We start from the raw sequence: 55,757 nt of genomic DNA on the forward strand, positions 1-55,757 counted from the left end.
GCAACGCCCAGCGCACGGCGGCAGCCCTCTCCATCCACCGCCAAACCCTCTACCACCGCCTACGCCGCATCACGGCCCTGACCGGCTACGACCTCGACACCGGCCCCGACCGCCTCACCCTCCACCTGGTCCTGAGCCTGTCCGACTTCCGCTGACCCAGCGTCACATGCCTGCGCGTCAGCCGCGATCCCTCAGGTTCTGACGGTCATCGTCATACCTGACCCGTTCAGCAGTTGTCGGAAGGCTGACCTGCGGGAAAGGCTCTGGCTTCCGGCCCTCGGGCGGTCGAGGATGACCGTATGGAGTTGACAGAAGGGGCAGCCCGGAGCGCGCGGGTGGCGGCGGTGTTCGATCGAGTCGCGGATGTTTATGACCGCGTGGGGATACCGTGGTTCACGCCCATCGCGCAGGAGCTGGTGCGCCTCGCGGTGCCCGGAAGGGGCGAGCGGGTCCTCGATGTCGGATGCGGACGGGGGGCCGCTACCGTCGCGCTGGCGGAGGCGGTCGGCGGCGACGGACACGTCACCGGGATCGACCTGTCGCCGAGAATGATCGAGGCGTGCCGAGCCGACATCGCCGGTCTCGGTCTGTCGAACGTCGAGGTTCGGGTCATGGATGCCTCGTCTCCATCGTTGCCGACGGCCGGGTACGACCTCGTGGTGTCGTCTTTGGTCGTGTTCTTTCTGCCGGATCCGCTGGCTGCCCTCACTGCATGGCGGCGCCTGCTCGTCGCGCCGGGCGGTCGGCTCGCGATTTCGACGTTCGCGGCTCGTGATTCGGTGTGGGATGCCGTCGACGCGACTTTCCAGCCGTATCTGCCCGCGGGAATGCTCGATGCCAGGACGACGGGTGCCGCTGGGCCGTTCAGCACCGACGCGGGTGTCGAAGAACTGGTCGGAGCGGCCGGATACACCGGCGTGCGGACGCACCTCCCCAGCATCGAGGTGACCTTCGCCGACGTCGACGACTGGTATGCCTTCAGCAGGTCACACGGCCAGCGAGCGATGTGGGACGCCATTCCGGCGGCTGACCACGAAGCTGTCAAAGCCCTCGCCGGGAAGCACCTCGACCAGGCCCGCGGAACCGATGGCCGGATACACCTGAGCCAGCAGGTGCGTTGCACCCTGGCCACGTCGGGGTGACCGTCGGGAGCGACGGCGAGCCGGTTGGGCCCCTGCCTCCTGAGGCCGGTCAGGCGCTGCCCGGAGTTTTGATCTCCGTGCCGGAACGGAACTCTTGGGGGCAAAGGGTCGCCCTCGGCAAGTACGGTTGTCCTGTTGGTGTCGATTCGCGTTCGGGGGTGCGCTCGTGTCGTCCGGTTCCGGCTCGGACCCGCACATGCTGGCGCTGCTCCGCGCCATGCGCCTGCGCCTGGCCGCCCCGGACGCCGCGGCAGCCGGAGCCGCCGACGTCGCAGCCGCCCTCGGCGGTGCCCTTCCGCAGACCCCCGAGCTCCCGGATTCTGCCCCCCATGAGGCGCTCCATCCCGAGCTGATGGTCCACCCGAGCTGGCCGGAACACCACGAGCTCCCCTCGGCCGAGCCACCAGCACTTCCGGCCGCCCACCCGTTCCGCGACTTCGCCCCACCGGCTGTCCCGCGCGAAGCCCACGAGTCCGCCAACGCCCCGGCGGCCCCGACCGCCCGCTTCGGCACGCTTCCAGGCGGCGGTCGTCCCTCTCAGCCTCCACCTTCCCAGCCCCCACCTGCCTCACCCGGTCCTTCTTCTTCGCCGGGTTCGTCGTCGACGGGCGCGGGGGGAGCGGTGCCGGGCGGCGGCGCGCCGATCGTGGACGGCCCGGCCGGCACCCGGGCCGCCACACCGAGCGCGGAGACGCCGGTGCTGCGGCCACAGCCGCCGGTGGCGGACTTCGACCCCGGACACCTGATGGACCTCCTGCCCGATGACTTCGGCGTCCCCGCCCGCTTCCAGCGCAGCGGCCCCGCCACCACGGACCCACCACCCCACCTGATCCCACCCGACACGAGAGCAACGCCCGGCGGCCCGGCATCGGGCACCGCAGGCGGCGGGGTTCCCGGTGGCGGAACATTCGGTGGTCGGACGGTGAGTGGCGGCAATGCCGGGGGCGCCGGCTTCCCGGGTGGCGCGCTCGGTGGAGGCGCACCGGGAGATGGCGCGAGCGGTGTAACGGGACGTGGCGGACCACCTGGCGGTGGGGCGCCCGGCACGCGGAGCCCGGGAGCGGGCATCCCCGGCATGGCAGTCCCCGGAACGATCCTTCCCGGCAGCGCCCCACCGGGCAGCGCGGGTAACGGCGTTCCCGGTTTCCATCCCGGCGGAAGCTCTCCCGGATCGCTCTACCCGGCTGCTCCCGGCTCCGGCGCCACCACCCCGCCCGGCTCGATGCCCACCCGGCCCGGCTCAACGCCCACCATGTCCGGCCCGATGCCTACCCTGCCCGGCTCATCGCCTGGCGCGTCTGGCTCAATGCCCGGCCTGCCCGGCTCGATGCCCAGTCCGACCGGGCCGGGTCTGCCCGGCACAAATCCTCCCGGGACCACCATGCCGGGGACCACCATGCCCGGGGCCACGCGGCCGGGTGCCAACCCACGTCCAGGTTCAGCCCTGGCAGGTACCCAGCCCGGCGCGGGCGTCCCAGGAGCTCAGCCAGGAACGGGCCTGACGGGGATCCAGCCCGGAGCAGGCATACCCGGAGCAGGCATACCCGGAGCGGGATTGCCCGGAGCGGGTCTGCCGGGTACCCCGCCAGGCTCAGGACCGGCAGGGACTCCGCCACGGACCGGCCTGCCGGGAATTCGGCCGGGCGCGGCGGCGGCGCTCCCAGGAGCTCAGCCAGGGACGGCACTGCCAGGGACAGCACTGCCAGGGACAGCACTGCCAGGTACAGCGCTGCCAGGGGCGCCGACGCCGGCAGGTTTGCCGGCGGGATCGCGGCCGGGGCTGCCTCCCTGGGCGGCGAACCTCCCCGCGGTGCCTGGGGGCGGGGGAGCGAGCGCTGGGCTCCCCGGCGTACCGATGAAAGGTTCGACCATTGCCTACCCGCCGGGAGCGGGACCCTGGCCCGGTGGACTGCAGCAGGGTGGCCTGCAGCAGGGTGGCCTGCAGCAGGGTGGCCTGCAGCCCACCGGACTGCCGCGGGCGTCGAGTCAGCCGATCGAGGGGATTCCGCCGATCGGTGGGCCGCGGCAGGTGGGGCAGCCGTGGATGGATGACGCGATCGCGGGGCTGCCGGACCTGAACGCGTTGTGGGGGATCAAGCCCCCGGCGCCGGGCCGCCCCGCGCTGCCCCCCGACGGCATGAACCCGGCCGACGACGCTGCACTCACCGAGATCCGACGGCTTCTCGGGAACAGTCTTTCGCTCGCCGGTGGGCCTGCCGAGGTCGCCGGGCGGTTACGGGCGGCGCTTGCGCAGGCTCAGCCGACGCTGTTTGCGACGTTGCCCGGTGGCCCGGCTGCCCAGGTGGAGCAACTGGCCGAGGGGCTTACCTGGCTGGTGCATCACGTGGATCAGCCGCCGTTGCTGGTTGCCGGGTTCGGGCGGCTGGGGATGGCGCTCGCGGAGAGCGGGGTGGTGCCGCAGCAGTTGCAGTTGGCGGGGGCTGCGCTGGCTGAGGCCATGCGGGCGGGGATGAGTGGGAGCGGGTTGCGGCAGGATTTTGATCAGGCTTGGCGGTCGACGTGGCAGCACGCGTACGAGTGGGTTGCTCATGGGATGTCGGCCTCACGGTATGAGCCGATGATCTGGACCGCTGTTGTCGTGTCGCATGAGTTGCGGCGCCATGACCTGGCGGTGATCCGGTTGCGTCCGTATCTGCCGATGCCTTACCGGGCCGGGCAGTACGCGCGGGTGGAGGTGCCGGAGGTTCCCGATGTCTGGCGGCCTTACTCATTGGCAGGGTCGCCGCGCCGGGACAACGTGGTGGAGCTGCACGTCCGCGCGAAGACGGTGGACGGGGTGAGTGGCAGCCTGGTCTACCGGACCCGCGTGGGGGACACCGTGCGGATCGCGCGCGCCGAAGGGTCGATGAGCGTGCCGCGGAACGGGCGGGATCTGCTGCTGATCGGCGGGGATACGGGGGTGGCGCCGTTGAAGGCGTTGCTGACCGAGCTGGCGGTGACCGGGGATCCGCGGTCGGCGGTGCTGTTCTGGGGTGTGCGGACGCTGGCGGAGCTGTACGACATCGAGGAGATCGCGGCGATCGCGGCGGCGGCGAAGCGGGCGACCGTCATCCCGGTGGTGGCCGAGGGCGAGGCCGGACCGTACGCGTCCGGGCTGGTCACCGATGCGATCGCCTACTACGGGGAGTGGTCGGGGCACGACGTGTACCTGGCCGGGCCGCCGCTGATGCTGACCACCACCAGCGCGGCGTTGCACCAGCTCGGCGTGGACCCGGCCCAGATCCACCACGACTCCCCGGAATAACAGCTACAGGACCAGGGACAGAGCCTTCGCGTACGCCGGGGGCACGAAATTCTCGCCACCGGGAGTGAGCACAGCGTCCCGTGACGCCGCGGCCCACCCGGCCACCGGCACCGCAGCGCGCAGCGCCGTCACCACGGGTGCGTCCGCCCACTGCGGGTCGTCGGCGAGCATGGTCAGCGCGACCAGGGACTCCTCGACCTCGCCGACGCACTCGAACGGCTTGTGGGCGTCGATGCCGAGCAGTTCCAGATAGCCCGGGACCTGCGCGGGATCGGCGAACAGGTCGGTTCCGAAGATCCGGGTGAGCCGTTCGCGGGGCATCGCCGGGGCCATGGCCAGCGCGACGAACCGGCACTTGGGGCAGTCGCCGCACCAGTGGGCGGTGGGGTCGTGCAGCTTGAACGCCTTGTTGCAGCTGGTGACCACGTCGTCGTACGCGTCGAAGCGGGCGAACAACTGCGCGATGTGCAGCTCGGACAGCGACCGCAGCAGCGAGAAGTACGGCTCGGTCAGCCCGACGTAGCTGATGACCGCGTCGCGCAGCAGCCCCTCGGCGGCGAGGCCCTTGGACCACTGGTGGTTGATCTCGTGACCGTTCCAGATCAGGTTCGGGTCGGAGGCGGAGCGCTCGTTGGACATCACGACCGGGCCGAGGCCGTGCAGGACGGCGGTGGCGATCGCGATCAGCGAGTTGATCGCGGTGACCGGGATGTGGCCGTTGCGGGCGCCGGCCTTGTTCAGCTCGAACAGGTGCGGGTCGAGTTTGCGCCGGGCGGCCAGCGCCGGGATGCCCGAGGCGGCGTTGACGTTGACGATGACCGGGTTGGGGTTCACCGAGAACGGCACCGGGTCGAGGCCGGCCGCGCGCAGGATCTCCAGCGTGACGATCGAGTCCTTGCCGCCGCCCACCGCCGACAGGGGACGCCCCTCGGAGTTGTCGATCGAGGCTGCCGGGTCGCTCAGGCCGGGGACGGTCACGGTCATGTCCAGCACGTACGGCAGCTGGTTCACGTACGCGTACTCTCCGAGCCCTTTGCTGTAGAGCGCGCTGAGAAGCGCCTGGGCCTCGGCAGTCACCGCCTTGGGCGCCTCGATGCGCGTGGGGGCGCCGACCTTGTAGTAGCTGACCCCGGCGACGACGTGCAGCAGGTCGAGCACCCGGTAGAAGGCGTCCGTGGGCTCAGGGCCGGCCGGGAACGTGATCGTCTCCGTGAAGGACTCCGGGGACTCGCCGTCGAGCAGGTAGTCGAACGTCGCAACCCCGGTAGCGGGGTCGTACGCGTACGAGGGAAAACGCATGACGTCGAACTGCACCCGAAGCTCCTGTCCTGTGACCGACGGGCAATACTAGGCCACGGCTGATGGACCATGACGGGCCTGCGACGGGCCCAGCTTCCGTCTCGCGGCGCGGACTGAACGTCCGGATACAACACCGGTATCCGAACGCCCATTCCGCTTGCGAGACGAAACCTGGACTCCGTCTCGGCTCCGTCCTGGCCCATCAGCCGTGGCCTGGAATCGACAAAGGGAGTATTCCTGTGCGCCTGGCAGACCTGCGCGGACGTTCCGTAGCCGTCTGGGGGACCGGCCGTGAGGGCCGTGCCGCCGTGACCGCGATTGCCGCGCACGGGCCGTCGCGCCTGCTCGCCGTCGATGACAGCGCCAATTTTCTCTCCGTCCCGTGGGAGGGGGAGCTGTCCGCCCTCGCCCCGCTCGCCGGGGGTGATCATGCGTTCCCCGCCCTGGTCGCCGCGGACGTCGTGGTGCGTTCGCCCGGGATCCCGCAGACCCACCCGTGGATGGCGGAGCTGCGCTCGCGCGGGGTCACGGTCACCGGCGGCAGCGCGCTGTGGATGGCCGATAATGCCCGTAAGACCATCGGCGTGACCGGCAGCAAGGGCAAGAGCACCACCGCCGCGCTGATCAGTCATCTGCTCGCGGCGGCGGGCCGGCCCAACATCTTCGGCGGCAACATCGGCGTGCCGTTGCTCGATCTCCCGACCGCTGATCAGTACGTCCTCGAGCTCTCCAGCTACCAGTGCAGCGACCTCACCGACTCGCCCCGGGTGGCCGTGGTGACGTCGCTGTTCCCGGAGCACCTCGACGCGCACGGCGGCGAGCGGGAGTACTACCGCGACAAGCTCAACCTGCTGGCCCACAGCCCGGAACTGATCATCGTGAACGGCGCCGACGAGCGGCTGGTGACCGAGACGCTGAACATGCGCGACGTGAACAACTGGCCCGCGATCCCGGCCGGTTCGGGGGATTCGCGGTTCCGGGTCGAGGACGACGGTCTCGTGTACTGCAGCGACGACGCGCTCTTCCCGCGGGACACGCTGGCGCTGCGGGGCAGGCACAACGGGCGCAATCTCTGTGTCGCGCTCGCCGTGCTCGACGGTATGGGCATCGACGTAATCGCGCTCAAGGAAGAGCTGCGCGCCGCGGTGGCGTCGTTCCAGGGGCTGCCGCATCGGCTCGCGGAGATCGAGGACCCGTCCGGGATCACGTTCGTCGACGACACGCTGTCCACGAGCCCGTATTCCGCGATGCATGCGATCGACGCGTACGAGGGGAGGGCCTTGACCGTGCTCGTCGGCGGGACCGACCGCGGCCTGGACTACTCCCCGCTGCGGCACCACCTCCAGGGCCGGGAGATCACCGTGATCGGCCTTCCGGACAGCGGCCCGCGCATTCTCGAAGAGCTTTCAGGCCTTCCAGGGGTACGCACGGAGCCCGCCGAGGACCTGCCGTCCGCCGTGGCCCTGGCGCGCAAGCTGACCCCTCGTGGCGGCGTGGTCCTGTTGTCGCCGGCGGCCCCGAGCTACGGGCGTTTCCGCAACTTCGAACACCGCTCCGAGGTGTTCGCGCAAGCCATCCGGGAGACCGCTTAACCGGTTCTGGGCGAAATTATTGCCGGACCGTGATCTTGTTTCGACTCCGCGTCTTCTGTTGACGGCAGGTTTCCTCCCGGGCGCGTAAACGCCTTTTCGGAGCCGCTGCGTAGGCTCAATGACCCCTTTTGCGTGGATATATCCAGTCAAATGCGCTGCTCTGGACGTACCCCGCTGATGGGTGTAAAACCGTCCTCGGGGCCCACGCTTTCACCGTCATGAATCCGGTAACGGTTTGAAAACTTCACCCACAGTCTTGACAGAAAGGGGGTCCAGGTAAGAACTTTTACCGCAACAGTTAACACTCCTACCTGAGGGGACGGCCCATGGTCGAGCCACAAGCGGACGGCACCGCTCGCACAGCGGTCGTCGATCCGCCGGCGCGCGACCCGCTGGGTGCGAATCCCTCCCACGGGGTCCTGGTCCGGGTGCGCACCCTGCTGCCGGAGTTCACGGGTGCCCTGCAGCGCGTCGCCGAGCAGGTCCTCGACGACCCGGCCGCCGCCTCGCGGGCCACCATCGTCGAGCTCGCCGAGCGCAGCGGCACCTCACCCGCCACGGTCACCCGCTTCTGCCGGGCCCTCGGCTTCGACGGCTACGCCGACCTGCGGCTGGGCATCGCCTCCGAGACCGGCCGGGCCCGCTCGGCCGGCTGGACCGTCGACATCGGCCGCGAGATCCAGCCCGGCGACCCGCTCGACCGGGTGCTCGGGCAGATCATGGCCGCCGACACCCAGGCCATGCACGACACCGCCTCGCTGCTCGACCTCGGCGAGGTCGACCGGGCCGCCGCCGCGATCGCCACCGCGCAGCGGGTCAACATCTTCGGTGCCAGCGGCAGCGCCCTGGTCGGCGAGGAGATGCAGTTCAGCCTGCACCGCATCGGCGTCCCCGCCTGGGCGTGGACCGACGTGCACAACGGGCTGGCCAGCGCCGCGCTCTCCCGTCAGGGCGACGTCGCGCTCGGCATCTCCCACAGCGGCGAGACCGGCGAGACCATAGAGCTCGTCGCCGAGGCGAGCAGCCGGGGCGCGACCACGATCGCGCTGACCAGCTTCCCGCAGTCCCCGCTGGCCGAGCTCGCCGACATCGTGCTGCTCACCGCCACCCAGGCCACGACGTTCCGGCCGGACGCGCTCTCCGCGCGGCACCCGCAGCTGGTCGTCCTCGATCTGCTCTATGTCGCGGTCGCGCAGCGGACCCACGAACGTTCGCATGCCGCGTTCCAGCGAACCGCACAAGCCGTCCACGGTCACAAAGCCGCGAAGGACGGAGCAGCACCTATCTGATGACGCACCGATCGCACCGCACCCATAAACCTCTCAGCGCCCGGCAACGCACCAACTTCTGAGGAGAAAGCGAATGTCCGACATCTTCAAGCCCGAGGTCGACCGCCGGACGCTGCTGCGTCGTGCGGCCGCCGTGGGTCTGCTCGCCACCCCGGCCGTGAGCATGCTCAGCGCTTGCGTCGGTGGCGGCGACGACAGCGACGACAAAGCGGACAAGCCCTCGGGCACCGTCTCCGCGACGAACCCGCTGGGTGTCAAGGAGGACGAGCCGCTGGAGATCGTGATCTTCAACGGTGGCCTCGGCACCAAGTACGCGACGGACGTCGACATCCCGTCGTACAACAAGCTCTTCCCGAACTCCAAGGTCGCGTTCAGCCAGACCGAGGAGATCGCGACCGTCGTCCAGCCGCGGTTCACCGGCGGCAACCCGCCGGACATGATCAACAACTCCGGCTCGAAGCTGATGGACCAGGGCGCGCTCGTCCAGGCCGGCCAGGTCCAGGACCTGACCGAGCTGTTCGCGGCCCCGTCGCTCGACATCACCGGCAAGACCGTCAAGGACACCCTGATCCCCGGCACCGTGGAGCAGGGCACGTTCAACGGCAAGCCGTACGTCCTGAACTACGCCTTCACGGTCTTCGGCCTCTGGTACAGCGGCAAGCTGTTCAAGGACAACGGCTGGACCGCCCCCACCACCTGGGCCGACTTCCTCACGCTGCTCGACGCGATGAAGGCCAAGGGCATCACCCCCTACGGGTACGCCGGAGCGAACGCGCCGTACTACCAGTACACGGTGATCCTCGCCAGCGCCGCGAAGATCGGTGGCGCCGACATCCTGAAGAACATCGACAACCTCGAGCCGAACGCCTGGAACAACGACGCCGTCAAGCAGGCCGCCGCCGCGTGGGCCGAGGTCGGCGCCAAGTACTCCGACAAGTCGTTCCTGGGCCTCAAGCACACCGAGGTTCAGCTGAAGCAGGACCAGTACAAGGTCGGCTTCTACCCGTCGGGCTCCTGGCTGGAGAACGAGCAGGCCAAGGACACCCCGGCCGGCTTCGACTACCAGCTCGCGCCGCTCCCCAGCGTCACCACGGCCGACAAGCTCCCCGCCACCGCGCTCTACGCGGCCGCCGGCGAGCAGTACTTCGTCGCCAGCAAGGGCAAGAACCCCAAGGGCGGCATGGAGTTCATGCGCCACATGCTCTCCAAGGCCGGCGCCGTGGGCTTCACCCAGCTCACCAAGACGCTGACCGTCGTCTCGGGTGCCACCGACGGCATGGAGATCAGCCCCGGGCTCACCTCCGGCAACAAGGCCCTGGTCGCGGCGGGTGCTGACACGTTCAGCTTCCGCTTCGACACCTGGTACAAGAAGCTGGACGACGAGCTGCGCGCCGCCACCAACGAACTGATGTTCCAGGGCGGCACCGCTGACAAGTTCGTCACGCGGATGCAGAAGGCGGCGGACGCGGTCAAGGCCGACTCCTCCATCGAGAAGTTCTCCCGCTAATCCTGTCCCATGGCTGACTACGTAGCCGCAATCACGAACGGAGCTATAGCACCATGAAGCACGGCAGGTACCCGTTCATCATCGGCTTCCTGATCGTGCCGGTGGCGATCTACGGCACGTTCGTGATTGCGGCATACGTACAGGCTTTCCAGCTGTCGTTCACGAACTGGCGGGGCTTCTCGCCCAACGTGGATTACATCGGCTTCGACAACTTCACCAAGCTCTTCCACGACAGCACGTTCTGGAAGGCGATCCAGCACCACGTGCTGCTGCTGATCTTCCTCCCGCTGCTGACGATCATCCTGGCGCTGTTCTTCGCCTTCCTGCTGAACGTCGGCGGGGGCTCGAAGGGCGGGCGTACCCAGGGTGTCCGGGGCTCGAAGTTCTACCGGGTGATCTTCTTCTTCCCGCAGCTGCTCGCCCTCGCGCTGGTGGCGGTCATCTTCTCCCGGGTCTACTCCCCGGACGAGAGCGGCCTGATCAACGGCCTGCTCCAGCAGTTCGGTGCCGGCCCGGTGCTGTTCCTGGCCGACTCGCACCTCGCCCTCTGGTCCATCCTCGCGGTGCTGGTGTGGCAGGGCGTCGGCTTCTACGTGGTGCTCTTCTCAGCCGGCATGGGCTCGATCCCCACGGAGATCTACGAGGCGGCGGCGCTGGACGGCGCCACCCGCAGCACCCTGTTCTTCAAGATCACGCTGCCGCTGCTCTGGAGCACGCTGCAGGTCGCCTGGGTCTACCTCGGCATCGCCGCCTTCGACGCGTTCGCCCTGGTGAACGTCATGTCCGTCGACCGCGGCGGCCCGGACGGCGCGACCACGGTGCTCGGCCTCGAGATCTACCGCAACGCGTTCGACTACGCACAGTTCGGCTACGCCTCGGCGATGGGCGTCGTGCTGTTCTTCCTGACCCTCACGTTCGCCGCGCTGACCCTGCGGGTCACCCGGCGCGACACCGTCGAGCTCTGAGACGGAGCCTGAGATGACCAACCTGCGTACCGATGTCTCCGCCACACCGCCGGGCACCGTGGACTACCCCGGCGCCCGCAAGTCCGCCGGCACGCCCGCGGGCAAGAAGGAGATCAAGCTCTTCAGCGGCTTCGCCCACATCGCCCTGGCGATCTGGGGCCTGCTGGTCATCGCCCCGCTGATCTGGGTGATCCTGGCAAGTTTCAAGAGCAACACCGAGATCTTCACCCACGCCCCGTTCAGCCTGCCCAGCGCGCTCTCCTTCGAGTCCTACAAGAGCGCCTGGACCGAGGCCCACGTCGGCCGCTACTTCCTCAACTCCATCTTCGTGGTGGCGCTGAGCACCACCGGCACGATGATCTTCGGCTCCATGGCGGCCTACGTCCTGGCCCGCTACAAGTTCGTCGGCAACCGCTTCATCTACTACCTGTTCGTCTCCGGGCTGGCCTTCCCGGTGTTCCTCGCCCTGGTCCCGCTCTTCCTCATCCTGCAGAACCTGGGCCTGCTCAACACCTACACCGGCCTGATCCTGGTCTACATCGCCTACTCGCTGCCGTTCACGGTGTTCTTCATGACGGCGTTCTTCAAGACGCTGCCGAACCACGTGGCGGAAGCGGCGATCGTCGACGGCGCCTCGCACACCCGGCTGTTCTTCCAGGTCATGCTGCCGATGGCCAAGTCCGGCCTGGTCAGCATCACGATCTTCAACATCGTCGGCCAGTGGAACCAGTACCTGCTCCCGGTCGCGATCATGCAAGGCCAGGGCGCCGAGAACAAATGGGTCCTCACCCAGGGCATCGCCAACATCTCGGTCTCCGCGGGCTACCAGGCCAACTGGGCAGCGCTGTTCGCCGCGCTCACGCTCTCGATCGTCCCCATGATCATCGTGTACGCCTTCTTCCAGCGGCAGATCCAGTCCGGCCTCACCGCCGGCGCCGCGAAGTAACGCTTCACCAGGCTCTTCCAGCGGCGGTACCGATCCACGGGGGTCGGTACCGCCGCTTTTTTGTCACACCCCGGGTTCACAATGAGACCGTGCTGATCGCTGCGGTTTCCGAGGATGGCAGCTGGAGCGGTCCTGGCTGGCTCCGGTCCGTCCACCCCGACGGCACCCCCGCCGAGGAGCCCACCCCGGTGGCCGACCTCGCCGCCGCGATCGCCACCCGCGAGGCCACCGACCACCCACGCTGGCTCTGGGCGGCCACCACCGACGCCTACCCCGCCCTCCTCCGCGCCGGCGTCCGGGCAGCCCGCTGTCACGACGTCGAGCTCACCGAGGCCCTCCTGAGCGGCCACGCCGGCCGCTGGGGCGAGCCCCGATCCCTGGCCGCCGCCCTCGCCCGCCTCACCGGCGTCCCCGTCCCGCCCGACCCGCCGGTCCGCGTCCCCGAGCCCCCCGGCCAGCTCCAGGACACCCTCTTCGGCCCGGCCCACGGCATCTCCGGCTCCTCCCCGCACACGGCGGTCCTCGCCGTCGCAGGCGCCTCCTCAGCCACCCCGGGCTACGTGGCCCTGAACGCCCTCACCCGGGTCTACGCCGACCAGCACCGCCGCATCACCGCCATCGACCGGGCCGGCCGCCTGGCCGCCGCCGATCGCACCGCCGCCTTCGTCGGGCGACCGGGCGGGTTCGCGTTGCTGGTGGCGGCGGAGTCAGCCGGGGCGCTTGTCGGTGCCGAGATGGGTCACACCGGCATGCCGTGGCGTGCCGACGTGCACGACCGGATCCTGCGGGAGCTTCTCGGCCCACCCCAGCCGGTCGGCCCGCCGCGGCGGCTGTCCGAGCTCACCGCCGAGGTCAACGCGGCGTTCGGCACCCGCGGCCTGCATCTGGACTCCCCGGCCGAGGTGCTCAAGGCCTTCGCCCGCGCGGGCATCGAGGTCCCCAACACCCGCGCCTGGGTGCTGCGCCAGGTCGAGCATCCCGCGGTCCCGCCCCTGCTCGAATACAAGGAGCTCTACCGCATCTGGACGGCCCACGGCTGGAGCTGGCTCGACTCCTGGGTGAGCGAGGGCCGCTTCCGCCCCGAGTACGTCCCCGGCGGCGTGGTCTCGGGCCGCTGGGCAGCGCGGGGCGGCGGGGCGCTGCAGGTCCCCAAGGTGGTCCGTGGCGCGGTGATCGCCGACCCGGGCTGGACCTTCGTGATCGCCGACGCGGGCCAGCTGGAGCCGCGCGTGCTGGCGGCCGTCTCCGGCGACGACCGCCTGGCCGCAGCGGGCGTGGCCGACGACCTCTACGCGGCACTGGCCGCCGACTCGTTCGCAGGCGATCGCCCCAAGGCCAAGGTCGCCCTGCTCGGCGCCATGTACGGCCAGACCGGCGGCGCCGCCATCCCCGCCCTCGCCGTGCTCCGCAAGCACTACCCGACAGCCTTCGAGTACGTCGAGGCGGCGGCCCGCACGGGCGAGGCCGGGGGACTGGTCCGCTCCTGGCTCGGCCGCACCTGCCCGCCGTCCTCCACCGCCTGGCGCGACGCCGGACTCGACCCGCCGGAGGAGAGCGGCTCCGCCGAGGTCCCTCAAGGCGGCGCGTCCGGCCGCGCACGCGGGCGGTTCACCCGCAACTTCGTCATCCAGGCGACGGCGGCGGAGTGGGCGCTGGTACTGCTGGCGACCCTGCGTACGGCGCTCGAAGGCCTCCAGGCCGAGATCGTCATCTTCGTCCACGACGAGGTGGGCGTCCACTGCCCCAAGGAAGAAGCGGAACAGGTCGCCGAGGCCGTCCGCCGCTCCGCCGTCCGAGCCGGCGAGCTCCTCTTCGGCAACACGGCGGTCCGCTTCCCCCTCGAGGTCGCCATCGCCGAGTGCTACACCGACGCCAAATAGCGGGTCGCGAGGTGTACGGACTGGCTGAGGCAGGAGGACAACCCGATGCCGCAGCCAGTCACGCTACCGAATCAGCCGAAACCGGCCACTACGGAAGGTTGCAGGCACCGCTCGTGCTGAGCCCGTACGGGTTCATGCCGCCGATGTTGATGCCATCGTCGTATGAACCGGCGCTGGCCGAACGGACCCGGACGCAGAGCCGGTTGACGTCGTTGACGGCCGTCGAGGGAGACCAGAGGTAGTCCCGGCTGGACGTCTGCCGGAAGGCTGCGTAGCCCTTCCGGGTGTAGTCGGAGGTTCCGTCGCCATAGACGTCATAGCTGATCATGAGGGTGGCGAGCGTGTCCACCGCCCCGGATTCGACCCTGATCTCGACGTCCCTGACGGTGGCACCGTTCAGGCCGACACAGTTGTCCGTCGAGAAGGCGTCGCAGTTGGTGTTGTCGTAAGTCACGAAGACGCAGATGGTCCCGAGGCTGGTGCTGCTGTTGTAGCACCGCCCGGGATCGACGCCGTCCGCCGCCGAGGCGGGCCCGGCGAACGTCAGCGAGGTGGCCAAGGCCAGGACGAGTCCGAGGCCAGTGGTCATGAGTCTCCGCACAGATTTTCCCTTCACCTTCGCCGATCACGGTGACCGACGACCGTCGACAATAGATCACCGTCGTCATCGTGTCGTCATCTTTTATTCACCGTGTGTTTTCGGCTCAGTCGTGGCTGGCCTCGGGTGGGAAGGTGCCGGAGAAAACGACGGCCGGGTAGCTGGGCCAGTCCTCGGCGGGTGCGTCCGGGTAGGGGATGCCGAGGCGGCGCCAGAAGTCGGTGACCACCCAGGTGTCCTCGAGGGGCGAGTGGTCGTCGGGGAACGCCTTCCCGTCGTGCGGTGCGAGGAAGCGCCGGAAGAGACGGAAGGTGAAGGTGTAGGGATTAACGAAGTACGGCGCGATCGTCGCAGGCGGCCGGTCGAACAGGTCCCCGAGAACGTCGGCGTCACCCTGCCAGCGCCGTCTCGCCTCGGGGAGCTGGGCCGGGTCGGCGACCACCTCGCGCGGGTCGGAGGCGAAATGATCGACCGGGCAGCCCGCGTCGTACGCGATGTGGCACCAGAGGTCCGAGTCGTAGATGTCGATCGAGCTGGCGACCACGCCGAACTCGGCGGAGAGGCGCCCGCCGGCGCGGTCGGCGTACGTGGCGAACCTGGGCCAGTCCACCACCACCCACCCGTCCTTGGGCGGCACGATGATGGCGGCGTCGCGGCCCACCGTGGCACCGGCCGTCGTCACTTCGGCGGCCACGTCGTAGCCCGCCGCGAACCGTACGATCGCCCGCGCGATCAGATCCGGGTCCATGGCAGGCAGCGCAGTCGCGTGCACGAACTCGCCCACCCCACTGACGGTAGTGCTGTGACCATCGGCGTTCACCGGGTTTGCCGTGAACTCCGGATCATTCGGGAAGCGGGTGCCAGCCCGGCCCGGCCCCGTCGCGGCGTACCCGGCCGAACACCACGTCGGCGACGTGGATGCCGAATCCGATGGTGCCGGGCTCTTTAGCTCTGTGACGAGGCCTGGCCAGGCTGTCCTAGACTGGAATGAGTGACCCTTTCCCACGAGGACCTCTTCAAACGCTATCTGTACGCGGGAGCGATCACCCGCAACGCCGACGCGGTGGCGGCCCTGTTCACCGAGGACGGCGTCTACGAGGCGCCGCTCGCACCGGGCGGTTTCCGGCTCGAAGGCCGCGACGCGATCCGCGACGGCATCGGTGCCATGCATCGCGACCCGGCCTACGAGGGCAAGGCCGACCCCGCGCGCTCCGGCTTCGTGCTGCACGAGACCGCTGACCCGGCAGTCTTCATCGTCGAGATCGACGCGGCGCTCGAAACGAACCCGACAATGTCGATGATCCAGATCTTCCGGGTACGCGACGAGCACATCGCCCACCTCCGTGACTACTTCACAGCCCCGACGACCTGACGCATCCGCTCGACCGGTAGCGCGGGGTTGGCGGCCGCGTGTTCCGCCAGCTCGGGGTTGTCGAGCAACGCGACGATCCGGCCGACCGGCAGCCGCGGGCACGAGGCCATCGCCTGCCGGACAGCCAGGTCCGGGTCGGTGCACAGCCGATCCACGAGCTCCGGGCCGGCATCCGGGTCGAGCGCGACCAATCGGCGTACCGGAGGATCGGTGTGATCGGCGAATGCGGCCAGCCCCGCCGTCGGGAAGCGGGCAGGCAAAGGGAACCGCCCCCGATTCTCCAGGAAGGCGCGCAGGAGCAGCGAGGGTGGTGCATCAGGATGGTGCAGAGCGAGCAATACGCGTACGCCCCGATCGTCATCATCGGCCAACTGCGTGACCAGATCCCCGGGCAGTTCGGGGTGCCGGGCCGCGCGCCGGCGTAGCAACGGGTTGACCGACCGGGCCCAGCGCACCGCGTCGTCGAGTGGCCCCGGCACGTGCCTGGAGTAGGAGTATTGGCCGTCGCTGACGGTGATGTCGATGCCCGTCCGCTGCTGCTCGGTGAGGCCGGGGTGGACGGAGACAGCCGTGCGCACCCCGATGTCGGGGTCGGTGGCCAGGGAATCCAGCTGCCCGGGGCTTAGGTCGGCTCGGTCGGCGACCCGGGCGCGGACCACAGGGCTGGGGTGACGTAGCAGTGCCTGGACGACATCCGGTGGGGTGCTCGGGTTCGGGCCGACGAAGTACAGCGCGGCCTCGTCACCGCTCGCCATCACCTGGTCGACCAGCGCGCGGGAAAGCGGTCGTTGCAGCACGGCCCAGAACGCGTGCATGTGCGTCTCCGGCAGGTCGCCGGGCTGCATGACCCGCTCGTCCTCGGCGATGGCCGCGGCGATGGTCGCCCTGACCTGCGGCTCGGGGTCGGCCAGCAGCGCTTCCCGGGTGGCTCCGTCGAGCAGCTGAGGGAACCTCGCCGGGTGCAGGCGTACCCGTGGATCGGGGTGTGCACCCGCCACGCGGTGGAGGCGGCGGGCGTAGTCCATGGCCACCCACAGCTCGTCGAAAAGTTCCCAGGGCGACAACGGCGCTGCGGGGTCGTCCTCGACGCTCACCAGCAGTGAGCACAGGTGATCGTCGGTGAGATGGTTGCCGAAAGCCCGCAGCCTCACCCGCCACTCAGGATCGGTCAGCAACCGGCTGCGAAGCTCCGGCAGGGTCCGGGCATGCTCAGCCAGCGTGCAGCGGACCTCGCGCGACGGATGCCGCACCATCGCTTCCTGCACCGATTCCGGGAGGTCGCGGCGTTCTGCCAGCCCTCGGCAGAACGGAGCCTCTGCTGACGCGAGCAGATCCAGCAACACCTCCGCCGGCGTCGCGGGGTTCCTCGCCAATCCGCGTACCAAGGCGTCACTGGTCATCGGACGCACCTTAGTGCGCGCTCAGCGGGTGCCCGGAAACAGGGATAGCGTCGGGGGATGCACCGTGTGGCGTTCGGGGCGCAGGTTTGCGGGGACCTCGGGGAGGGGTCGGTCCGGGAGTGGCTCGTGCCCGACGGGCGTGGTGGATATGCGATGGGGACGGTCAGCGGGCTGCGGACCCGGCGCTATCACGGGCTGCTGGTCGTGGCCGGGAAGACGCCGTCGCTGCGGTATCTCGGGCTGGCGTCGCTGGATCCGGTGGTGACGCTGGCGTCCGGGACGGTGGTGCGGCTGGGGACGCACGAGTGGGCCGACGGGACCGTCGCGCCGGCCGGGCATCGGTTCCTGTCCGGGTTCGAGTTGGTGGACGGGTTGCCGCGGTGGCGGTGGCGGATCGGGGACGTTGTTCTCGAGCGCGAGCTCGCCATGGTCCACGGGCGGAGCAGCGTCGCGGTTGTGCACCGGTTGCTCACCGGTGGGCCGGTCAGTCTGCGGCTCGAAGCGCTGTGCACGTGGCGGGATGTGCACGCCGAGCGGACCGCCGGGAGCGCCGAGCCCGAGGTGACCGAGGTGGCGGGCGGGTGCGTGGTCGAGGGCGCCTATCGCTTGCGCGGGCCCGATTTCCGCGGCGCGGGTGCTTGGTTCCGCGGGGTGCGGCACCGCGAGGAGGCGGCGCGCGGGCTCACCCCCACCGAGGACTTGTGGTACGCGGGGAGCTTCCACGCCGAGCTCCGCCAGGCTGGGGACACCGCGTCCGTTTCGGCGTGGGCGGAGGACCTCGACGTTGTTCCCGAGCCGGCGGCGGCGGTGGTCAGCTCCGCGCGTACCCGTAATCGTGCTGTGGTGGCAGCGGCCGCACCCGGCGGGGAGGCGCAGGCCACCCTCGCCCTGGCCGCCGATGCCTTTGTCGTCGAAACCGCGACCGGTCCCGATGTCGTCGCGGGCTATCCCTGGTTCGGCGCCTGGTCGCGGGACACGATGCTCAGCTACGAGGGTCTCTTCCTGTCGACCAATCGCGCCGAGCAGGGCCGCAGACTCCTCCTCGGGTACGCCGCCACGCTGTCGGAGGGCATGCTCGCGAACACCGCCGACACGGGCAGCGTCGAGTACAACACCGTGGACGGCACGCTGTGGTTCCTGCACGCCGTCGGGCGGCACGTGGCGGTCACCGGCGACAACGACCTGGCCGCGGAGTTGCTGCCCGCCCTGCGTGACGTGATCGGCGCCCACCTGGCCGGCACCCGCTACGGCATCCAGGCGGACCCGGCCGACGGACTGCTCCGCCAGGGCGTCCCGGGCGCGGCTCTGACCTGGATGGACGCCCGGGTCGACGGCGAGCCGGTCACCCCGCGTACGGGTAAGCCCGTCGAGGTCAACGCCCTGTGGATCAACGGCCTGGCCATGATGATCAGGCTTGCCTGGCAGGTCGGTGCCGGTGCCGGCCAGGCCGCCCTGGCGCACTCGGCGGCGCTCACGTCCTTCGCCCGCCGGTTCCCGGCCAAGGCCGGCCTGCTGCACGACGTGGTCGACGGCCCGGACGACGATGTGCTGCGCCCGAACCAGCTGCTCGCCTGGTCACTGCCGTATGCGCCGCTGCGTCCGTCGCCGGGGGCGTTGCAGATCATCGGCGCGGCGTTGATGACTCCGCTGGGCCCGCGCAGTCAGGCGCCGGGCACGCCGGGTTATCACGGCAGCCACGGCGGGCCGCAGGCTTCCCGGGACCGGGCCTATCACACGGGTACGGTCTGGCCGTGGCTCACCGGCCCCTATGTGGAGGCCTGGCGGCGGCTCGGCGTCTCCGCGGAGCAGACGCTCTCCGACGCCGACGGTCACCTGGGGGAGTACGGCCTGGGCTCGGTCTCGGAAACCGCCGACGGCGAAGCCCCGCACGGCGCGACGGGCTGCCCGTTCCAGGCGTGGTCCGTCGCGGAGAGCCTGCGGGTCAGGAGGTTGTCGTAGCTCTCATGCCCCGGGCATGCGGTACATCAGGTCGTCGAGGGCTTCGCCGGGCCGGGCGAACCAGGCGGGGAGGCCGTCGTCGAGCGCCGTCGCGATGCGATGGTGGGCGAAGCGGGTGAGCGGCGGAAGTTCGCCCAGCGGGAACCAGCCGACCTCGAGCGACTCGGAGTCGTTGACCCGTGCCTCACCGCCGACCGCGCGGCAGCGGAACCACGTGTTGACCATCTGACAGTGATCGCCATTGCCATAGACCACCTCGTGCAGGACCACCCCGGCCAGCCGCTCGACCTTGACCTGGACATTGGTCTCCTCGAGCGTCTCGCGCACGACGGCCTCGGCGGGCTGCTCGCCCGGATCCATCATCCCCGCGATCAGCGCCCACTGGCGGTTGTCGCTGCGCTGACCCAGCAGGACCTCGCCGCGGTCGTTGAGCACCACGGCGCTGACGGTCGGAAACATGATCAAGCCCTGCCCGTACTTGGCACGCAGGTCTTTGACGTAGTCAGAAGCAGGCACGCCCGCGACTTTAGCCGCGCTTGGCGGCCTGCTTACGGGCGCGCTGTTCGCGCGAGTAACGCTTGCGCTCCTCGAGGTCGGCCTTCCAGCCGTCCCGCGCCTCCTGGGTGACGCCCTCGATCGCACCCTGCACCGAGGCCGGCCCCGCCCAGTACTTGTAGAGCCAGTTCCAGAGAAACCCGCCCTCGCGAACATCCTTCGCCATGATCCCCACCTCCGTCAGACCGTTGCCACACCAATGATTGGTACACCAACTATTGGTACGATAACCGTATCGGCAGAGGAGCGGCAACCATGAATGATCCGTTGGAACTTGAACAGCAGGTGTGCTTCGCGCTGTCCGTGGCCGCCCGCAGCGTGGTCGCGGTCTACCGGCCACTACTGGAACCCATGGGCCTCACCCACCCCCAGTACCTGGTGATGCTCGCGTTGTGGCAGCACGCCCCTTTATCGGTACGCAAGCTGAGCACTCTCCTGCAGCTGGACCCCGGCACCCTGTCCCCACTGCTCAAACGTCTCGAGTCGATCGGCTACCTCCGCCGCGAACGAGACCCGAAGGACGAACGCAGCCTCGCCGTCACCCTCACCCCGTCCGGCCGTGACCTGCGCGAACAGGCCCTGAAGATCCCCCCGGCCGTCGTCGACCGCCTCGGCATGCCCCTCGACGAACTCATGTCCCTCCACGCGGCCCTCACCCGCGTGATCAGCGCCGCAACGTAGCCACCCAGCTCGACAGCCGCCGCGGGGCGTCGTCGCTGACCGCCCGGATCCTTGTCGTCCGGGTCCCGCCAGCAGCATGGCCACCGCGTTCCCGTCGATCCGTTCCCCCCTCCCGCCAGAATTTCCGGGCCCACGGATCGAGGAACGCGAGCCGGCATGGCTCGCGGGCCGTGCCGATCATCGGACCCGCCATCGACGACCACACCGTCAACGCGTGGACAGCCATGAACGGCCTCCAGAGCGGCGGCTCTGGCCAACTGGTTGCAGCCCTGCTCGACCCCATCACCGCCGATGAACCACCCCTGCGCCGGCCCGCCTGCCGCTCCGCCCCCTGCCCGCCCCTCCCTGCCTGCCTGCCCGACTGCGGGCCCGCCCCTGCCTGCCTGCCCGACTGCGGGCCTGCCCGACTGCGGGCCTGCCCGTCTGTCTGCCGGCAGCCGGTGCCGCCGACGCGGGCCAGAATTCGGGAGAACAGGGCCACATCCTGCTTCACCAAGCCGACGTCCCACGCGCCCTGCCCATACGGCCTGACACCCAGCTGTGCCCTCCGGCCGAATGGCGCGCGATCGCTACCGTGAAGACATGTTGACTGCCGAAAAAATGGGCGCCTGGCGCGGCCGCTACCAACTGGCCGCCGACGGCCAACCGGTCGCTGTGTGGGACCCGTCATGGTGGCGCAGCGGCGGCGACTTCGAGGTGCATGGCCAGCGCTACCAGGTGCGCTCCAACGGCTGGGGCACAAAATACCGCCTCCTGGACGAGGCCGGCGCCGAGATCGCCCTCGTCGAACGAGCCGGCCGCAAACACTGGACAGCCCAATCCGCCGGCCGCTCCTACGAGTTCCGCCGCGCGTCATTCTGGGGCAACCGCCAAGAGCTGGTGACCGACGGCGTCGTCACAGGCTCGATGCGCCGGGTGAGCGCCTGGTCGGGCGCCATCGAGGCCGACCTCCCCGGCCTCTCCCTCCCACTCCAGATCTTTGTCATCGGTGTCCAACTGGCCCTGTGGCAAGCCCAGCAAACCGCCGCAGCCAGCGCCTGACTCCAACCCGGCCAGCACAGCCCGCGACCGCACCGAACGGCTCAGGCCAGCCGACCCATCCGGCTCGCTCACGCCGTGGTCGGCCTGCTCAGTTCGCTCACGCCGTAGCTGGCCCGCTTGGCTCGCTCACGCCGTGGTTGGCCCGCTCGGGTGGAGCGGTTCGCTTACGCCGTTTGGCCGCTCGGGTGTAACGGTTCGCTCACGCGAGCCAGCCGGGTCTGATCAGGCCGGCCTCGTAGGCGAGGACGACGAGTTGGGCTCGGTCGCGGGCGGCGAGTTTGAGCATGGTGCGGCTGACGTGGGTTTTGGCTGTGGCGGGGCTGATGAGGAGGCGGGTGGCGATCTCGTCGTTGGAGAGGCCCTCGCCGACGAGGACCATGACTTCTCGTTCGCGTTCGGTCAGCTGGTTGAGGCGGGGGTCGGGTTCCTGCGGGGGCTGGGCCGCGCGGCCTCCGGGGGTGGCGAACTCGCCGATCACGCGGCGCGTCACGCTCGGGGAGAGCAGGGCGTCGCCGGCTGCTACCGCTCGGATGCCTCTTAGCAGGTCAACCGGTTCGGTGTCCTTGACGAGGAAGCCCGATGCGCCGGTTCGCAGGGCCTCGAAAACGTATTCGTCGAGTTCGAACGTGGTCAGGATGACGACCCGGATGTCGGCCAGGGCGGGGTCGGCGGCGATGCGGCGGGTGGCTTCGAGGCCGTCGACGCCGGGCATGCGGATGTCCATCAGGACGACGTCGGGGTGGGTCAGGGCGGCGAGCCGGACCGCTTCCAGGCCGTCGCCCGCCTCGCCGACCACCTCGAGGTCGGGCTCGGCGTCGATGAGGGCGCGGAATCCGGCCCGGACCAGCGCCTGGTCGTCGGCGAGCAAAACCTTGATCACGCGGGTTCCTCGAGGGGGTCGGCCGCTTTGTTAGCGGAAGAGAAGGCGGCGTCGGCGGTTGCTTCGGCTGTCGATGGCGTGGTGGGCATGGGCGCGGCGGGTGTGCGTGTGGCGGCTGGGGAGGGCGTATCCGGGGAGGTGGGGAGGATCGCGTGGACTTGGAAGCCGCCCTCGGGGAGGGGTTCGGCGGTGAGTGTGCCGCCGAGGGTTTCTGCGCGGGCTCGCATCCCCGCGATGCCGGTGCCGGGCAGCTCATCGGCGGCGGGGCCCGGGACTTCAGCGCCGGGGGGAGGGGCTGTGGGGGTGCCGGCGTTGGTGATGTGGAGGTGGAGGGCGGTGGGGGTGTAGGTGATGGAGACCTCGGTCTTGGCGGCCTGGGCGTGGCGGCGGACGTTGGTCAGGGCTTCCTGGACGATGCGGTAGGCCGCTCGGTCGACCTCGGCGGGCAGGGGGCGGGGGGTGCCGGTTGTGGTGGTGGTGATCGGGAGGGCGGCGTCGGCGGTGAGGTCGGCGAGGCGGTCGAGGCCCAGGGCGGGCTGGCGGGGGGCGGCTTCCTGTTCCGGGCGGAGGGCGTCGAGGACGGCGCGGACCTCGCGGAGGGCCTCGGAGCTGGCGGTTTTGATGGCGGTGAGGGCTTCGCGGGCCTGTTCGGGGCGGCTGTCCATGAGGTGGAGGCCGACGCCGGCCTGGACGTTGATGAGGGACAGGTGGTGGCCGAGAACGTCGTGGAGCTCGCGGGCTATGCGCAGGCGTTCGTCGGCGGTCTGGCGTTTTTCCTGTTCCTCGTGGGCGCGGGCGCGTTCGGCGTTGACCTTGGTCAGCTCGGCGAGGTAGGCGGCGCGGGCGCGGGCGGCGCCGCCGATGAACATGGTCAGGGCCAGGCCGAGGGCGGTGAGGACGGCGTCGCGCAGGGTCGGCCGGGCGGTGGCGGCGACGCCGAGCTGGTCGGCGAGGACCGTCGTGACCGTCAGGTAGGCGACGTAGGCGATCGCCGCGATGGCCAGCGCGGCCCGGCTGCGGCCGGCTTTGACCGCGGAGAACAGCGCGATCGTGGGGGCCACCGCGAAGGTCCAGGCCGGTGTGGTGAGGGTCGCGTAGCCGATGGTCGCGGCGGCGCTCACGGCCAGCGCGATCAGGGGGAACTTGGGCCGCCACGCGAGCGCGATCGGGCCGATCACGAGCAGCACGCACGCGATCAACCCGACGGAGCGAGCATGGGACCAGTTGCCGAACACGTGGAAGCACAGCGCGGTGATGACGGCCGGCGCCGCATGATCCCTTCCGCGGCGCTCGTAACGCGCACGCCGCTCGGCGAACCGCCCGCTGGAGAAGGACGGTCCGCTCGCGAAAGGGTGGGCCTGGTGTCGCACGTGAACGACGCTACGGCAACCCGGGGAGGGGCCGCATCAACACCAAGTCGGGCCTGTGGATAACTCGTGAGGAGTAGTGCCCCTGCCCGGCGTACTCCCTGCGGCGTACGCATTTTCGGACAGCTGCGCCGCTGGTCGCGTACCCGGATGCTTCTTCGGACCGATGCCCCGCAGTGACCCGCCCGGGAAGCTTGAGTGGCAAGCCGCCACGTCCAGGAGGTCGTCATGCAGCCGAACGTTTCCACCTGGTCCGGGCCGAACCGGCTCCGGACCTCCGACACCGAGCGTGAGCAGATCGCGACCATTCTGCGGTCCGCGATGACCGAGGGGCGCCTCACCCTGGAGGAGGGCGAAGAACGTCTGAGCGGTGTGTACGCCGCCAAGTTCCGCGACGAGCTCGCCCCGCTCACCGCCGACCTCCCGAACGGTGGCCGGCAGGCACTGGCCGAGACCCCGCAGGCGCGCGCCACGACACGCCGGGACCTCCGCCGGCACACGGGTTTCGTGATGTTTGCCGCACTGTTGCTGACCGGTCTGTGGTTCGCGAGCGGCGCGACGTTCTTCTGGCCGGTCTTCCCGCTCGCGTTCCTGTTCATGGGCCTGATCCGGCACGCGAAGTACGGCAACATGCGACGCGATTTCCACCACTATGGTCACGTTGCTCCATGGAACTCGCCCGGCTGGAAGTGACGTTGATCATTCCGAAGTAGACGCGGCGGTCGTTGCCCACCTTGTACCCCGATGCGACAGTGGTGCCCCTATCGGGAGGGGTGGGCAACAACAATGATGGGTCCGTCGCACGCACTGTCAGGCGCGGCAGTCTGGCTCGCGGGAAGCTGGGCCCTGGATGCCTTCGCCGGGTACGAGCAGAGCCCGCTCGCCATCGCCATCGGCACGATCATGTGCGCGGGCGGGGCGCTGCTGCCCGACCTCGACCTGTCCGGAAAGGTCACCCGCAACCAGGGCGGCGCAACGGTGGCCCGCACGTTCGGCGTGTTCTCACTCTTCGTGGCGGAGGTGGTCGAGAAGATATCCCTCGGCGTCTACACCGCCACGAAACTGAGCAAGGACCCACGCCGCAACAACGGTCACCGCACGTTCACGCACACGCTGCCGTTCGCCGCGCTGATCGGGTGGGGAACGACCAGCCTCGCCACCGCGTACGGTAAATGGGCAGTCGTCGGGATCATCTTCTTCATGGCCGGTCTCGCGCTGCGCGGCCTGTTCGACGAGTGGGCCGAGCGCGCCGGCTGGGTGATCATCACGATCTCGTCCGCCGCGATCGCCTGGTTCACCGCGGCCAACCTCCCGGGTGACCGGGGGTATCCGATGCTCGGCTTCTCGGTCGCGGTCGGCTGCGTGGTCCACCTGCTCGGCGACATGATCACCAGGGCGGGCGTACCCATCCTGTGGCCCATCCCGATCAACCGCCGCATGTGGCGCATGATCGGCATCCCGAACAGCATCGCCGTCGTGGTCGGCGGAAAGACGGAGACCGTCGTGCTGCGCACGGTCTTCACGGTGATCTCATTCGTGTCGGTGGCCGGCCTGTTCGCCCCGCACCTGCTCCACCAGTTCAACCTGGACGTCTGGGCGTCCGACGACACACCGTAGCTGTGCGCCGCCGCCGAACCTGGCACGAAGGCCCGCGACGGGTCCTCTGACGGTGGAGCCCCTCGGGCAGGTGGTCCACCAGGACGGTGCCGACGATCGGGCTACCGGCACGCAGCGGCAGGATCTGCTGGTACGCCTCCGATGCGTACCAGCCGTCCGCCGCTGCTCTGTCCGTTGGGAAGCCCTCCGGGGATTCGGACGTGGCTGATGATCAGCCTTTGATGACGGGCCAGACCGCATCGAGCGTTTCGGCGTCCGTGGCGTGGGTCTCGAACGTGACCACGCGAATCCCGTCGGCGCGGCGTGCCACGACGAAGTGCACGGCAACCCGCTCGATCTCGGAGCCGTCGCCTCGACGGCGGGACCAGAGCGAGTCGATGGCGGCGCCGTCCCTGTTGAAAACCACGGTCCGGCGATCCAGCACGACGCTGTCCGCGTAACCGGCGGCGTGCAGCCGGGCGGTCATGGCGGTGAACGCGCGAACCACGTCCTCGTCGGTCTCCGCCAGCGTGATCGGGCCGAGGTCGTTACCCACCCAGAGCGGCGATCCCCAGTAGCCGGAGATGAACGCCGGGTCGGTTGCGCCCCCGACCGCGCTGATGAACGCGGGCATGTACTGGTCGGTGAACCAGTCGCTGAACTCGGTGTGGGCTTCGATGAGATCGGGACTCGTAAGCTTCTCCGGCATTTTGCGTCCCTCCCGTTGTCCTTCGCTGCCCGGCTCGGCCTGCATCGCCGCGATCGTGAGCAGTTGGTGTGCGCCGGTACCGACATAACCAAAATCATTATGGTTATGTCGGTGCCGCAGGGGCAACGAGGCCAGCGTGTGACGCCGATCGCTGCCCGATGGCGCTATGAGCCGCCCGGGGCTCAGTTTGCGGATGTGCGGCGGCGTGCGCGGAAGGCGGAGACCTTGGCTCGGTTGCCGCACTCGGCCATGCCGCACCACTGGCGGTTGCCGAGGCGGGAGGCGTCGAGGTAGAGCCGGGTGCAGTCGCTGTTGGCGCAGCCCTTCACCCGGTCGATCTCGTCGGACGAGAGCAGGTCGAGCAGGTCGGCCGCGAGGGTTGCCAGTAGCTCCTCGGTGGTTCCGGTCCGGGTCATTTGTCCGTCGGCCAGCAGCGTCGGCGTGAGCCGCGGCCCCCTGGCCAGCGAGTTGATCAGCGTCACGTCCGTGGCCGCGGGTGCGGCACCGTCAAGGCGGGACCGGATCACCCGGTAGATCGCTTCCCGGGCGGATATCGCAGCAGCGAAATTCGCCGGCCCGGCAGGTATGTCACCGAGTGACGCCGAGGAAGCCCACGAAGCGAGATCCGCGGGAGAGCTGAGCTGCTCCTCGCCCTGAGCCCGGCGGCGCCATTTGAGCGTGCCGGCGAAGTCGAGGCTGGGGCGGCCGCTGACGAAGACGAAACTCACGTAACCATCTTGACCGGTTACGACTCTGCCTGCAAGGTGTAACCATGCAGACCGGTTACATGTACTTCGTCGAGCGCGCCGTCCGTGGCATGAGCGGCATCGTCAGCACGCTCGGCGACGAGGGCGCCAACCGCCGCCCCGATCTCCCCGGCGCGAATACTCCTTTCGCAGTACTCACCCATTGCCTCGGCGTGATGTCCTACTGGGGTGGTCACCTCGTAGCCGGTCGTCCGGTCGAGCGTGACCGCCTTGCCGAGTTCCACGCCGCCGGCCCTGTTGCGGAGCTGTGCGATCGAGCAGAGGAGGCCCTCATACAGCTGCGAGCCGACGTGGCCGTCGCCCGCTGGGATGAGCCGCTGCGCCATGACCCCGACCCGGCGGCACTCGGCCCGGACCGCACCATGACCCAGGGGGAGGCGCTGCTCCACCTCTACGAGGAGATGGCCCAGCACCACGGCCAGATGGAAGTCCTACGCGACACTCTGCAGGAGGCCGCGGTGCAGGAGGCCGCGGCGCAGGAGGCCGAGGCCGAACCAACTCAGGTGACCATGGAATGGCTGCGTGCGAAGCGCGGCGTGAAGTGGCACCGTCCGGGTCCGGAGCTGCTGCCCGCGTGGGTGGCCGACATGGACTTTCCGGTGGCTCCGCCGGTCCGCGACGCGATCCATGCCACGATCGCGCGCGGCGACCTCGGCTACCCCGACTGGCCGCGATACCCCTTGGCGGTCCCGTTCGCCGAGCGGATGAGCCGGCGTTACGGCTGGAAGCCCGACCCGGATCGCGTACGCCCGATCACGGATCTGATTCAGGCCCTGCAGATCGTCCTGACCCTGACCACCGCACCCGGGGACGGCGTGGCGGTCTTCACCCCGTCCTACCCGCCGTTCCTGGCGACGATCGAGTCGATGAACCGCCGCCTGATCCGAGCAGGCGCAGCCACCGCTGAGCTCAGCGAAGCCAAGGTCTTGCTCCTGGTCAACCCGCACAACCCGACCGGCCACGTCTACTCCCGAGCCGAACTGGACGGCATCGCGGACCTCGCCGAACGCCACGACCTGCTGGTGATCAGCGACGAGATCCACGCCGAGCTGTCCTACACGGGCCACATCCCGTTCGCGTCTCTCAACCCCCGGACGGCGGCCCGCACGGTCACCGTGACCTCGGCGACGAAGGCGTTCAACCTCGCGGGTCTGCGGACGGCTCTCGCCCACGTCGGCCCGGATGACCTTCGTGCCCGCTGGGATGCGCAGCCCCCGGATCTCTACGGCGCCGTCAACGTTCTCGGCGTGGAAGCGACGCTGGCGGCGTGGGAGCACGGCGATGACTGGCTGCGGGGCGTCAACGATCACCTGCGGGCGCAACGCGATCACTTGGCTCTGCGCGTACACGCGGAATTGTCCGGCGTCACCATGCACGTGCCGGAAGCGGGCTATCTGGCCTGGCTCGACTGTGCCGGCGCGGGTCTTCCCGGGCAGCCGGCCGACTGGTTCCGCCGCCATGCGGGTGTCGAGCTCAGCGCAGGGCTCGACTTCGGCCCGGAAGGCGACCACCATGCCCGCCTGAACTTCGCCACGACCCGCGAGATCCTGGACCGGATCGTCGACGCGATGGCAGCCGCCTTGCGACGCTCTGTTCATCCGGACGCCCGGCAGCCGGCACTGCAGTGATCGTCGCTGGAATCCACTCTGGACGCATGCATGCCCGATATCTGGCCCTGGCGCTCGCTGTCCTCGCCGCAACCACCGCGGCCCACCGCGGCTACTGGCGGGGAGCCCCGGAGAACTCCCTCCCGGCTATCACCCAGGCCATCCAGCACGGCGCCCACATCGTGGAGATCGACGTCCAGCGCACCAGCGACGGCGAGCTCGTCCTCATGCACGATGACAGCGTCGATCGCACCACCGACGGCACCGGCAAGGTCGTCGCCCTCACCCTCGCCCAGATGAGATCTCTCAGGCTCAGATCCGGTCTGGGCGGGGCGCACGGCCTACCAGAACTCAATGTCGACTACCTGGAGTTCACCAGGCTCTGAACGTCCCCGAGGTCCGCGTCGCTGCTGAAGTCGGTGGCGGCGCTGACCGCGGCCCACGCGCGCGTCTCGGCGAGCCAGTCCTGCTCGGCGATTTCCGTGATCCGCGCGGCGTCGGAGCCGAGCAGCAGCCGCTGCGGCAACTCGGCCAGATCGGGCAGCTGCACCAGGATCCGCGCGGCCCGGTCGGGGTCACCGGCTTCCTTGCCCGCCGCGTTGGCCCGATAGTCGTGCATGAACCCGACCGACTCCCGGTAGTCGGCCCCCGCCGCGGCGATCTCCATGGACGAGCCACCCCAGTCGGTCCGGAACGCGCCGGGCTCCACGATCACCGCGCGCACCCCGAACGGCGCGACCTCCTTGGCCAGCGACAACGTCAACCCTTCCACGGCGAACTTCGCGGCCTGGTAGGCGGAGATCCCGGCCGTCCCGCCCACCCGCCCACCGACTGACGAGACCTGCAGGAAAAGCCCCGACCGTTGGGTACGCAAAACTGGCAGCGCAGCCCTGGTCACATTCACCACCCCGAAGAAGTTCGCCTCGACCTGAGCCCGGAACACGTCATCGGGCATCTCCTCGAAAGGCGCGCTGTCCGCATATCCCGCGTTGTTGACCACAACATCAAGCCGCCCGAACGTGTCGACGGCAGCCTCGACGGCGTCCCGCGCCGCACCCGGGTCGGTGACATCGAGCGCCACGGTGCGCACCCGCTCGCCGTACTTGTCGCCCAGTCCTGACAAATCCGAAATGCGCCGCGCCGTCGCGACGAGGTTGTCACCGTTCTCAAGGATGGCCACGGCAATCGAGCGGCCCAGACCGCGCGAAGCACCGGTAACAAGCCAGGTCCTACTCATAACAATCACTCCTAGGTAGGGCGGCAACCCGCCCGGCTCTGTGGGCAGGGGCGATGGATCGCCCGGCTGTGTAGATAAGGGCGGCGGACCGCCCAGCTGTGTGGGTGAGGGCGGCGTGCAGCGCTACTTTGTGACGAGGCGGCGGACCGCCTCGACGACCGCGGCGCGGTGGATGTCGAGGGCGGCTCGGGGCATGGCGGTGGGGCTGCCGGGCATCCAGGCGCTGCTGAGGGCGAGGGTGAACACCAGCAGATCGGCCGGGGTGAACGTGGTGGGTAGGGTGCCCCGGTCCTGGGCTGTGGCGATCAGTCCGGCGTTGTGTTCGAGGGAGTCGTTGAGCTCGGCCGGGTTGCGTTTGTCGGCGCCTTCTTCAAGGCGGTGCCAGGTTGCGAGCCGTAGCTGGTGCGGGTGGGCGAGCAGGTAGTCGAAGAGGCGACCGGCGTAGCCCGGGAGGTCGTCGGCGGTGAACGGCACCTCGGCGAGCAGTCTGCCCACGTGGGTGTCGAGGACCGCTTCGAACAGTGCCTCCTTGTTGCCGAAGTACGCGTAGACCAGTGCCTTGTTGGCCTTGGCCGCCGCCGCGATGCGGTCGATGCGGGCGCCGGCGATGCCGTGCGTCGCGAACTCGTCGGTTGCGGCCTGCAGGAGGCGGGCCTTGGTGGCCGCCGCGTCCCGCTGCCGTGGCTTGCCGCCGCTCAACAAAGACCGATCGGTGGTCAACAAAGACCGATCACTGCTCAGCAGGCGCTTGCCGTCGCTCAGCGAGGGCTGGTCATTGGTCGGCAGGGGCTGGTCATCGCTCACCCCTCGACGTTAACTAACTAACCGTTTATATAGGAAGTGTTCTCGATCACCCGTCGATGCCTTCCGTTAATGTTCGTAGTGAGGATGTAAGAGCAGGGGGAGGCACGGCGTGGCGGAGCGCGAGCGCTTGGCGCAGGCGGACTCCGGCGAGCAGCCGTGGCGAGCGTGGGGGCCCTACGTGGCCGAGCGCGCGTGGGGGACAGTCCGGGAGGACTACAGCGAGCACGGCACGGCGTGGGATTACTTTCCGCACGATCATGCGCGCTCCCGGGCGTACCGGTGGAATGACGACGGCATGGCCGGGATCTGTGACGAGCGGCAGACGTTCTGTTTTGCGCTCGCGTTGTGGAACGGGACCGATCCGATTCTCAAGGAGCGGATGTTCGGTCTCGGTGGCGACGGCGGCAATCACGGCGAGGATGCCAAGGAATACTGGTGGTACCAGGATTCCACTCCCACACATTCCTGGATGAGCTGGCGATACCACTATCCACAGACAGCATTTCCGTACGACGAACTGGTCGCCGTCAACGGCCGGCGCTCCCGCGACGAGCCGGAATACGAGCTGGTCGACACGGGGGTGTTCGACGAGGACCGGTTCTGGGCGGTGACCGTCGATTACGCCAAGGCGTCCCCGCGCGACATGTGCATCGTGGTGACCATTTCCAACCGTGGCCCCGACGAGGCCACCCTGCATGTCCTGCCGTCCCTCTGGTTCCGCAATACCTGGTCGTGGGGCCTCAACAACCGTCCCGTCCCGGTCCTCAAAGGTTCACCGGGACGGCTGGTCGGCGAGCACCGCAGCCTCGGTCACCTCGAACTGCACGGCGAGGGGGAGCCGCCCGCGCTGCTCTGCGACAACGAGACGAATTCGCAGCGGCTGTGGGGATTGCCGGGCAAGAGCACGTACCCCAAGGATGGCATCAACGATTTTGTGGTGAACGGCGCCCCGACGGTGAACCCTGCGGGGGTCGGCACCAAGGGCGCGCTGTATTACGAGATCACGCTCGGCCCGGGGGAGACGCGGCAGATTCGCCTGCGCCTGACCGAATCGGATTCGCCCACGGAGCTGGACCTCGATGTCGCGCCGGTTGTCCAGGCCCGCAAGGCCGAGGCCGACGCCTATTTCGCGGACGTCATCCCGGCGGCGGCTTCCGCGGAAGAGGCGGCGGTCGCGCGGCAGGGCATCGCCGGGCTGATGTGGGGCAAGCAGTTCTACCATTTCGACGTCAAGCAATGGCTGGAAGGCGATCCCGGCTCGGCGCCACCGCCACCCGGCCGGCGTTACGGGCGTAACAACGCCTGGTGGCACATGAACAGCTTCGACGTCATCTCCATGCCGGACCCCTGGGAATATCCCTGGTACGCCGCCTGGGACCTCGCCTTCCACTGTGTCAGCATCGCCCGCGTCGACCCCGGGTTCGCCAAATCGCAACTGCTCCTGCTGCTGCGCGAGTGGTACATGCACCCCAACGGCCAGATCCCCGCGTACGAATGGGCGTTCGGCGATGTCAATCCGCCGGTGCACGCCTGGGCCGCGCTGCGCGTCTTCGAGATCGACGGCGGGCGCGACCACGATTTCCTCGCCCGGATCATGCACAAACAGCTGCTCAACTTCACGTGGTGGGTCAACCGCAAGGACGTCGGCGGCAACAACGTCTTCGAGGGCGGCTTCCTCGGACTCGACAACGTCGGCCCGTTCGACCGTTCGGCGGCGCTCCCCGTGGCCGGTGTCCTCGAACAGTCCGACGGCACGGGCTGGATGGCGATGTACGCCCTCAACCTGCTCGACATGTCCATTCGCCTCGCCCTGCACGACCGCACGTACGAGGACATGGCGACGAAGTTCTTCGAGCATTTCGCGTACATCGCGGAAGCTGCTTACAAACAGGGTCTCTGGGACGACGAGGACTGTTTCTTCTACGACGTCCTGCGCCTGCCCGACGGCCACAAGATGCCGCTCAAGGCCCGCTCGATCGTCGGCCTGCTCCCGCTCGCGGCGACGACCCGGCTCAGCGCGGGCACCCTGAACCGCCTTCCCGAGCTCGGCGCCCGCCTGCGCTGGCTGCTCGCCAACCAGCCGGAGACCGGCGACGTGATCAGCGCCCGCCGCCTGTCCGCCGACGGCCGCCAGCAGCGCCTGCTGTCCATGGTGGGCCAGGACCAGCTGCTGCGAATTCTGGCGCGCATGCTCGACCCCGAGGAATTCCTTTCTCCGTACGGCCTGCGCACCCTCTCCCGAGCCCACCTCGAAAAACCGTTCACGGTGTCCCTCGGCGGCCAGGATTTCACCGTCGGCTACGAACCCGCGGAAAGCACGAGCGGCCTCTTCGGTGGCAATTCCAACTGGCGCGGCCCGGTCTGGATGCCGGTCAACTTCCTGCTGATCGAGGCCCTGCGCGAATTCGCGGCCTTCTTCGGCGACGACCTCATGGTCGAATACCCGACCGGCTCGCAGACCAAGCACTCCCTGACGTACGTCGCCGACGACCTCTCCCGCCGCCTGATCGCCCTCTTCGTCCCCGATTCCTGGGGCCGGCGCCCGATCTACGGCGCCAACGAGCTGTTCCAGAACCACCCGGACTGGAAAGACCTCATCGTCTTCCCCGAGTACTTCCACGGCGACAACGGCGCGGGCCTCGGCGCCTGGCACCAGACCGGCTGGACCGCCCTCGTCGTCGACCTCATCCTCACCCTCGACCGCAAGGACGACCCGGCGGCCTGATCTTGACACCTCTCGCTAATGCCAATAGCTTTTCGGCTAATACGCTTACGAGCTGCGGGACGGGTCTGCGCATGACGGAAATTGGCTGGATCGGCTTCGCGGGTGCCTGGCTGCTGGTGGTGGGTCCGCTCTACCAGGGCGCCCGGGAGCTTCTCGGCCTGGAGGTCGACCGCGAGGGCATGGAAGCGGCGGTCGCGGGGGTCGCGCCGCCCGCGAAACCCACCGCCTGGTGGTGGCTGGTGCCGCCGGTGATGCTCATCCTGCAACAGCGGTGGTCCGGAACCTACCGCCGTCAGGCAATGCAGCGCCTCACGGCCCAGCAACGCGCCCAGTACGCGGGTTTCAAGCAGAAGGCGTCCGGCTGGTTCGTGGTCGCCACCGGCGCCTTCCTGCTCGCCGTGAAGGAAACCTGGGAGCTCGCCGAGCACCTCGAATGGTCCCACCTGATCTTCGCCGTGGTCATCGCGGCGATGATCGTCCTGGCCCTGGTCCCACCCTCCATCGCCACGTCACGCGCGAGTGCGGAGCGCTACGCAGCCTGACCGGGCGAGGTAGAGGACGCTCCGCGAAGTGATGCTCGGCTCGGCCTCGCGGTTCGCCCCCGTGGGAACCGTGCGGCCGAGCCGAGCACCCGGATCGGACTAGCCCATCCGGGTGATGGCGGCGCGGAGGCGGGCGACGTCGCGGCGGCGGCGTTCGAGGGTCATGGCAAGGCCGACCAGCAGGAGGCCGGCCAGGGCCAGGGGGATCCAGCGGGGCAGGAGGTCCCAGACCAGGATCGCTTCGTGCAGGGCGATCACGATCAGGGTCGCGCCGCCCGCCACGACCGGGGCGCGCAGGCGGAACTGGGCTCCCGCGACCGTGATCGCGAGGGCGGCGAGGCCGAGGAGCAGTCGCCGCAGGGGTTCGCCTTCCTGGATCAGGACGGTGACCAGGGTGGGAAGCAGGGCCGCGGCGAGAGCCGGGCCGTAGGTGGTCCAGCTGGAGAGCCGGCTGCGGCGCAGTTGCCACCCGGCCAGCAGAGCCAGAACAGCGGCCGGGATGGTGTACGCCTCCACGACAGCAACCTGCTCAGCCGCCAGCAGCAGCCACCCGCCCACGAGCTCGACCGCGGCAGCCGCCACGACATGGGCTCGGCGCCCGTCGCGGACCAGGGCCCGCAGACCGAGCGCCAGGCCCCAGAACGTGCACACCGCGGCCGCGTACCGGATGTTGCCGCTGCTGATGATCAATGCGACCACCGCGCCGGCGTGGGCCGCGCCCTGCAGGATCCGTCCTTCGCCCCGGACGATGACGCCCAGCGCCAGGACCAGAGCCGCGACCCCGAGCAGCACGAACGCCGTCTGCTGCAGCGGCAGGCCCAGCGTGCGCGCCGCCACCCAGGCTTCCGCGAAGGCCGCGACAACCGCGCCGAGCCACCCCGCCACCCGGGTCCAGTCAGGCCGCCCGGCAAGACCGACAACCACACCCGAGACAACGATCATTCCGTACGCGACCAGCACCGTCGCCGCCGTCGCCGCCGAACCCGTCAGCCCGGCACCCCCGGCAACCACCCCGGCCACCGCCAGCGTCACCCGCAGCGGGGCACTTCCCCGCCACGTCCCCGTAGCGTGCCGCCCCCGTGGCCGCACCGACTCGGTCCCCTCCAGCGCGCCGTTCGCCGGGGAGACCAGCCCACCCAGCGCGGCGAGGACCAGAGCGCCGAGGCCGAGCACCAGGCTTGTCATCGGGAGCACCGGCCACGGCGAGTTCCCCGCGGCGACGGCGACCGGCACGCCGAGCACGACCACCGGGGCGGTCGCCCAAGCCGCCGCTCGCCGGCCCCACAGCTGCCAGACCGCTGCCGCAACCGCGACGGCGATGATGCCGAAGCCCACCGCGTCGGTGACACCAACCGGGCCGCCGCTGCGTGAATACGGCAGGACGTACACGTTGGACAGGCTCTGCCCGGCAGCCGAGACGTACGCGGCGCCCAGCAGTCCAGCCGTCACGGCCGGCCCGTTGTCGAGGTGGTGCCGGACGAGACCGGCGACCAGCAGGGCTCCCACCGCAGCGTAGATGGCCCGCGAGTCGCCCGACGCCCACGCCCACCCGGGGGCTGTGACGATCACGAGCAGCGTCGCGTTGACGGTGAACGTGCGGTGCCGGGGCAGCGCGTACGTGGCGGCGACCAGCAGCGCGGCAACGCCCAGCAGCACGCGGCTCTGCACCGGCGGCGGCCAGCCGAACCAGTTCATCGCCTGCCAGGACGCGATCGGCACGGCGAGTACTGCGACGGACAGGGCCGGGCCTGCGTACCAATATCGCCGCCAGGCCACCGCGACCCCGGCAACCGCCAGTGCCCCCACCGTCAGCGCGGTGACGCCGGACGAGGCCGAGGCCACGAAGATCGCGTGCCCGGCCAGCACGACCGCGACGCCCAGCGCCCACCGCAGCCTCGAGGAAGCGAGCCAGAGGGCAGCCGCCAGCAGCGCCAGGTCGATCGGAGCCGCGGCCCACCACACCAGGCCGAACCCGGCCGGCGTGGCCAGGCCCAGCAGCACGACCCCGATGAAGAGCACGTCGAGGCGGGGCAGCAACGCCAGCACACCGATGGTCAGCAGGACCAGCGCTGCCGGGAGCCGCCAGTCCGAGACGCCGACAGCGACGGCCATCAGCGTCGCCAGGGCGGCCGCGATGACGGGCAGGACCAGGGCGACAGCGGCGCCGAAGCGGGGCCCAGTGCGTACCGATGCGGGAAGGAACTTGGTGGTGACGGCCAGGAGCGTCACGATCAGGGTGATCAGCAGCGGGGTCTCGAAGCCGCCGGCCGCGACCGACGCCAGGCGTCCGCCGGCGATGGCGAGGGTGACCACCAGGGCCGCGGCGGCCAAGTCGCGGAGCACGGTCTCGCGGGCGAGGATCGCGGCGGTCAGGACCAGGCCCGCGGCCGTCACCAGCGCGGAGCCCGAGAGTGCGGCCTCGGCGACGGTGGACACGGTGACGAGGTCGCCGAGCGTGATCAGGGCTGCGATGCTGACCGCGATCGATCCGAGCGTGTAGGCCGCGACGGTCAGCGTGCCCTTGCGCAGGTGGATCACCACCAGGTTTCCGGCGGCGACCCCGATCAGGGTGTACGCCCAGCCGCCGGCACCCGGGTGCATCGGCGCGACCATCAGCGGCAGCACGGGCTGGGCCAGGACGAGGGCGGCGAAGCGGGGGCCGACCAGGCCGGTGAGCTGCTCATATCCCGCGGCGATGGCGGCGGTCACCGCGAAGACCGCCCCGGCGTAGCCGTCCGCCGAGGTGTCCGCGAGACCGAAGAGGTTCACGTACCAGGCGGCGTACCCGTCGAGAAGAACGAGCAGCAGGCCGATCGCGGCGAACGTCTCCGCGGTCGCCGTGAGCTTGCGGCGCAGCGCGAAGAGCGGCGCCGCCAGCGCGACCACCGTCGCGACGGCGAGCAGTCCCACGCGGCCCCGCAGACCGAACTGGGACCACGCGACGGCGGTGAACACGATCGCGGCGATCGCGAGCAGCAGACCGCCAAGCGTGAACAGGGTGTTCTGCATCAGCCGGGTGGACGCCTCGGTGGCGGCGGCCGCGACGTACGGCGCCGATCGCTCCGACGCCGCCGTGGTCACCGGGGCGGTCATCGCGGGAGCCTTCGGCGCGGCGTGGACGGCGGCACCGACGGCCGCCCGCACCCGCGTCGCCGCCGCGTCCCGCTGCCGCCAGGCCCGCCGCAGCACCGAATCGGCCAGCCCGACCGCCTCGCGGGCGGTGGCGAGCCGGGCGGTCAGCACCGGGATCTCGGCGTCCAGGCGGACAACCTCGGCGGCATCGGCGTCCGGCCCGCGGCCACAACCGGGACAACCGGTGGCCAGGGACGCTTCGGCGCGGCAGAACGGGCAGGGGTAAGCGGTCACGCCGTTGATCGTTGCGGAGAGCAGGCCCCGCCCTCTTGAGTCGCCGTACTCAGACCACCTAGGCGGCGTCACCCAACCAGGACGTCCACCGCTCCACCCGGATCCGCAGGAACGGCCCGGGCGGCGGCTCGTCCCGGTACTGCGGGTAACGCGCGAGCAACGCCGGCTCGGCGACCTCCACGACCTCGGCGATCCCGTCAGCCCGCACCCACCACAGCGCCGACCAGTCATCGTCGTAGTGATCCACCAGCACGCTGACCCGTGGCTCGCCCGCGATGTTCGTGAGCCGCTGCAACTGCCGGTGTCGCTTCGGCTTCCCGTCAACTCCGGTATGAATCACGTTCCCCACCAGGGCGAACACGATCGGCACCAGATGCGGCGCCCCATCGGGCGTGACGGTCGCCAGCCGCGCCACCCGAGCCGTCCCGAACCGCTCGGCCGCCGTCCCCGATAGCCCCATCCCCCGACCCTAGATCGTGAACCGTGTGATCCCGGGACGACCCACGGCCGGCCAACCGGTTTCGAAGTACCCATGATCGGGACCCTGGGCGCCTTCTTGCGCTCACGCCGCGAGCGTGCGCCACGGTCTTGTCGATGACGGGGGCCATCGCTCGCCATGCGCCGAACCATAGGCGATCATCGCGAACGGGTTAGGTTCCAAGCATGGAATATCGGACGCTCGGTAACAGTGGATGTGCCGTTTCGACGCTCTGCCTCGGCACGATGACCTTCGGTGCGGAGGCCGACGAGGAGGTGTCGCACGCTCAGCTCGATCGCTTCCTCGAGGCGGGTGGCACTCTGGTCGACATCGCCGATGTGTACGCGGGGGGCGAGTCGGAACGCATCGTCGGCCGCTGGTTCGCCGACCGGCCCCGCGACCTGACCGACCGGGTCGTGCTCGCGACCAAGGGGCGCTTCCCGCTGGCGGACGAGCCGAACGCGCGGGGGCTGAGCGCGCGGCACCTGACCCGCGCGCTCGACGACAGCCTGACCCGGCTCGGGCTGGACAGCATCGACCTCTACCAGGCGCACTCGTGGGATCCGGTGACCCCGATCGAGGAGACGCTGCGTACGTTCGACGGGTTCGTGCGGTCGGGGAAGATCCGCTACTACGGCTTCTCGAACTTCACGGGATGGCAGCTCACGAAGGCCGTACACGTCGCAAGGCAGTTGGGGCTCGCCCTGCCGGTCACGCTGCAGCCGCAGTACAGCCTGCTGGTCCGCGAGATCGAGTGGGAGATCGTCCCCGCCGCCGTGGATGCCGGGCTGGGCCTGCTGCCGTGGAGCCCGCTCGGCGGCGGCTGGCTTTCCGGCAAGTACCGGCGTGACCAGCGGCCGGTGGGCGCGACCCGGCTCGGCGAGGACCCGGACCGCGGCATGGAGGCCTGGGACCGGCGCGGCACCGAGCGGGCGTGGGCGGTCATCGACGCCGTTCAGCGGGTCGCCGAGGGCCGTGGCGTGTCGATGGCCGAGGTCGCCCTGGCCTGGGTCACCGACCGCCCCGGCGTCACATCGACGATCCTCGGCGCGCGCACGGTCGACCAGCTCGACGTCAACCTGAAGGCCGCCACCCTGCACCTCGACCCAGCGGAGACGGCTGCCCTCGACGCGGCGAGCGACCCCCAGGCACCCGACTACCCGTACGGGCTCCTCGGCCTCGACCAGCGCAGCCGCACCCTCTCCTGACCAAACCGTTGTCCTGAATCGATTGAGGCGGCCCTGCACGGCGTCTCAGCCGTGTGCTGGTCGGTCTGATCGGTTCGGGACTCGGCTACACCCCTGCTGTGCAACAACGCGTACATGCAGAACTTTCTGATGCTCGCACCGGCGATCGCCGGCACCGGGAGCTTCGGCTCGGTGGCTGGTCTATGCCGGGGCCGCGGCCGTTTTCTCCGAGGTGCTCGGCCGTCCGGTCACCTTCCATCCGCAGAGCTTCGAGCAGGAGAAGCCGCGATGGTCGCAGCCGGTCTCCCGGAGCGCATCGCCGAGATGAACGCACAGGCGATGCAGCTGTTCGCGCAGGGCGACTCCGACTGGTCGACCGAGGTCGTGGCGTCGATCCTCGGCCGGCCGGCGCGGACGTTCGAACAGTTCGTCACCGACCACGCGGCGGCCTTCGGATCGGGCCGGTAGGGCAGGCGGGTACGTCAGGCGGGTTGGGCGGGGTGGCTGAGGAGCACCTTTTCCAGCAGCTGCCGTAGCTGTTCGCGTTCGGTGCCGTCGAGCGCGGCGAGCAGTTCGTCCTGAACCTCGGCCGCCGTGGCTTCGAGCTCGCCGAGGTACGCCAGGCCGGCTGCAGTGGCGACGACGATGTTGCGGCGGCGGTCGGCGGGGTCGACGCTGCGCTCGATCCGGTTGTCGTGTTCGAGGCGGGTGACGATGCCGTTGACGTTGTTGCGGTCGAGCCCCAGCCGGCGCCCGATCTCGGCCTGGCTGAGGCTGCCGTATTCCGCCAGCGCCGCCAGCACGGCGAAGTCGGACCGGGTCTCCAGCGGCATCCGGGCCCCGGTGAGGCGCGCACCCACGGTGGCGACGCGGCTCGCCTGCCAGCTCGCCAGCGCGCGCAGCAGGGCCGGAGGCCGGACATCGTCGGTCATGCACGCATTCTACGTTGGTCGGGCCAACGTCGGGTCACAGGAGCGGCTCGCTCAGCGTCCGGAAGCGGCCGGGCGGGATGCCGAACTCGCGGCGGAACGCCCCGGCGAACGCGAACTCCGTGGCATAACCGACCTGCCGCGCGATCGCGGAGATCGGGGCGTCCGATTCGCGGAGCAACTGAGCGCCCTGCTGCAGACGCCGGCCGATCAGGTACGTCATCGGCGGCGTGCCGACCAGCGTTGTGAACCGCCGGGTGAACGCGGTCCGCGACATGCCGGCCGCGCGGCCGAGCCGTTCGACGGTCCACGGTGCCTGCGGGCTGTCGTGGATCTCCTGCAGGGCGGCCGCGATGCCCGGGTCGCCGAGCGCATCCCAGGTTTCCGCACTGTCGCCGCTCCACAGCCGCAACGTGTGCACGAGCATCAGGTCGACCAGCGCGGGCCGGGTCACCAGCGTGCCCTCGCGAGGCCTGTCCAGATCTTCGACGAGCAGATCGATGAGTACGCGCAGCCGGGCGTCGCGGTCGTAATCCGGCGACACGAGCACCACGTCCGGCAGGGACCGCAGGAAGTGATGGACGCTGCCCCCGCGTTCCAGCCGGTAGATGCCGCAGATCATCTCGACGGGCAGCCGCTCGGGCGGCGGGTCCTGCAGACCCATCGGAGCCGGGGGCAGCTCGGCCAGCGTGCTCGGCCGCGGCGCGAAACCGTGCTCGGCGCCGTGGGGGATCAGTGCGATGTCGCCGGCGCGCATCCGTGCGGGTGGGGCCGAGCCGGAGATCAGCCAGCCTTCGCCACGCAGCATCACATGAAAGCCGACGCCTTCGCAGGACACGAACCGGCCAGCGAACGAAGCCGCCACCTCGGCCCGCCGCCCGTAGACCTGCCCGATCCGCAGATCCTCCACGGCCTCGCTGATCACATCCACGGCGGAAATGGTAGCCGCGGCACACACGCGTATGCCCCGGGTCCGTTCGCGCATGGCTGCGGGCGTACCCGTGCTGCTTGGGTTTGATCATGATTGATGGACTGGAAGAGAGCCGGCTGGCGCCCGGGACGTTCGAGGAGCTGCGGGCGGCCGGCGACTTCGCGCTCGCGGTGCCGGTGGAGCACGGCGGTCAGGGCGCGAGTGCGCAGACGATCCTGCGCCGCCTGATCGAGCTGGGCCGTACGGACCCGTCCGCGTCCTGGGTTGTCGGCGTGAACGTGGTGAGCAAGACCCTCGCGGGGCGGCTGGGCGCGGAATCGCTGCTGAAGGACGTCTACGCGGACCTGGCCTGCGGTTCCGGGCGGCCGGAGTGCGGCCGGGGCACGCGCGGCGCCGACGGCACGGTCACCGTCACCGGCGCGTGGCCGAACGTGTCGGGATGCGAGGACGCGACGTGGGCCGGGGTGGCGCTGATGATCGACGGTGTGCCGCATTTCGCCCAGATCCGCGTCGCCGACCTGCGCATCGACAGGACCTGGCGGGTGGCGGGCATGCGCGCGACCGGCAGCCAGACGCTGGTCGCGGAGGAGCTGGTCGTTCCGGCCGAGCAGGTGGCGCCGTTCCGCCCGTTCGGCGTCAACGACGTGATGCTCTTCGCGCTGTCCGTGATCGGGCCGGTGATCGGCGGGGCGCGGGGTGCCCTGGACGCCACCCACGCCATGGTCGCGTCGGGCCGCAAACCGTTCATGAGCGCGCACGCCTCGATCGCCGAATCACCCGGCGCCCGGCACTGGCTCGCCGACGCCACCCACCTGATCGAGCGCGCCGAGCGCACCGCCTTCGCGCTCGCGGCAGCCGTGGACGGCGACGACGTGCCGCCGGCCGACCTGCCGCGCTGGCACATGGAGCAGGCCGCCATCGCCCGCGACTGCCGCGCGGCGGTGGATATGCTGGTCGACCTGCACGGCGCCGGCGTCTTTGCCCTTTCGAACCCCGTGCAGCGGTTCTGGCGGGACGTTGCGGTGGCCAGCAGGCACCCGCACCTCACCGCGTACCTGGCGGTCGAGAATTATGGAAGGGCCCTGATCCAGCAACCGTGAGGTGAGTGATGGCGGACCGGGAACCGCGCAGCGTCGTCGACGGTGCCTTCCGCGTGCTGCGGGCCCTGCCGGAGGCCGGTACGCAGCACCAGCTGGCGCGGCTCGCGCAGCTGACCGGCCTGCCCCGGCCGACCGTGCACCGGCTGCTCGGCCAGCTCCGCGAATCCGGCGCGGTCGAGTGGGCGAACGGGCACTGGACGCTGGCGGCGTCCCTGCTGGGCCTGGCGCAGCGGGTGGAACCGCTCGCCGGGCTGCGCGAGTCGGCCGCCAAGGTCATCGCGCGGCTGCGGGAGCAGACGGGCGCCGCGGTGTCGCTGGTCGTGGCGTCGGAGGGGGAGTTCGTCGCGCTGGAGATGATCCCCGGCCGGGATTCGCTGCCGATCGACGCGCGCAGCGGTGCGCGGATGCCCGCGTCGACGGCCGCCGCCATGGTCCTGGCTCCCGAGTCCACCCCGGCGGCGCGGCGCCGGCCGTTCGGCGCGGCGGTCGACGACGAGGACATGTTGGAGGGGCTGACCTGTTACGCCGTGCCGGTCGGGCTGCCCGGCGGGCGGAAGGCGGCGCTGCAGGTCGCCACCGCGGCGCACCGGCCCGCGCACCGGCTCGCGGCGCCGGTCCATCGGGCCGCAATCGAACTGGCGTCCGCTCAGCGGGCGACGGCTTGATCCAGCGAGGTGGTGTCCGTTCAGCGGACAACGGCTCGATCCACCGCTGTGCCTCCCGCATCGTGGCGGGCATGACGAAAATCGCACTTGTCACCGGCGCCGGGCGTGGGCTCGGCCAGGGTATGGCGCAGCATCTGACGCGTGCCGGCGTCGCGGTCCTCGGCACCTACCGCACCGGATCACCGGGCCCCGACTTCGTCCGGCTCGACGTCACCGAGCTGGACACGTTCCCCGAGTTCGTCACCGCCGTGCGGGAGACGCTCCGGGACCGGTTCGGCGTGGAGACCTTCGACTACCTGGTCAACAACGCGGGAATCGGCACCTACGCACCGTACGCGCAGACCACCCCCGAGCAGTTCGACGAGCTGGTCGCCGTGAACCTCAAGGCCCCGTTCTTCCTCACTCAGGCGCTCCTGCCCCTGATCAACGACGGCGGCCGCGTGCTCAACGTGACGACGGCGCTGACCCGCGGTGTCGTGCCCGGCATGTCCGCCTACGCCGCCACCAAGGGCGCGATCGAGGTCCTGACCCGTTACCAGGCCGTGGAACTCGCCGACCGGGGCATCCGGGTCAACACGCTGATGGGCGGCGCGGTGGCGACCGACTTCGGCGGCGGGATGATGCGCTCGCCCGAGGTGCAGCAACTCGCCGCCCACACGATCGCCCAGGGCCGGATCGCCGAGACGGACGACATCACCGCCGCCGTCCCCGCGATCCTCTCCGACGCGTTCCAGTGGGCAACCGGCTCGATCATCGACCTCTCCGGCGGCCAGAGCCTCTGACCGTGGCCGCGTGGGGACGCTCGGCGGCCGAGCGTCCCCACGGAGCGTCAGTCGAGGGTGAGGTTGCGGCCGTCGGAGGGGTCGAAGAGATGGATCTTGCCGAGGTTGAGCCAGATGCGGGCGTCGGCACCCTCGCGGACGCGGGACTCCGCCGAGAGCCGGGTGACCAGGCCGCCCTGGTCGGGCAGGTCCGCGCCGCCGGCGTCCGCGGCCAGGTCGGCTAGATCCGCTGACGCCAGGTCCGGCTTTCCGCCCTCGACGGTGAAGTAGACGTACTTGTCGGAGCCCATGGACTCGACGAGATCGACCGGCAGGGTGAACTCGAACCCGCGCGGGCGCAGCGCCTCCTCGACCAGCCGGGCGTCCTCGAAGTGCTCGGGGCGGATCCCGAGCACCAGGTCCTTCGGTGCGTCGTCCTTGACCGGGATCGGCAGGTCACCGATCGGGGTGTGCAGACCGCCGGAAAAGACCGTGGCGGGGAGGAAATTCATCGAGGGGGAGCCGATGAACCCGGCGACGAACAGGTTGACCGGCTTGTCGTAGAGCGTCTGCGGGTCGCCGACCTGCTGGATGTGACCGGCGCGCATCACGACCACCCGGTCGCCGAGCGTCATCGCCTCGGTCTGGTCGTGGGTGACGTAGACCGTGGTGGTGCCGAGCTGCTTCTGCAGACGCGATACCTGCGTACGCATCTGCACCCGCAGTTTGGCGTCCAGATTGGACAAAGGCTCGTCCATCAGGAAGGCCTTGGGGTTACGCACGATCGCGCGGCCCATGGCGACCCGCTGGCGCTGCCCGCCGGAGAGGTTCGCCGGTTTGCGGTCGAGGTAGTCGGTCAGTTCGAGGACCTTCGCGGCCTCGCCGACCTTCTTGTCGATCTCCGCCTTCGGGAGTTTGGCGAGCTTCAGGGGGAAGCCCATGTTGTCGCGCACGGTCATGTTCGGATACAGCGCGTACGACTGGAACACCATCGCGATGTCCCGGTCCTTGGGTGCCTTGTCGTTGACGCGTTCGCCGCCGATGCGCAGCTCGCCGGTCGTGATGTCCTCCAGGCCGGCGATCATGTTGAGGGTCGTGGACTTCCCGCAGCCGGACGGGCCGACCAGGATGATGAACTCGCCGTCCGCGATCTCCAGGTCGATGCCGTGCACCGCGATCGTGCCGTCGGGATAGCTCTTGGTCACCTTGTCGAGAACGATGTCAGCCATGGGTACTTATCCCTTCACGGCGCCGGAGGTGAGACCCGCGACGATGCGCTTCTGGAAGAACAGCACGAAGAGGATGATCGGGATCGTGATGACCACGGCGGCCGCGGAGATCGCGCCGGTCGGGTCCTCGAACTGCGAGGCGCCGGTGAAGAACGACAGCGCCACCGGGACCGTGCGGGACTGCTCGGTCGAGGTCAGGGAGATGGCGAAGAGGAAGTCGTTCCAGCAGAAGATGAAGACCAGGATCGCGGTGGTGAAGACGCCCGGTGCGGCGAGCGGGGCGATCACCCGGCGGAACGCCTCACCCTGGGTCGCACCGTCCATCTTGGCTGCCTTCTCCAGGTCCCACGGGATCTGTTTGAAGAATGCCGACAACGTGTAGATCGCCAGCGGCAGCGCGAACGTGATGTAGGGCAGGATCAGTCCCGGCCACGTGTCGAACAGCCCGGTCTGCCGCTCGATGTTGAACAACGGCGAGACCAGTGACACCTGGGGGAACATCGCGATCAGCAGGGAGACCCCGACGAGCAGGCCCTTGCCCGGGAAGTCCAGGCGGCTGATCGCGTATGCGGCCATCGTGCCGAGAACCACCGCGATGAGGGTCGAGATGAGGGCGATCCCGATCGAGTTCACGAGGGCGCGTACGAACTGGTCGGTCTGGAAAATGGTCCGGTAGTTGTCCAGGGTCCATTCGCGGGGGATGAAGTTGCCGTCGGTCAGCGTGGCCGTGGTCTTGAACGACAGCGACACGATCCACAGCACCGGAACGATCGCGAAAACCACGACGAGCGCGTCCAGCAATCCCCACTTGAGCTTGACGGGCATCAGCGTTTCCCCTCGTCGCCGGCCCCGGGAGCGGCCGTGCCGAACAGCTTCACGAAGATGAACGCGATGATCGCCACGGTGAGGAAGATGAGCACCGACATCGTCGAGCCGATGCCGAGATTCAACCCCTTCATGAGATTGTCGTACGCGATGATCGACACCGATCGCGTATCGTTCGCGCCGTTCGTGAGCACGTAGATGTTGTCGAACACCCGCAGCGCGTCGAGCGTGCGGAACAGCAACGCCACCAGAATGGCCGGTTTCATCACCGGGAGCATGACCCGCACGAACCGTTGCCACGCGCTCGCGCCGTCCATCGACGCCGCCTTGAGCAGATCCTCGGGCACCAGCGCCAGCCCGGCCATGAGCAGCAGCGCCATGAACGGCGTCGTCTTCCAGATCTCGGCCACGATGATGATCGCGAGGGCGCTGGCCCGCTCGGTCAGCGGTGCCCCGTCCGGCGTGACCAGGTTCGCGAGGTATCCGGTGCCGGGTGTCCACGCGTAGCGCCAGCTGAACGCCGCGACCACCGTGACGATGCCGTAGGGGATCAGCGCCGACGTGCGGACGAGGCCCCGCCCGATCAGGGTCCGGTGCATGATCAGCGCGAGTCCCATGCCGAGCACCAGCTCGAAGACGACCGAGATGACGGTGATCAGCATCGTGATGCCGAACGCGCTCCACCAGTAGCCGTTGCCGAGCACGGTCACGTAATTGTCGAACCAGACGAATTCCCGGTCGCCGGGGAACTTCAGGTCGTAGCGCTGCAGCGAGAGCCAGAACGAATACAGGATGGGGTACGCGGTGACCGCGACCATCACGATCGCCGCCGGCGCGCAGAGCAGCCAGCCGAGCCGGCGTTCCTGCCGTTTGCCCTCACTCAGAGCGACCTTTTTCGGCCTTTCCAACAGGGCCGTCACGGGAGCACCCCCTTGGAGTCGATGGCGTCCTGGATCGCCTTCTTCAACTCCGCGGCGGTCCGTGCGGGATCGATCGCGGAAGGCGGCGACAACTGCGCGGCCACCACGGTCGAGACGTTCTGATAGGCCGGCGTCAGCGGTCGCGGCGCCGCGTCCTTGAGCTCGTCGAGAATGGCCTGCTTCATCGGGTACGCCTTCGTCATCTCGGGATCGGCGTAGACGCTCTCGATCGACGGCGGCTGCCCGGCCTTGATGGCGAGGAATTTCTGGTTGGCGGCGTTCCGCAGGCATTTCACGGCGTCGACAGCCAGATCCGGATGCCTGCTGTACGCGCTGACCGCCAGATTCGAGCCCCCGATCGTGACCCGGCTCGGCGTGCCCGCGTCGATCGCGGGATACCGGGCCCACGTGACGTTCGGCGCCAGTTGCGGCGCGTCGCTCTGCAGGGCCGAATACACGTACGGCCAGTTGAGCTGGAACGCCCCGTCGCCGTTCTGGAATGCGAGCCGCACATCGTCCTCGATGGAGTTGGAGAACGACGCGCTCGTCACGCCCGCGGTGGCGAACTGCCGCATGACGCGCAGCGCGGTGACCGTACCCTCATCCATGACCGCTGTTTTGCCGTCGTCACTGACCACGTGCCCGCCGGCGCTGGCGACGAGGTTGTTGAAGAGCACGACCAGGCCCTCGTACTGCGCGCCCATCGTGAGCACCTGCGACGGTTTGCCCTCGGCCTTCAGCTTCAGGGACGCCTGGATCATCTCGTCCCACGTCGCCGGCGGGGTGGGTACGAGATCCTTGCGGTACCAGAGCAGTTGCACGTTGGTGTTGTTCGGGGCGGCGTACAGCTTGCCGTCGTAGGTGGCGGAGGCCAGCGGGCCGGCGAGCGTGCCCTCCTCGATCTCGGCGCGGTCGGCGCCGGTGAAGTCCTTGATCCAGTGCGCGCTGGCGAACTCCTGGGTCCAGGTCACGTCGAGGCCGAGGATGTCCATGCTGTCGTCCTCGGCGGCCAGCCGGCGCACCATCTGCACGCGCTGGTCGTCGGCGGCCCGGGGGAGGACCTGGTACGCGATCTCGTAGCGGCCGGCCGCCGCCTGGTTGCAGGTGTCGATGACGGTCTGCATGTCCTGCACGGGGAACTGGTAGAGGTTGAGGGTGGGTATCCCGCCCTCGTCGTCGGATCCGCAGGCGGCCAGCGGGGTGAGCAGCATCGTCGCGGCCGCCGCTGCGGCTATTCGTCGGGCAAGTGCCATGGACCCTCCAAGGTGATCTAGGTCACACAGGTCACGTGCGATCACCCTGCCCCGGCTGCTCACGAAACAAACCCGTAACCTTCGATCTCTTGTCACCCGATCCAGATCTCTTGGCACCCGGCTCGGTCAGGCGGTTTGCCGACGGAGCCATGATGGGTATTCGCGCGTTGTCTTCAGTAGTTGTCAGACATAAAGCCGGGGGAGAGCTCACCATGGTCGAGCCACACGTCACTTTGGACCCGAACAGCCTCAGCCCGGTCGAGGAGAAGCTCCGCGGCCCGCTGGAGCAGCAGCTCACGTCGGCGATGCAGGCCGCCACCGACAAGGTCTCCCACGAGTACGCGGGGGAGCCCGTCGACACGGTCGCCACCGAGATCCTCGACGAGACCAAAGCCGGTCTGCACCACGACATCGCCGACGGTTTCGTGCCGGACCAGCGCGAGTTGCGCCGGGTGGCCGAGGCGATCGTGCGCGAGGGCTGACATCCGTTCGGGAGTGCGCCGGCCTCGCGCTGGCGCACACCCGATACCGTTTCGCCCATGTCGACGTCCGATACGGCGTTCATCGTCTTCGAGCTCGCCGCGGCCGCGCTGGCCATCACCCTCGCGGTGATCCTGCTGGTCCGCCGGCACCGGGCCGCGGGCGGTCCCGTTCACCTCTGGCGCAAGCAGCCCGTGTCGGCCCCCGGGATGCTCGCCACGATTGAGCTCCTCTTCGGCTTCTGCCTGACCCTGCGCGCGGTCGACGAGCTGACCGGCGGCTCCAACCGCGTCCTGTCGACCCTCGCGCTGGCCGGTATCGTCTCAGCCGTGATTCTGCAGTTCGTCCGGGTTTTCCGCACGTCCCGCGTCACCCTGCTCTGACGGGTAGTCCTCCAGCTCGATGTCGGTGGCGAACCGGTCCATGAGCTTCATCAGCGGCTTGAACAGGAACGACACCGAGAAGAACGCGTTACGCGTACGCATCCCGAGGCGGGTCTGCGGCGCCAGCAACCGGCCCGCGCTGACCTGCTCGGAGACCTTGGCGTACCCGCGGAACTTCGACTCGTACTGCGCGTATGCGACCTTGTAGTCGCCGCCCGCCCGGAACAACTCGCCGGCCAGCACGTAGGCCCCGACAATGGCGAGTCCGGTGCCGAAGCCGCCCAGCGTGTTGCCGTACGCGGAATCGCCGAGCAGCACCACCCGCCCGCTTGAGTAACGATCCGTCGTCACCCGGCTGATCGAGTCCAGATAGAACTCCTTTGCGGCCGGGAGCTGCGCGATCAGCTCCGGGATCCGCCACGCGCCACCGCGGTACGCGTCGGCGACCAGTCGCTTCTGCTGCTCGACGTCGTCGCGGTCGTAGTCGAGCAGCCCGGACGCGAAGACGAAGAACGTCGGGGCCTTCGGGCCGCCGATCGCTGCCATCCGGCCCGGCTCGCCGTACATCAGGTTCTCGTCAGCGGCGTCCATGGTCGTGTCGGCGAGGGCGTAGTAGTAACCGAGGTGCCGCACGTAATCCGACTCCGGCCCGAACGCCAGCCTGCGGGTGTTCGAGTGGATCCCGTCAGCGCCCACGACCAGGTCGAACGTCCGGGGCGGTGCGTTGCGGAAGGTCACGTGCACACCGTCGGCGGTGTCGTCGAGCGTGCTGATCGAGTCGCCGAAGATGTACTCGCAGGTCGCCGACGTGCGGTCGTAGAGCAGCCGCGCGAGATCACCCCGGACGATCTCGATCTCCCCGCCGCTGAACTCACCCGGGACGATGGCGAGCTTGCGACCCCGCGCGTCGACCACGGTGCCGTCCTGCCCGCCGGTCTGCAGCCGCTTGACGTCGTCGAGGATGCCCATCCGGCTCAGCACCGTACGGTGGGTGACGCCCTTGAAGTCGACGGCCTGCCCACCCGGCCGCAGCTCAGCGGCCTTCTCGACCACCGTGACGTCGAAGCCGTAGCGGGCCAGCCAATATGCCAGCGCGGGACCGGCGATGCTCGCGCCGGAGATCAGGACCCTGGTGTTGTTCATGGTGGCGACGCTAGATCGGGTCGCTCACAGCGCACTGACACAGCGCTCACACAATGTTTGACGACCCGAACGCCCGGCCTGCGTGCACGGCATGCCGGGACCGCTCGGACCGCCCCCGTTACGCCTGCCGATGTGAACGATCGATCGGCGTAGAGCTACCGTCCCTTAGTGCGGGGGGCGTCGCCAGGGCGTTCACCGGGCGTTTGAGTGAGCGGGGGCGGCTTGAGCGGGGGTTCGGGGGACGCTTTGTTCGGTGAGCGGGTGCGGGCGCGCCGCCGGGAGCTGGGACTGACCCAGGAGGAGCTGGCCGAGCTCGCCCGGATCGACGTGAAGACCGTCCGCATGATCGAGACCGGGAGGCGTACGCCACGCCCGGCGACGGCCCGGATGATCGCCGACGCCCTGCGCCTCGACGACGAGGAGGCCCGCGGCCAGTTCCTCACCGGCCCGGCACCCGGCCGCCCGGTCCCCGCCCAGCTCCCACCCGACGTGTACGGGTTCGTCGGCCGCACCGCCCAGCTGCGCGCCCTCGACACGATCACCACGGTCGCCGGTGGCCGTCCGGTGGCGGTGGCGATCTCGGCGCTGTCCGGGGCCGCCGGAATCGGCAAGACCACCCTCGCCGTGCACTGGGCGCACCAGGCCCGCGCCCGCTTCCCCGACGGCCAGCTCCACGCCGACCTGCGCGGCTTCGACCCGGACGGCTCCCTGCGCGACCCCGGCGACGTGCTCTCCGGGTTCCTCGGGGCACTGGGCGTGGAGTTCAAGGAGATCCCCGCCGGGCTCGACGACCGGGCAGCGCTCTACCGCAGCATGCTCGCCGACCGCAAGATGCTGGTCCTGCTCGACAACGCCCGTGACGCCGCGCAGGTGCGCCCGCTACTGCCCGGCGCGAAGGACTGCATGGTCCTCGTGACGAGCCGTGACGACCTCGCCGGCCTGGTCGCCCGGCACGGCGCGCATCCGCTCGGGCTGCATTTGCTCAGCACCGACGAGGCGTTCCAGCTGCTGGCCCGCCGCCTCGGCGCCGACCGCCTGGCCGCCGCACCCGCCGCGGTCGAGGAGATCATCACCCGCTGCGCCCGGCTGCCCCTCGCGCTGACCATCGCCGCGGCGCTCGCCGCCACCCGCCCCGAAGTCGCCCTCGAGGACCTGGCCGCCGAGCTGCGCGACACCAGGCTCGACACGCTCGCGGTCGGTGACCCGGCCGGCGACGTACGCGCGGTCTTCTCCTGGTCCTACCGCACGCTCACCCCCGGCGCGGCCCGGCTGTTCCGGCTTCTCGGCCTGCACCCCGGCCCCGAGATGACGGTCGAGTCGGCCGCCAGCCTGATCGCCGAGCCGGTGGTGCGGACCCGGCTGCTGCTCGCCGAGCTGGCCACGGCCAGCCTGCTCAGCGAACCGCTCCCGGGCCGGTTCACGTTCCACGACCTGCTGCGCGCGTACGCTGCTGACCGGGCGTACCGCGAAGAGGAAGTGACCGCCCGCGAGGCCGCCACGCGCCGCATGATGGACCACTTCCTGCACACCGCGCTCGCCGCTGACCGGGTCTTCGCCCGCCACCGCAACCCGATCGCGGCCCCGGCGCCCGCGCCCGGCGCCCTGGTCGAGGAGCCCCCCGGCCGCGACGAGGCCATGACCTGGTTCCTCGCCGAGCACGAGGTCCTGCTCGCCGCGATCGACCAGGCCGCCCGCACCGGCAACGACGCCCACGTCTGGCACCTCGCCTGGTCCATGGCGACCTACCTGCACCGCCGCGCCCTCTTCCAGGACTGGGTCACCACCCAGCAGACCGCCATGGCCGCAGCCGTCCGCCTCGGCGACCGCGACCGCCAGGTCCGCACCCACACCGAGCTGGCCGGCGGCTACTTCAACGTCGGCCGCGTCGACGAAGCCCTCGACCACCTCCGCGAGGCCATCACCCTCTACGGCGCGCTCGGCGACGCCATGGGCCAGGCCGGCGCGAACCTCAACCTCGCCATCGTCCTCGGCGTCGTCGACCGCCACCGCGAGGCCCTCGCCTGCAACGAACAGGCCCTGATCTTCTACCGCCAGGCCGGCTCCGGCGAACACGAGGCCCACGCCCTCAACGCCATCGGCTGGTGCCACGTCCAGCTCGGCGACTACCCGCTCGCCCTCCGATTCAGCGAGGAATCCGTCGCCCTGCACCTCGAACTCGGCGACGACGACCACTCCGGCCTGGGCGCCGCCTGGGACACCGTCGGCTACGCCCACCACCACCTCGGCAATTACGACGACGCCCTGCGCTGCTACGCGGAAGCTCTTGCGGCATATCGTCGCGCGGCCGACCCCTACAACGAATCAGAGATCCTGACCCACATCGGCGACACCCACGACGCCGCGGGAGACCGCCCCAAAGCCCGCGACGCCTGGCGCCGCTCCCTCACCATCCTCGAAAACCTCGACCACCCCGACGCCGCCACCCTCCGCGCCAAACTCGCATCCTGACCAGCCCCGGGCGACCCCGGGAACCCGAAATGCAGGTCCGTTCAGCACTGCCGGTGACGTCACCTTCAACCCGGACAACGTGCCGACGCCCACCCGGACATGATCGGCAGCATCCCGGACCACGTCGCCAAGGCCCCCGCCGACAATCTCCTGCATCTCGCACAACAAGCCGTCGCGGCAGCGGCCCCTGGTCGCCGCCCCGGCCATCGGCGACGCCGCCGGAATCCTTTCACTTTCCGTGCAATTGATCATCACGCGAGTCGGATGCCGGTGCGCGGATCTGCCGAGATCAGTGCGTCAGCCTCTCTCGGCGAGGATGCGAAGGCGAAGGCCGGTCTGGACGGATCGGCCTTCAGCCGGCGTTACTGATGAGTCAATTTGGCTCCCTTGGTTCGATTGCAGCGCCAGCAGAGCGTCTGTAGGTTGTCAGGCTCACTAAGGCCACCCTTGGACACCGGGACGATGTGGTCAACCTCGAGAAGAAGGTGCGGTTCGGCTGCAACCGAGATGCCGCACTTCAAACAGGAATTATTATCGCGATCTTTGATCCAGCCACGCAGCCGGGCTGTCATCAACGCACGCTGACCGGCTGCCGACTTTGCCCAGCGGATTTTCTCGACCAGCGTTTCAGAAAGCGCATCCAGAGTCGGCGTGTCGAGTCGGATATCTGCCGCCTGGCCGCTGTTTCCGCCAGCGGAGGTGTACTGAAACTTATAGTGAGGGTAGGGCACCTCAATCGGCGACAACTCCACTCCCATCAGGCTCCAGAACTCGGCCGCGTACCGCCTGAGGACATACGTAGGCGGTTTGATCATCGCAACGATCCCAGCTTCTCTGCTCTGCACGTTACGAACGGCCTCTTCCAGCCGCGAGACGTCTTGGGCGACGCGTTGCACATCCGCAAGGGTCTCCTTGTCGGCCTTGATCGAGAAATACTTCATCAGGTACCTGATGGGCTCGACACTCGCATTGCGCACCACTTGCAGCGAGGCATTATGCACATGGGGTGCATGCTCGGCGACGTTACGATCGCGGCGATTATTCCACGCCGAGGTGTTCTCGAAAGTAGCTAGATGCGCATGCCGCCCCGTAGGCGAAGAGCCGAGCTCGAATGATCCATGTGAGCGAATTTCCGCTACGTAGCTCACGACATCATTGTGTTCCGCAACAATGGACATCACTTGGCGGCGCAGTTCCTGAAAATGCGGGGAATTAAAGTATCGGTTCTTGCGTACCCGCCAGATGATTGGGTTGGCGATCAGGATCAGCGCGAGAGCGAAAAAAAAGCCAAGCGTATTGGTGGCGCCGCCCAGTGCAATAGGTCCTGCGATCAGCAGTGCAATGAAGAGCGGTTTGGGCATCCTACGTCTTTCTCGTGCACTAATAAAGTCAGAGTCATCGTCACGTCATCAGGCGTTCGCCGACGCGCGCCTTGAGCGCTTCATCCGAAAGACTGCCGCCCCGTCACCAATTCTCCTGCGACGGCCGCGTGGTCCTCGACGCCCGCATGGCCGCAGAGGCGCACGATGCCTCGTTCCCGACACACCCGGAACAACGACTGTCCCGCCGCAGTGGCAACGAGGATGTCGACGCCGACACGGTCTGTGACCTGACTGGCGAATCCTGACGTTGTTGAGGTTGGCAATCGGTGCCGTCTCACCGGAGCCGGAGGAGCCAACTTGACGGGCTTGGTTCTTCCCGGTCGTAACCATCCGCTATCGGCAGCACGTCATAGCGGCTATGCACAGCGACGTCCACAGTGATCGGGACGGGACCCAGGGCTCACGTCGAGCCAAGTGGCTCAGCCGACCGGTCACACTGATCCGCCGTGGACCTCGCGCGGCGGCTGGCGGTAATCCGTCACGCGGCGTGACGCCCGCCAGCATCGGCCCGACGCTTGCTTGTGCGGAGTTGAGGGTGCCGGTCGGCTGTACGCTCTGCGGATGCTTGACGACGTGTCGCTGCTGCGCAGGATCGCCGCGGCGCCCGGAGGATCGAGCATCTTCCGGCAGTGGCCGAGTTTGACGTCGAGGACGTGGCACCGGCCGACGGCTTCACGGCACGGCTCTCCTCGGGCACGAGTCTCCACTTGATCGCTTGCGACGGTACGACAGGACGGTTTTTCCTCGTAGGTGCGGACGCGCCGTCGCGTCCTGTCCTGTACGCGAACTCAGAAGGATGCGTCGGCCTTGTCGGCCCGAGCCTCGCTGTCGCCCTCGCTACCCTGGTCGCCTTGCCGAACGGGTATGACTGCCAGTTTTCTCCCGGTGGCGGCGACCTCGGCCAGATGCGCAGAGCGCACGCATACCTGAGAACGGGATGCGGCAAAGACATCCTGAATCTCGACGAGACTCAGGCCTTCATCGTTGACGAACTGGAGCTGGATCTGCCCGCCGACCCGGTTCTGACCTTGTGGCAGTCGGTGCACGCCACGGACCCGACTCAGCCGTTCGTCGATGAAGGCGACGGCGGCCTGCCGTGGGGATCGCTTCTCCGTGAATGGACGATTGAGCGCCTGATTCGACACTGACGCCCACCAGCATCCGGATCGGCCTCGGGCAGCGTGCTGCCCTGCACACGGTAAGTGGCCGTCGTGTGGACGGCCGCTTTGTCAAGGACTGGCCCAGGTTGGTCAGCTGGTTCCCGCCGACCCTGTGGTGTGCTCACGCGATGATTACTGCGCCCGTGGCGTTGCTCGCGGCGGTGGCCGCTCATGCAGGGTTCCAGGTGTCGGTGACCGTATTGGTCTATCCGGCCCTGGCCCGTGTGCCGGGCGAAGGCTGGACCGTGGCGCATGCGGCACACAGTAGGGCGATCACTCCGCTGGTCGCCGTGGTTTATGGGCTGCTGGCGGCAGCCTCGGGGTGGGCATTGTTCACTGGGCCGGGCGCGTGGACCCTGGGCTGCCTAGCGGCGGTCGCGGTGGCGGTGTCGGTCACCGTGGTGCTCGCCGCGCCGGCGCACGGCCGGCTGGCCGCCGGCCACGACCCGGCGCTCCTTCAGCGGTTGTTACGAGCGGACCGGGTCCGGGCGGTAGCCGCCGTCCTCGCGACGTTAGCGGCAATCCCGGCCGTCTGGTGATGAGCAGGCCCCCTTGGCGAGCCATGCGGAGTCGGTCCACCGGCGGCCCGCCAGGCTTTGCGGTACCAGACGTCCGGATCTGTCGAGAGTGCGCGGTGGCGACGGAACCCCCTCACGCGCTGTGACGCGGACCGGCGTAGTCCGGAGTCGCGATCGAGCCGATGACAACAAGATGGCCGACGAACTCGTGGCGCGGTGAGCATGAGGATCGCCTCCCGGGATCCATCCGCCACCACTTCATGGCTATCCGAATACTCGCTATCTGCCATTCAAATTTGTGTGATCCCCCTCAACCCGACAATGGCACACCCGTACTTCCGATCATGAAAATCCCTGAGAACAATAAAAGAATGAAATACGCTCAGCTAGAGATCTTCACGACCGTTGAACTGGCGTGGATGCGTGACCCGACACGGCGCCGGAACTACTCCCCGGCAACCGAAGAGTTCCGGCGCGAGCACAAGGTTCGGCGGGCCTTCGGAAAAGCTCTCGGCCACACCACCCGCTTGCGGCGCGACTCTCCCGAAGCCCGGACACCGGACGGCAAGCTGATCTGGATCGAGGCCGCACGAGCGTTGTTCCGTGAGGCGAACTCCCACCGGGCACAGGCCGTCGCCGAACACGAGCGTGACCGCAGACGTGCCGCCGGTGACCTGTTCGACTGGGGCCGGTTCACCAACCGCTGGCTTGTGAAGTACGCCGCCGCCTACTGACTCATGAACACCGGACTCTGCGTCAAACCCTGGGCTTGACACGACAAGCAACGCGCGCGCATGAAAGCACTCAACCAAAGTCCACGACCGGTGACGAGGGGCGTTGCCCCCGGATCTTG

At 69.3% G+C, this 55,757-nt stretch carries 51 protein-coding genes and 1 pseudogene (1 of these 52 running past the window's edge); 30 read left to right on the plus strand and 22 right to left on the minus strand.

The window, feature by feature from the left end; translation table 11 throughout:
• The 3 genes from Aco04nite_RS37760 to Aco04nite_RS37770 all read left to right on the plus strand — a co-directional run.
• On the plus strand, positions 1-155 hold the end of the coding sequence (locus tag Aco04nite_RS37760) for a PucR family transcriptional regulator (protein ID WP_244876585.1). The gene continues 982 nt to the left of window position 1, outside the view; only the last 155 of its 1,137 coding nucleotides appear in the window; its start codon lies off the left edge, out of view; its stop codon occupies positions 153-155.
• 144 nt (positions 156-299) lie between these two features.
• Positions 300-1,142, plus strand: coding sequence for a class I SAM-dependent methyltransferase (locus tag Aco04nite_RS37765; protein WP_280519470.1), 843 nt, complete (start codon positions 300-302; stop codon positions 1,140-1,142).
• Positions 1,143-2,997: 1,855 nt separating this feature from the next.
• The gene (locus tag Aco04nite_RS37770; RefSeq protein ID WP_244876586.1) at positions 2,998-4,407 is read left to right on the plus strand and encodes an FAD-binding oxidoreductase; all 1,410 of its coding nucleotides are present in this window, start codon (positions 2,998-3,000) and stop codon (positions 4,405-4,407) included.
• A gap of 3 nt (positions 4,408-4,410) precedes the next feature.
• Here Aco04nite_RS37770 and Aco04nite_RS37775 read toward each other — a convergent pair whose 3' ends face one another.
• Positions 4,411-5,721 (minus strand): MurL-like N-terminal domain-containing, encoded by a 1,311-nt coding sequence (locus Aco04nite_RS37775; protein ID WP_498370770.1) that lies wholly within the window; start codon positions 5,719-5,721, stop codon positions 4,411-4,413.
• 224 nt (positions 5,722-5,945) lie between these two features.
• Between Aco04nite_RS37775 and murD the strand changes: the two genes are divergently transcribed.
• The 6 genes from murD (at position 5,946) to Aco04nite_RS37805 (ending at position 13,885) form a co-directional block, all read left to right on the plus strand.
• A complete protein-coding gene (gene murD, locus Aco04nite_RS37780) occupies positions 5,946-7,298 on the plus strand; it encodes a UDP-N-acetylmuramoyl-L-alanine--D-glutamate ligase (protein ID WP_213002024.1) in 1,353 nt (450 codons plus the stop codon).
• Positions 7,299-7,624: 326 nt separating this feature from the next.
• The gene (locus Aco04nite_RS37785) at positions 7,625-8,587 is read left to right on the plus strand and encodes a MurR/RpiR family transcriptional regulator (protein WP_213002025.1); all 963 of its coding nucleotides are present in this window, start codon (positions 7,625-7,627) and stop codon (positions 8,585-8,587) included.
• 73 nt (positions 8,588-8,660) lie between these two features.
• Positions 8,661-10,094, plus strand: a complete 1,434-nt coding sequence (gene ngcE, locus Aco04nite_RS37790; protein WP_213002026.1) for an N-acetylglucosamine/diacetylchitobiose ABC transporter substrate-binding protein — start codon at positions 8,661-8,663, stop codon at positions 10,092-10,094.
• A 53-nt stretch (positions 10,095-10,147) separates the two neighbouring features.
• A complete protein-coding gene (locus tag Aco04nite_RS37795) occupies positions 10,148-11,059 on the plus strand; it encodes a carbohydrate ABC transporter permease (RefSeq protein ID WP_203834427.1) in 912 nt (303 codons plus the stop codon).
• 13 nt (positions 11,060-11,072) lie between these two features.
• Positions 11,073-12,005 carry a carbohydrate ABC transporter permease gene (locus Aco04nite_RS37800; protein ID WP_203834426.1) on the plus strand — a complete coding sequence of 311 codons (933 nt, stop codon included), beginning with the start codon at positions 11,073-11,075 and terminating at the stop codon, positions 12,003-12,005.
• A 92-nt stretch (positions 12,006-12,097) separates the two neighbouring features.
• Positions 12,098-13,885 carry a bifunctional 3'-5' exonuclease/DNA polymerase gene (locus tag Aco04nite_RS37805; RefSeq protein ID WP_438874977.1) on the plus strand — a complete coding sequence of 596 codons (1,788 nt, stop codon included), beginning with the start codon at positions 12,098-12,100 and terminating at the stop codon, positions 13,883-13,885.
• Between the two features lie 88 nt (positions 13,886-13,973).
• Here Aco04nite_RS37805 and Aco04nite_RS37810 read toward each other — a convergent pair whose 3' ends face one another.
• Together Aco04nite_RS37810 and Aco04nite_RS37815 are read right to left on the minus strand one after the other, a co-directional pair.
• A complete protein-coding gene (locus Aco04nite_RS37810) occupies positions 13,974-14,474 on the minus strand; it encodes a hypothetical protein (protein ID WP_213002028.1) in 501 nt (166 codons plus the stop codon).
• A 115-nt stretch (positions 14,475-14,589) separates the two neighbouring features.
• Positions 14,590-15,267, minus strand: a complete 678-nt coding sequence (locus Aco04nite_RS37815; RefSeq protein WP_213002029.1) for a hypothetical protein — start codon at positions 15,265-15,267, stop codon at positions 14,590-14,592.
• 207 nt (positions 15,268-15,474) lie between these two features.
• Between Aco04nite_RS37815 and Aco04nite_RS37820 the strand changes: the two genes are divergently transcribed.
• Positions 15,475-15,855, plus strand: coding sequence for a nuclear transport factor 2 family protein (locus Aco04nite_RS37820; protein ID WP_213002030.1), 381 nt, complete (start codon positions 15,475-15,477; stop codon positions 15,853-15,855).
• Here the strand turns inward: Aco04nite_RS37820 and Aco04nite_RS37825 are convergent.
• Complete coding sequence (locus tag Aco04nite_RS37825; RefSeq protein ID WP_244876587.1) at positions 15,831-17,255, minus strand: hypothetical protein; 1,425 nt, start codon at positions 17,253-17,255, stop codon at positions 15,831-15,833. The genes Aco04nite_RS37820 and Aco04nite_RS37825 overlap by 25 nt on opposite strands.
• Positions 17,256-17,312: 57 nt before the next feature.
• Here Aco04nite_RS37825 and Aco04nite_RS37830 point away from each other — a divergent pair, with 57 nt between their 5' ends.
• Positions 17,313-19,214, plus strand: a complete 1,902-nt coding sequence (locus Aco04nite_RS37830) for an amylo-alpha-1,6-glucosidase (protein ID WP_213002031.1) — start codon at positions 17,313-17,315, stop codon at positions 19,212-19,214.
• A gap of 3 nt (positions 19,215-19,217) precedes the next feature.
• On the opposite strand, the gene Aco04nite_RS37835 is transcribed toward Aco04nite_RS37830, so the two are convergent.
• The gene (locus Aco04nite_RS37835; protein WP_213002032.1) at positions 19,218-19,730 is read right to left on the minus strand and encodes an NUDIX hydrolase; all 513 of its coding nucleotides are present in this window, start codon (positions 19,728-19,730) and stop codon (positions 19,218-19,220) included.
• A 10-nt stretch (positions 19,731-19,740) separates the two neighbouring features.
• The gene (locus tag Aco04nite_RS37840) at positions 19,741-19,935 is read right to left on the minus strand and encodes a hypothetical protein (protein WP_213002033.1); all 195 of its coding nucleotides are present in this window, start codon (positions 19,933-19,935) and stop codon (positions 19,741-19,743) included.
• An 89-nt stretch (positions 19,936-20,024) separates the two neighbouring features.
• Between Aco04nite_RS37840 and Aco04nite_RS37845 the strand changes: the two genes are divergently transcribed.
• Together Aco04nite_RS37845 and Aco04nite_RS37850 are read left to right on the plus strand one after the other, a co-directional pair.
• The gene (locus Aco04nite_RS37845) at positions 20,025-20,450 is read left to right on the plus strand and encodes a MarR family winged helix-turn-helix transcriptional regulator (RefSeq protein ID WP_213002034.1); all 426 of its coding nucleotides are present in this window, start codon (positions 20,025-20,027) and stop codon (positions 20,448-20,450) included.
• A 582-nt stretch (positions 20,451-21,032) separates the two neighbouring features.
• Positions 21,033-21,491 (plus strand): hypothetical protein, encoded by a 459-nt coding sequence (locus tag Aco04nite_RS37850; protein ID WP_213002035.1) that lies wholly within the window; start codon positions 21,033-21,035, stop codon positions 21,489-21,491.
• 199 nt (positions 21,492-21,690) lie between these two features.
• On the opposite strand, the gene Aco04nite_RS37855 is transcribed toward Aco04nite_RS37850, so the two are convergent.
• Both Aco04nite_RS37855 and Aco04nite_RS37860 read right to left on the minus strand, forming a co-directional pair.
• A complete protein-coding gene (locus tag Aco04nite_RS37855) occupies positions 21,691-22,371 on the minus strand; it encodes a response regulator (protein WP_213002036.1) in 681 nt (226 codons plus the stop codon).
• On the minus strand, positions 22,368-23,741 hold the full coding sequence (locus Aco04nite_RS37860) for a sensor histidine kinase (RefSeq protein WP_244876588.1): 1,374 nt from the start codon (positions 23,739-23,741) through the stop codon (positions 22,368-22,370). The genes Aco04nite_RS37855 and Aco04nite_RS37860 overlap by 4 nt, the downstream gene beginning before the upstream one ends.
• Before the next feature lie 225 nt (positions 23,742-23,966).
• Between Aco04nite_RS37860 and Aco04nite_RS37865 the strand changes: the two genes are divergently transcribed.
• Together Aco04nite_RS37865 and Aco04nite_RS37870 are read left to right on the plus strand one after the other, a co-directional pair.
• Positions 23,967-24,431 carry a DUF1707 SHOCT-like domain-containing protein gene (locus Aco04nite_RS37865; protein WP_213002037.1) on the plus strand — a complete coding sequence of 155 codons (465 nt, stop codon included), beginning with the start codon at positions 23,967-23,969 and terminating at the stop codon, positions 24,429-24,431.
• A gap of 93 nt (positions 24,432-24,524) precedes the next feature.
• Positions 24,525-25,355, plus strand: coding sequence for a metal-dependent hydrolase (locus tag Aco04nite_RS37870; RefSeq protein WP_213002038.1), 831 nt, complete (start codon positions 24,525-24,527; stop codon positions 25,353-25,355).
• A 211-nt stretch (positions 25,356-25,566) separates the two neighbouring features.
• Here the strand turns inward: Aco04nite_RS37870 and Aco04nite_RS37880 are convergent, their stop codons facing one another.
• Positions 25,567-26,043: a DUF6841 family protein gene (locus tag Aco04nite_RS37880; RefSeq protein WP_213002039.1), complete on the minus strand. Its 477-nt coding sequence runs from the start codon at positions 26,041-26,043 to the stop codon at positions 25,567-25,569.
• 182 nt (positions 26,044-26,225) lie between these two features.
• Positions 26,226-26,771, minus strand: coding sequence for a CGNR zinc finger domain-containing protein (locus tag Aco04nite_RS37885; RefSeq protein WP_213002040.1), 546 nt, complete (start codon positions 26,769-26,771; stop codon positions 26,226-26,228).
• Between the two features lie 44 nt (positions 26,772-26,815).
• Between Aco04nite_RS37885 and Aco04nite_RS37890 the strand changes: the two genes are divergently transcribed.
• Complete coding sequence (locus tag Aco04nite_RS37890; protein WP_213002041.1) at positions 26,816-28,438, plus strand: aminotransferase class I/II-fold pyridoxal phosphate-dependent enzyme; 1,623 nt, start codon at positions 26,816-26,818, stop codon at positions 28,436-28,438.
• 80 nt (positions 28,439-28,518) lie between these two features.
• Positions 28,519-28,749, plus strand: a pseudogene (locus Aco04nite_RS37895) (glycerophosphodiester phosphodiesterase family protein); the annotation flags it as partial.
• A gap of 29 nt (positions 28,750-28,778) precedes the next feature.
• Here the strand turns inward: Aco04nite_RS37895 and Aco04nite_RS37900 are convergent.
• Together Aco04nite_RS37900 and Aco04nite_RS37905 are read right to left on the minus strand one after the other, a co-directional pair.
• Positions 28,779-29,654 (minus strand): SDR family NAD(P)-dependent oxidoreductase, encoded by an 876-nt coding sequence (locus tag Aco04nite_RS37900; RefSeq protein ID WP_213002043.1) that lies wholly within the window; start codon positions 29,652-29,654, stop codon positions 28,779-28,781.
• A gap of 123 nt (positions 29,655-29,777) precedes the next feature.
• Positions 29,778-30,458 (minus strand): TetR family transcriptional regulator, encoded by a 681-nt coding sequence (locus Aco04nite_RS37905; protein ID WP_244876589.1) that lies wholly within the window; start codon positions 30,456-30,458, stop codon positions 29,778-29,780.
• 109 nt (positions 30,459-30,567) lie between these two features.
• Between Aco04nite_RS37905 and Aco04nite_RS37910 the strand changes: the two genes are divergently transcribed.
• Both Aco04nite_RS37910 and Aco04nite_RS37915 read left to right on the plus strand, forming a co-directional pair.
• Positions 30,568-33,183, plus strand: a complete 2,616-nt coding sequence (locus Aco04nite_RS37910; protein ID WP_213002044.1) for an MGH1-like glycoside hydrolase domain-containing protein — start codon at positions 30,568-30,570, stop codon at positions 33,181-33,183.
• A 71-nt stretch (positions 33,184-33,254) separates the two neighbouring features.
• Entirely contained in the window at positions 33,255-33,725 is a 471-nt protein-coding gene (locus Aco04nite_RS37915; RefSeq protein ID WP_213002045.1) for a hypothetical protein, read from the plus strand.
• 99 nt (positions 33,726-33,824) lie between these two features.
• Here the strand turns inward: Aco04nite_RS37915 and Aco04nite_RS37920 are convergent, their stop codons facing one another.
• Both Aco04nite_RS37920 and Aco04nite_RS37925 read right to left on the minus strand, forming a co-directional pair.
• Entirely contained in the window at positions 33,825-37,091 is a 3,267-nt protein-coding gene (locus Aco04nite_RS37920) for an SCO7613 C-terminal domain-containing membrane protein (protein WP_213002046.1), read from the minus strand.
• A gap of 58 nt (positions 37,092-37,149) precedes the next feature.
• Entirely contained in the window at positions 37,150-37,551 is a 402-nt protein-coding gene (locus Aco04nite_RS37925) for a TIGR03668 family PPOX class F420-dependent oxidoreductase (protein WP_213002047.1), read from the minus strand.
• Positions 37,552-37,754: 203 nt separating this feature from the next.
• Between Aco04nite_RS37925 and Aco04nite_RS37930 the strand changes: the two genes are divergently transcribed.
• Both Aco04nite_RS37930 and Aco04nite_RS37935 read left to right on the plus strand, forming a co-directional pair.
• Positions 37,755-38,777: an aldo/keto reductase gene (locus tag Aco04nite_RS37930; RefSeq protein WP_244876590.1), complete on the plus strand. Its 1,023-nt coding sequence runs from the start codon at positions 37,755-37,757 to the stop codon at positions 38,775-38,777.
• A gap of 267 nt (positions 38,778-39,044) precedes the next feature.
• A complete protein-coding gene (locus Aco04nite_RS37935) occupies positions 39,045-39,224 on the plus strand; it encodes a hypothetical protein (protein ID WP_213002048.1) in 180 nt (59 codons plus the stop codon).
• 14 nt (positions 39,225-39,238) lie between these two features.
• Here the strand turns inward: Aco04nite_RS37935 and Aco04nite_RS37940 are convergent, their stop codons facing one another.
• On the minus strand, positions 39,239-39,688 hold the full coding sequence (locus Aco04nite_RS37940; RefSeq protein WP_213002049.1) for a MarR family winged helix-turn-helix transcriptional regulator: 450 nt from the start codon (positions 39,686-39,688) through the stop codon (positions 39,239-39,241).
• Positions 39,689-39,722: 34 nt separating this feature from the next.
• The gene (locus Aco04nite_RS37945) at positions 39,723-40,616 is read right to left on the minus strand and encodes an AraC family transcriptional regulator (protein ID WP_213002050.1); all 894 of its coding nucleotides are present in this window, start codon (positions 40,614-40,616) and stop codon (positions 39,723-39,725) included.
• 89 nt (positions 40,617-40,705) lie between these two features.
• On the opposite strand from Aco04nite_RS37945, the gene Aco04nite_RS37950 reads away from it, so the two are divergent.
• From Aco04nite_RS37950 to Aco04nite_RS37960, 3 genes are all read left to right on the plus strand, one after another.
• Positions 40,706-41,716, plus strand: coding sequence for an acyl-CoA dehydrogenase family protein (locus Aco04nite_RS37950; RefSeq protein WP_213002051.1), 1,011 nt, complete (start codon positions 40,706-40,708; stop codon positions 41,714-41,716).
• A gap of 8 nt (positions 41,717-41,724) precedes the next feature.
• On the plus strand, positions 41,725-42,381 hold the full coding sequence (locus Aco04nite_RS37955) for a helix-turn-helix domain-containing protein (RefSeq protein WP_213002052.1): 657 nt from the start codon (positions 41,725-41,727) through the stop codon (positions 42,379-42,381).
• 71 nt (positions 42,382-42,452) lie between these two features.
• The gene (locus tag Aco04nite_RS37960; RefSeq protein ID WP_213002053.1) at positions 42,453-43,163 is read left to right on the plus strand and encodes an SDR family NAD(P)-dependent oxidoreductase; all 711 of its coding nucleotides are present in this window, start codon (positions 42,453-42,455) and stop codon (positions 43,161-43,163) included.
• A 47-nt stretch (positions 43,164-43,210) separates the two neighbouring features.
• On the opposite strand, the gene Aco04nite_RS37965 is transcribed toward Aco04nite_RS37960, so the two are convergent.
• From Aco04nite_RS37965 to Aco04nite_RS37980, 4 genes are read right to left on the minus strand one after another with little or no spacing between them, the layout of a single operon-like run.
• Positions 43,211-44,371, minus strand: coding sequence for an ABC transporter ATP-binding protein (locus Aco04nite_RS37965; protein ID WP_213002054.1), 1,161 nt, complete (start codon positions 44,369-44,371; stop codon positions 43,211-43,213).
• A gap of 6 nt (positions 44,372-44,377) precedes the next feature.
• On the minus strand, positions 44,378-45,196 hold the full coding sequence (locus tag Aco04nite_RS37970) for a carbohydrate ABC transporter permease (protein WP_203834391.1): 819 nt from the start codon (positions 45,194-45,196) through the stop codon (positions 44,378-44,380).
• Positions 45,196-46,116: a carbohydrate ABC transporter permease gene (locus tag Aco04nite_RS37975; protein WP_244876591.1), complete on the minus strand. Its 921-nt coding sequence runs from the start codon at positions 46,114-46,116 to the stop codon at positions 45,196-45,198. The genes Aco04nite_RS37970 and Aco04nite_RS37975 overlap by 1 nt, the downstream gene beginning before the upstream one ends.
• Positions 46,113-47,369, minus strand: coding sequence for an ABC transporter substrate-binding protein (locus Aco04nite_RS37980; RefSeq protein WP_213002055.1), 1,257 nt, complete (start codon positions 47,367-47,369; stop codon positions 46,113-46,115). The genes Aco04nite_RS37975 and Aco04nite_RS37980 overlap by 4 nt, the downstream gene beginning before the upstream one ends.
• A 212-nt stretch (positions 47,370-47,581) precedes the next feature.
• Here Aco04nite_RS37980 and Aco04nite_RS37985 point away from each other — a divergent pair, with 212 nt between their 5' ends.
• Both Aco04nite_RS37985 and Aco04nite_RS37990 read left to right on the plus strand, forming a co-directional pair.
• Positions 47,582-47,851: a hypothetical protein gene (locus Aco04nite_RS37985; protein ID WP_203834389.1), complete on the plus strand. Its 270-nt coding sequence runs from the start codon at positions 47,582-47,584 to the stop codon at positions 47,849-47,851.
• A 57-nt stretch (positions 47,852-47,908) separates the two neighbouring features.
• On the plus strand, positions 47,909-48,232 hold the full coding sequence (locus Aco04nite_RS37990) for a hypothetical protein (RefSeq protein ID WP_213002056.1): 324 nt from the start codon (positions 47,909-47,911) through the stop codon (positions 48,230-48,232).
• Here the strand turns inward: Aco04nite_RS37990 and Aco04nite_RS37995 are convergent.
• Positions 48,173-49,375, minus strand: a complete 1,203-nt coding sequence (locus tag Aco04nite_RS37995; protein WP_213002057.1) for an FAD-dependent monooxygenase — start codon at positions 49,373-49,375, stop codon at positions 48,173-48,175. The two genes, Aco04nite_RS37990 and Aco04nite_RS37995, sit on opposite strands and share 60 nt — an antisense overlap.
• Before the next feature lie 261 nt (positions 49,376-49,636).
• Here Aco04nite_RS37995 and Aco04nite_RS38000 point away from each other — a divergent pair, with 261 nt between their 5' ends.
• Complete coding sequence (locus tag Aco04nite_RS38000) at positions 49,637-51,844, plus strand: ATP-binding protein (protein ID WP_213002058.1); 2,208 nt, start codon at positions 49,637-49,639, stop codon at positions 51,842-51,844.
• 362 nt (positions 51,845-52,206) lie between these two features.
• Here the strand turns inward: Aco04nite_RS38000 and Aco04nite_RS38005 are convergent, their stop codons facing one another.
• Positions 52,207-53,205, minus strand: a complete 999-nt coding sequence (locus Aco04nite_RS38005; protein ID WP_213002059.1) for an HNH endonuclease — start codon at positions 53,203-53,205, stop codon at positions 52,207-52,209.
• 650 nt (positions 53,206-53,855) lie between these two features.
• Here Aco04nite_RS38005 and Aco04nite_RS38010 point away from each other — a divergent pair.
• The 3 genes from Aco04nite_RS38010 to Aco04nite_RS38020 all read left to right on the plus strand — a co-directional run bounded on the left by Aco04nite_RS38010 (position 53,856) and on the right by Aco04nite_RS38020 (position 55,638).
• Complete coding sequence (locus Aco04nite_RS38010; protein WP_213002060.1) at positions 53,856-54,374, plus strand: hypothetical protein; 519 nt, start codon at positions 53,856-53,858, stop codon at positions 54,372-54,374.
• Positions 54,375-54,514: 140 nt separating this feature from the next.
• A complete protein-coding gene (locus tag Aco04nite_RS38015) occupies positions 54,515-54,925 on the plus strand; it encodes a hypothetical protein (protein WP_213002061.1) in 411 nt (136 codons plus the stop codon).
• Between the two features lie 350 nt (positions 54,926-55,275).
• The gene (locus Aco04nite_RS38020; RefSeq protein ID WP_213002062.1) at positions 55,276-55,638 is read left to right on the plus strand and encodes a hypothetical protein; all 363 of its coding nucleotides are present in this window, start codon (positions 55,276-55,278) and stop codon (positions 55,636-55,638) included.
• Positions 55,639-55,757 lie beyond the last annotated feature (119 nt).

The sequence above is a fragment of the Winogradskya consettensis genome, from assembly GCF_018332715.1.
Taxonomy (GTDB): Bacteria; Actinomycetota; Actinomycetes; order Mycobacteriales; family Micromonosporaceae; genus Actinoplanes; species Actinoplanes consettensis.

Bases quoted from the DNA above. Each gene is read 5' to 3' on its own strand.
- Aco04nite_RS37765 (WP_280519470.1), top strand. From the start codon at position 300: ATGGAGTTGACAGAAGGGGCAGCCCGGAGCGCGCGGGTGGCGGCGGTG.
- Aco04nite_RS37770 (WP_244876586.1), top strand. From the start codon at position 2,998: ATGAAAGGTTCGACCATTGCCTACCCGCCGGGAGCGGGACCCTGGCCC.
- Aco04nite_RS37785 (WP_213002025.1), top strand. From the start codon at position 7,625: ATGGTCGAGCCACAAGCGGACGGCACCGCTCGCACAGCGGTCGTCGAT.
- ngcE (WP_213002026.1), top strand. From the start codon at position 8,661: ATGTCCGACATCTTCAAGCCCGAGGTCGACCGCCGGACGCTGCTGCGT.
- Aco04nite_RS37795 (WP_203834427.1), top strand. From the start codon at position 10,148: ATGAAGCACGGCAGGTACCCGTTCATCATCGGCTTCCTGATCGTGCCG.
- Aco04nite_RS37800 (WP_203834426.1), top strand. From the start codon at position 11,073: ATGACCAACCTGCGTACCGATGTCTCCGCCACACCGCCGGGCACCGTG.
- Aco04nite_RS37810 (WP_213002028.1), bottom strand. From the start codon at position 14,474: ATGACCACTGGCCTCGGACTCGTCCTGGCCTTGGCCACCTCGCTGACG.
- Aco04nite_RS37825 (WP_244876587.1), bottom strand. From the start codon at position 17,255: ATGACCAGTGACGCCTTGGTACGCGGATTGGCGAGGAACCCCGCGACG.
- Aco04nite_RS37830 (WP_213002031.1), top strand. From the start codon at position 17,313: ATGCACCGTGTGGCGTTCGGGGCGCAGGTTTGCGGGGACCTCGGGGAG.
- Aco04nite_RS37840 (WP_213002033.1), bottom strand. From the start codon at position 19,935: ATGGCGAAGGATGTTCGCGAGGGCGGGTTTCTCTGGAACTGGCTCTAC.
- Aco04nite_RS37845 (WP_213002034.1), top strand. From the start codon at position 20,025: ATGAATGATCCGTTGGAACTTGAACAGCAGGTGTGCTTCGCGCTGTCC.
- Aco04nite_RS37850 (WP_213002035.1), top strand. From the start codon at position 21,033: ATGTTGACTGCCGAAAAAATGGGCGCCTGGCGCGGCCGCTACCAACTG.
- Aco04nite_RS37865 (WP_213002037.1), top strand. From the start codon at position 23,967: ATGCAGCCGAACGTTTCCACCTGGTCCGGGCCGAACCGGCTCCGGACC.
- Aco04nite_RS37870 (WP_213002038.1), top strand. From the start codon at position 24,525: ATGATGGGTCCGTCGCACGCACTGTCAGGCGCGGCAGTCTGGCTCGCG.
- Aco04nite_RS37880 (WP_213002039.1), bottom strand. From the start codon at position 26,043: ATGCCGGAGAAGCTTACGAGTCCCGATCTCATCGAAGCCCACACCGAG.
- Aco04nite_RS37890 (WP_213002041.1), top strand. From the start codon at position 26,816: ATGCAGACCGGTTACATGTACTTCGTCGAGCGCGCCGTCCGTGGCATG.
- Aco04nite_RS37900 (WP_213002043.1), bottom strand. From the start codon at position 29,654: ATGAGTAGGACCTGGCTTGTTACCGGTGCTTCGCGCGGTCTGGGCCGC.
- Aco04nite_RS37915 (WP_213002045.1), top strand. From the start codon at position 33,255: ATGACGGAAATTGGCTGGATCGGCTTCGCGGGTGCCTGGCTGCTGGTG.
- Aco04nite_RS37925 (WP_213002047.1), bottom strand. From the start codon at position 37,551: ATGGGGCTATCGGGGACGGCGGCCGAGCGGTTCGGGACGGCTCGGGTG.
- Aco04nite_RS37930 (WP_244876590.1), top strand. From the start codon at position 37,755: ATGGAATATCGGACGCTCGGTAACAGTGGATGTGCCGTTTCGACGCTC.
- Aco04nite_RS37935 (WP_213002048.1), top strand. From the start codon at position 39,045: ATGGTCGCAGCCGGTCTCCCGGAGCGCATCGCCGAGATGAACGCACAG.
- Aco04nite_RS37940 (WP_213002049.1), bottom strand. From the start codon at position 39,688: ATGACCGACGATGTCCGGCCTCCGGCCCTGCTGCGCGCGCTGGCGAGC.
- Aco04nite_RS37950 (WP_213002051.1), top strand. From the start codon at position 40,706: ATGATTGATGGACTGGAAGAGAGCCGGCTGGCGCCCGGGACGTTCGAG.
- Aco04nite_RS37955 (WP_213002052.1), top strand. From the start codon at position 41,725: ATGGCGGACCGGGAACCGCGCAGCGTCGTCGACGGTGCCTTCCGCGTG.
- Aco04nite_RS37960 (WP_213002053.1), top strand. From the start codon at position 42,453: ATGACGAAAATCGCACTTGTCACCGGCGCCGGGCGTGGGCTCGGCCAG.
- Aco04nite_RS37965 (WP_213002054.1), bottom strand. From the start codon at position 44,371: ATGGCTGACATCGTTCTCGACAAGGTGACCAAGAGCTATCCCGACGGC.
- Aco04nite_RS37970 (WP_203834391.1), bottom strand. From the start codon at position 45,196: ATGCCCGTCAAGCTCAAGTGGGGATTGCTGGACGCGCTCGTCGTGGTT.
- Aco04nite_RS37980 (WP_213002055.1), bottom strand. From the start codon at position 47,369: ATGGCACTTGCCCGACGAATAGCCGCAGCGGCGGCCGCGACGATGCTG.
- Aco04nite_RS37985 (WP_203834389.1), top strand. From the start codon at position 47,582: ATGGTCGAGCCACACGTCACTTTGGACCCGAACAGCCTCAGCCCGGTC.
- Aco04nite_RS37990 (WP_213002056.1), top strand. From the start codon at position 47,909: ATGTCGACGTCCGATACGGCGTTCATCGTCTTCGAGCTCGCCGCGGCC.
- Aco04nite_RS37995 (WP_213002057.1), bottom strand. From the start codon at position 49,375: ATGAACAACACCAGGGTCCTGATCTCCGGCGCGAGCATCGCCGGTCCC.
- Aco04nite_RS38005 (WP_213002059.1), bottom strand. From the start codon at position 53,205: ATGCCCAAACCGCTCTTCATTGCACTGCTGATCGCAGGACCTATTGCA.
- Aco04nite_RS38015 (WP_213002061.1), top strand. From the start codon at position 54,515: ATGATTACTGCGCCCGTGGCGTTGCTCGCGGCGGTGGCCGCTCATGCA.
- Aco04nite_RS38020 (WP_213002062.1), top strand. From the start codon at position 55,276: ATGAAATACGCTCAGCTAGAGATCTTCACGACCGTTGAACTGGCGTGG.